This window comes from Mesorhizobium sp. ES1-6 (assembly GCF_020164775.1).
Lineage (GTDB): Bacteria > Pseudomonadota > Alphaproteobacteria > Rhizobiales > Rhizobiaceae > Mesorhizobium.
In genome coordinates this window covers 54,730-111,184 of record NZ_JAIUGU010000005.1, presented here as the reverse complement: position 1 = coordinate 111,184, position 56,455 = coordinate 54,730, and the positions used below count along the sequence as shown (strand labels likewise).

At 64.0% G+C, this 56,455-nt stretch carries 55 protein-coding genes (2 of these 55 running past the window's edge); 22 read left to right on the top strand and 33 right to left on the bottom strand.

The window, feature by feature from the left end; translation table 11 throughout:
• Both LB564_RS15120 and LB564_RS15115 read right to left on the bottom strand, forming a co-directional pair.
• A protein-coding gene (locus LB564_RS15120; RefSeq protein WP_224538868.1) for an SDR family NAD(P)-dependent oxidoreductase crosses the window boundary here: on the bottom strand, positions 1-666 show its 5' portion. Its footprint begins 117 nt before the window's first position; only the first 666 of its 783 coding nucleotides appear in the window; its start codon is at positions 664-666; the stop codon falls past the left edge of the window.
• Positions 667-736: 70 nt separating this feature from the next.
• Complete coding sequence (locus LB564_RS15115) at positions 737-1,174, bottom strand: DsrE family protein (protein WP_224538866.1); 438 nt, start codon at positions 1,172-1,174, stop codon at positions 737-739.
• Positions 1,175-1,279: 105 nt separating this feature from the next.
• On the opposite strand from LB564_RS15115, the gene LB564_RS15110 reads away from it, so the two are divergent.
• Entirely contained in the window at positions 1,280-2,377 is a 1,098-nt protein-coding gene (locus LB564_RS15110; protein ID WP_224538864.1) for a hypothetical protein, read from the top strand.
• A gap of 242 nt (positions 2,378-2,619) precedes the next feature.
• Here LB564_RS15110 and LB564_RS15105 read toward each other — a convergent pair whose 3' ends face one another.
• From LB564_RS15105 to LB564_RS15085, 5 genes are all read right to left on the bottom strand, one after another.
• Positions 2,620-3,567 (bottom strand): cation diffusion facilitator family transporter, encoded by a 948-nt coding sequence (locus LB564_RS15105; RefSeq protein WP_318012805.1) that lies wholly within the window; start codon positions 3,565-3,567, stop codon positions 2,620-2,622.
• 5 nt (positions 3,568-3,572) lie between these two features.
• Positions 3,573-5,777, bottom strand: a complete 2,205-nt coding sequence (locus LB564_RS15100; RefSeq protein ID WP_411910177.1) for an anthranilate synthase — start codon at positions 5,775-5,777, stop codon at positions 3,573-3,575.
• A 209-nt stretch (positions 5,778-5,986) separates the two neighbouring features.
• Positions 5,987-7,042, bottom strand: coding sequence for a succinylglutamate desuccinylase/aspartoacylase family protein (locus LB564_RS15095; RefSeq protein ID WP_224538860.1), 1,056 nt, complete (start codon positions 7,040-7,042; stop codon positions 5,987-5,989).
• A gap of 149 nt (positions 7,043-7,191) precedes the next feature.
• On the bottom strand, positions 7,192-8,370 hold the full coding sequence (locus tag LB564_RS15090; protein ID WP_140704715.1) for an MFS transporter: 1,179 nt from the start codon (positions 8,368-8,370) through the stop codon (positions 7,192-7,194).
• Positions 8,371-8,537: 167 nt separating this feature from the next.
• A complete protein-coding gene (locus tag LB564_RS15085; RefSeq protein ID WP_224538858.1) occupies positions 8,538-10,889 on the bottom strand; it encodes a membrane-bound PQQ-dependent dehydrogenase, glucose/quinate/shikimate family in 2,352 nt (783 codons plus the stop codon).
• A 221-nt stretch (positions 10,890-11,110) separates the two neighbouring features.
• On the opposite strand from LB564_RS15085, the gene LB564_RS15080 reads away from it, so the two are divergent.
• The gene (locus LB564_RS15080; protein WP_411910178.1) at positions 11,111-11,512 is read left to right on the top strand and encodes a MarR family winged helix-turn-helix transcriptional regulator; all 402 of its coding nucleotides are present in this window, start codon (positions 11,111-11,113) and stop codon (positions 11,510-11,512) included.
• A 3-nt stretch (positions 11,513-11,515) separates the two neighbouring features.
• Here LB564_RS15080 and LB564_RS15075 read toward each other — a convergent pair whose 3' ends face one another.
• The 3 genes from LB564_RS15075 to LB564_RS15065 all read right to left on the bottom strand — a co-directional run bounded on the left by LB564_RS15075 (position 11,516) and on the right by LB564_RS15065 (position 14,195).
• A complete protein-coding gene (locus LB564_RS15075) occupies positions 11,516-12,892 on the bottom strand; it encodes an FAD-containing oxidoreductase (protein ID WP_224539213.1) in 1,377 nt (458 codons plus the stop codon).
• A gap of 11 nt (positions 12,893-12,903) precedes the next feature.
• Positions 12,904-13,365, bottom strand: coding sequence for a DUF4126 domain-containing protein (locus LB564_RS15070; protein ID WP_224538855.1), 462 nt, complete (start codon positions 13,363-13,365; stop codon positions 12,904-12,906).
• 182 nt (positions 13,366-13,547) lie between these two features.
• Complete coding sequence (locus LB564_RS15065) at positions 13,548-14,195, bottom strand: glutathione S-transferase family protein (RefSeq protein ID WP_224538853.1); 648 nt, start codon at positions 14,193-14,195, stop codon at positions 13,548-13,550.
• Between the two features lie 191 nt (positions 14,196-14,386).
• On the opposite strand from LB564_RS15065, the gene LB564_RS15060 reads away from it, so the two are divergent.
• Positions 14,387-14,944, top strand: coding sequence for a sugar O-acetyltransferase (locus tag LB564_RS15060; protein WP_224538851.1), 558 nt, complete (start codon positions 14,387-14,389; stop codon positions 14,942-14,944).
• 18 nt (positions 14,945-14,962) lie between these two features.
• On the opposite strand, the gene LB564_RS15055 is transcribed toward LB564_RS15060, so the two are convergent.
• Positions 14,963-15,958 carry a GlxA family transcriptional regulator gene (locus LB564_RS15055; protein WP_224538848.1) on the bottom strand — a complete coding sequence of 332 codons (996 nt, stop codon included), beginning with the start codon at positions 15,956-15,958 and terminating at the stop codon, positions 14,963-14,965.
• 125 nt (positions 15,959-16,083) lie between these two features.
• Here LB564_RS15055 and LB564_RS15050 point away from each other — a divergent pair, with 125 nt between their 5' ends.
• The gene (locus LB564_RS15050) at positions 16,084-16,728 is read left to right on the top strand and encodes a cysteine hydrolase family protein (RefSeq protein WP_224538846.1); all 645 of its coding nucleotides are present in this window, start codon (positions 16,084-16,086) and stop codon (positions 16,726-16,728) included.
• A gap of 67 nt (positions 16,729-16,795) precedes the next feature.
• Here LB564_RS15050 and LB564_RS15045 read toward each other — a convergent pair whose 3' ends face one another.
• From LB564_RS15045 to LB564_RS15000, 10 genes are all read right to left on the bottom strand, one after another.
• Entirely contained in the window at positions 16,796-18,475 is a 1,680-nt protein-coding gene (locus LB564_RS15045; protein WP_224538844.1) for a formate--tetrahydrofolate ligase, read from the bottom strand.
• A gap of 364 nt (positions 18,476-18,839) precedes the next feature.
• Entirely contained in the window at positions 18,840-19,964 is a 1,125-nt protein-coding gene (locus LB564_RS15040; RefSeq protein WP_224538842.1) for a DUF2333 family protein, read from the bottom strand.
• A gap of 103 nt (positions 19,965-20,067) precedes the next feature.
• On the bottom strand, positions 20,068-21,372 hold the full coding sequence (locus tag LB564_RS15035) for a DUF6638 family protein (protein ID WP_224538840.1): 1,305 nt from the start codon (positions 21,370-21,372) through the stop codon (positions 20,068-20,070).
• Positions 21,373-21,481: 109 nt separating this feature from the next.
• Complete coding sequence (locus LB564_RS15030; protein ID WP_224538838.1) at positions 21,482-21,898, bottom strand: endonuclease domain-containing protein; 417 nt, start codon at positions 21,896-21,898, stop codon at positions 21,482-21,484.
• A 101-nt stretch (positions 21,899-21,999) separates the two neighbouring features.
• On the bottom strand, positions 22,000-23,910 hold the full coding sequence (locus LB564_RS15025) for an AAA family ATPase (protein ID WP_224538836.1): 1,911 nt from the start codon (positions 23,908-23,910) through the stop codon (positions 22,000-22,002).
• A 1-nt stretch (position 23,911) separates the two neighbouring features.
• Entirely contained in the window at positions 23,912-24,703 is a 792-nt protein-coding gene (locus LB564_RS15020; RefSeq protein ID WP_224538834.1) for a Fic family protein, read from the bottom strand.
• Between the two features lie 48 nt (positions 24,704-24,751).
• Positions 24,752-25,897: a hypothetical protein gene (locus LB564_RS15015; protein WP_140704744.1), complete on the bottom strand. Its 1,146-nt coding sequence runs from the start codon at positions 25,895-25,897 to the stop codon at positions 24,752-24,754.
• A 39-nt stretch (positions 25,898-25,936) separates the two neighbouring features.
• A complete protein-coding gene (locus tag LB564_RS15010) occupies positions 25,937-27,025 on the bottom strand; it encodes a hypothetical protein (protein ID WP_224538832.1) in 1,089 nt (362 codons plus the stop codon).
• A gap of 319 nt (positions 27,026-27,344) precedes the next feature.
• Positions 27,345-27,734, bottom strand: a complete 390-nt coding sequence (locus LB564_RS15005) for a c-type cytochrome (protein WP_224538830.1) — start codon at positions 27,732-27,734, stop codon at positions 27,345-27,347.
• Positions 27,735-27,864: 130 nt separating this feature from the next.
• Complete coding sequence (locus LB564_RS15000) at positions 27,865-28,476, bottom strand: thymidine kinase (protein WP_224538828.1); 612 nt, start codon at positions 28,474-28,476, stop codon at positions 27,865-27,867.
• 262 nt (positions 28,477-28,738) lie between these two features.
• Between LB564_RS15000 and LB564_RS14995 the strand changes: the two genes are divergently transcribed.
• The 3 genes from LB564_RS14995 to choV all read left to right on the top strand — a co-directional run bounded on the left by LB564_RS14995 (position 28,739) and on the right by choV (position 31,842).
• A complete protein-coding gene (locus tag LB564_RS14995) occupies positions 28,739-29,674 on the top strand; it encodes a choline ABC transporter substrate-binding protein (RefSeq protein WP_140704752.1) in 936 nt (311 codons plus the stop codon).
• A gap of 135 nt (positions 29,675-29,809) precedes the next feature.
• A complete protein-coding gene (choW, locus tag LB564_RS14990; protein WP_140704754.1) occupies positions 29,810-30,664 on the top strand; it encodes a choline ABC transporter permease subunit in 855 nt (284 codons plus the stop codon).
• Positions 30,661-31,842 carry a choline ABC transporter ATP-binding protein gene (gene choV / locus LB564_RS14985; RefSeq protein WP_140704756.1) on the top strand — a complete coding sequence of 394 codons (1,182 nt, stop codon included), beginning with the start codon at positions 30,661-30,663 and terminating at the stop codon, positions 31,840-31,842. Before choW ends, choV begins: the two co-directional genes overlap by 4 nt.
• Positions 31,843-31,861: 19 nt before the next feature.
• Here the strand turns inward: choV and LB564_RS14980 are convergent, their stop codons facing one another.
• Both LB564_RS14980 and LB564_RS14975 read right to left on the bottom strand, forming a co-directional pair.
• The gene (locus tag LB564_RS14980; protein ID WP_140704758.1) at positions 31,862-33,271 is read right to left on the bottom strand and encodes an ATP-binding protein; all 1,410 of its coding nucleotides are present in this window, start codon (positions 33,269-33,271) and stop codon (positions 31,862-31,864) included.
• Positions 33,268-33,984 carry a response regulator gene (locus LB564_RS14975; RefSeq protein WP_140705060.1) on the bottom strand — a complete coding sequence of 239 codons (717 nt, stop codon included), beginning with the start codon at positions 33,982-33,984 and terminating at the stop codon, positions 33,268-33,270. Before LB564_RS14975 ends, LB564_RS14980 begins: the two co-directional genes overlap by 4 nt.
• A 274-nt stretch (positions 33,985-34,258) precedes the next feature.
• Between LB564_RS14975 and LB564_RS14970 the strand changes: the two genes are divergently transcribed.
• From LB564_RS14970 to clpS, 4 genes are all read left to right on the top strand, one after another.
• Positions 34,259-34,558, top strand: coding sequence for a hypothetical protein (locus LB564_RS14970; RefSeq protein ID WP_056578037.1), 300 nt, complete (start codon positions 34,259-34,261; stop codon positions 34,556-34,558).
• A 39-nt stretch (positions 34,559-34,597) separates the two neighbouring features.
• Positions 34,598-34,891, top strand: a complete 294-nt coding sequence (locus tag LB564_RS14965) for a hypothetical protein (RefSeq protein WP_140704760.1) — start codon at positions 34,598-34,600, stop codon at positions 34,889-34,891.
• A 159-nt stretch (positions 34,892-35,050) separates the two neighbouring features.
• Positions 35,051-35,365, top strand: coding sequence for a hypothetical protein (locus LB564_RS14960; protein WP_224538826.1), 315 nt, complete (start codon positions 35,051-35,053; stop codon positions 35,363-35,365).
• A gap of 128 nt (positions 35,366-35,493) precedes the next feature.
• Entirely contained in the window at positions 35,494-35,799 is a 306-nt protein-coding gene (gene clpS, locus LB564_RS14955; RefSeq protein WP_140734332.1) for an ATP-dependent Clp protease adapter ClpS, read from the top strand.
• A 240-nt stretch (positions 35,800-36,039) separates the two neighbouring features.
• Here clpS and LB564_RS14950 read toward each other — a convergent pair whose 3' ends face one another.
• From LB564_RS14950 to LB564_RS14935, 4 genes are read right to left on the bottom strand one after another with little or no spacing between them, the layout of a single operon-like run.
• Complete coding sequence (locus tag LB564_RS14950) at positions 36,040-38,112, bottom strand: hypothetical protein (RefSeq protein WP_224538824.1); 2,073 nt, start codon at positions 38,110-38,112, stop codon at positions 36,040-36,042.
• Positions 38,113-38,172: 60 nt separating this feature from the next.
• Positions 38,173-40,995, bottom strand: coding sequence for a DUF4159 domain-containing protein (locus LB564_RS14945; RefSeq protein ID WP_224538823.1), 2,823 nt, complete (start codon positions 40,993-40,995; stop codon positions 38,173-38,175).
• The gene (locus LB564_RS14940) at positions 40,992-41,906 is read right to left on the bottom strand and encodes a DUF58 domain-containing protein (protein ID WP_224538821.1); all 915 of its coding nucleotides are present in this window, start codon (positions 41,904-41,906) and stop codon (positions 40,992-40,994) included. The genes LB564_RS14945 and LB564_RS14940 overlap by 4 nt, the downstream gene beginning before the upstream one ends.
• On the bottom strand, positions 41,906-42,910 hold the full coding sequence (locus tag LB564_RS14935) for an AAA family ATPase (RefSeq protein WP_224538819.1): 1,005 nt from the start codon (positions 42,908-42,910) through the stop codon (positions 41,906-41,908). Before LB564_RS14935 ends, LB564_RS14940 begins: the two co-directional genes overlap by 1 nt.
• Positions 42,911-43,066: 156 nt before the next feature.
• On the opposite strand from LB564_RS14935, the gene LB564_RS14930 reads away from it, so the two are divergent.
• Genes LB564_RS14930 through LB564_RS14920 form a run of 3 tightly spaced genes read left to right on the top strand, consistent with a single transcriptional unit; the run spans position 43,067 to position 45,590 of the window.
• Entirely contained in the window at positions 43,067-43,696 is a 630-nt protein-coding gene (locus LB564_RS14930; protein WP_224539211.1) for a DUF1285 domain-containing protein, read from the top strand.
• Positions 43,696-44,328, top strand: a complete 633-nt coding sequence (locus tag LB564_RS14925; protein WP_224538817.1) for a CoA pyrophosphatase — start codon at positions 43,696-43,698, stop codon at positions 44,326-44,328. Before LB564_RS14930 ends, LB564_RS14925 begins: the two co-directional genes overlap by 1 nt.
• Positions 44,325-45,590: a CCA tRNA nucleotidyltransferase gene (locus LB564_RS14920; protein WP_224538815.1), complete on the top strand. Its 1,266-nt coding sequence runs from the start codon at positions 44,325-44,327 to the stop codon at positions 45,588-45,590. Before LB564_RS14925 ends, LB564_RS14920 begins: the two co-directional genes overlap by 4 nt.
• A gap of 34 nt (positions 45,591-45,624) precedes the next feature.
• On the opposite strand, the gene LB564_RS14915 is transcribed toward LB564_RS14920, so the two are convergent.
• The 3 genes from LB564_RS14915 to hemF all read right to left on the bottom strand — a co-directional run bounded on the left by LB564_RS14915 (position 45,625) and on the right by hemF (position 47,475).
• The gene (locus LB564_RS14915) at positions 45,625-45,810 is read right to left on the bottom strand and encodes a DUF1059 domain-containing protein (protein ID WP_027047304.1); all 186 of its coding nucleotides are present in this window, start codon (positions 45,808-45,810) and stop codon (positions 45,625-45,627) included.
• Positions 45,811-45,996: 186 nt separating this feature from the next.
• Positions 45,997-46,257, bottom strand: a complete 261-nt coding sequence (locus tag LB564_RS14910; RefSeq protein WP_140704777.1) for a DUF1344 domain-containing protein — start codon at positions 46,255-46,257, stop codon at positions 45,997-45,999.
• Between the two features lie 303 nt (positions 46,258-46,560).
• Positions 46,561-47,475, bottom strand: a complete 915-nt coding sequence (gene hemF, locus LB564_RS14905; protein WP_224538813.1) for an oxygen-dependent coproporphyrinogen oxidase — start codon at positions 47,473-47,475, stop codon at positions 46,561-46,563.
• A gap of 132 nt (positions 47,476-47,607) precedes the next feature.
• Between hemF and LB564_RS14900 the strand changes: the two genes are divergently transcribed.
• Positions 47,608-47,865, top strand: coding sequence for a hypothetical protein (locus LB564_RS14900; RefSeq protein WP_224538811.1), 258 nt, complete (start codon positions 47,608-47,610; stop codon positions 47,863-47,865).
• Here LB564_RS14900 and soxR read toward each other — a convergent pair.
• Together soxR and LB564_RS14890 are read right to left on the bottom strand one after the other, a co-directional pair.
• Positions 47,862-48,308, bottom strand: a complete 447-nt coding sequence (gene soxR, locus LB564_RS14895) for a redox-sensitive transcriptional activator SoxR (protein ID WP_140704784.1) — start codon at positions 48,306-48,308, stop codon at positions 47,862-47,864. The genes LB564_RS14900 and soxR overlap by 4 nt on opposite strands.
• Before the next feature lie 146 nt (positions 48,309-48,454).
• Positions 48,455-48,913 (bottom strand): tRNA (cytidine(34)-2'-O)-methyltransferase, encoded by a 459-nt coding sequence (locus tag LB564_RS14890; protein WP_224538808.1) that lies wholly within the window; start codon positions 48,911-48,913, stop codon positions 48,455-48,457.
• Between the two features lie 283 nt (positions 48,914-49,196).
• Between LB564_RS14890 and LB564_RS14885 the strand changes: the two genes are divergently transcribed.
• The 5 genes from LB564_RS14885 to LB564_RS14865 are packed head-to-tail and all read left to right on the top strand — an operon-like array spanning position 49,197 to position 54,336.
• Positions 49,197-49,718: a hypothetical protein gene (locus LB564_RS14885; RefSeq protein ID WP_224538806.1), complete on the top strand. Its 522-nt coding sequence runs from the start codon at positions 49,197-49,199 to the stop codon at positions 49,716-49,718.
• A 28-nt stretch (positions 49,719-49,746) separates the two neighbouring features.
• Positions 49,747-51,633, top strand: a complete 1,887-nt coding sequence (locus tag LB564_RS14880) for an ABC transporter ATP-binding protein (RefSeq protein ID WP_224538804.1) — start codon at positions 49,747-49,749, stop codon at positions 51,631-51,633.
• Positions 51,634-51,643: 10 nt separating this feature from the next.
• Entirely contained in the window at positions 51,644-53,527 is a 1,884-nt protein-coding gene (locus LB564_RS14875) for an ABC transporter ATP-binding protein (protein ID WP_224538802.1), read from the top strand.
• Between the two features lie 4 nt (positions 53,528-53,531).
• A complete protein-coding gene (locus tag LB564_RS14870; RefSeq protein ID WP_224538800.1) occupies positions 53,532-54,023 on the top strand; it encodes a GNAT family N-acetyltransferase in 492 nt (163 codons plus the stop codon).
• 1 nt (position 54,024) lies between these two features.
• Positions 54,025-54,336 (top strand): DUF6665 family protein, encoded by a 312-nt coding sequence (locus tag LB564_RS14865; protein ID WP_140704794.1) that lies wholly within the window; start codon positions 54,025-54,027, stop codon positions 54,334-54,336.
• Positions 54,337-54,339: 3 nt separating this feature from the next.
• Here LB564_RS14865 and LB564_RS14860 read toward each other — a convergent pair whose 3' ends face one another.
• Entirely contained in the window at positions 54,340-54,684 is a 345-nt protein-coding gene (locus tag LB564_RS14860) for a cupin domain-containing protein (protein WP_224538798.1), read from the bottom strand.
• A gap of 314 nt (positions 54,685-54,998) precedes the next feature.
• Here LB564_RS14860 and petA point away from each other — a divergent pair, with 314 nt between their 5' ends.
• Positions 54,999-55,559 (top strand): ubiquinol-cytochrome c reductase iron-sulfur subunit, encoded by a 561-nt coding sequence (gene petA / locus LB564_RS14855; protein ID WP_127276061.1) that lies wholly within the window; start codon positions 54,999-55,001, stop codon positions 55,557-55,559.
• A 16-nt stretch (positions 55,560-55,575) separates the two neighbouring features.
• Positions 55,576-56,455, top strand: partial view of a cytochrome b gene (locus LB564_RS14850; RefSeq protein WP_140704798.1) — the 5' portion only. Its footprint extends 422 nt past the window's final position; the window shows 880 of its 1,302 coding nt (coding positions 1-880); the start codon lies at positions 55,576-55,578; the stop codon falls past the right edge of the window.

Genomic DNA, 56,455 nt, shown 5'->3' with positions numbered 1-56,455 from the left:
GCCCTGCGGGATGGTGGCGACCATGCCCTTCATCTGCTCGTCGGTCGAATAGCGCTCGTGGAAGGGGGTGAGGATGGTGCCAGGCGCGACGGCGTTGACGCGGATGCCGAAGCCGATCAGCTCCTTGGCCATGCCACGCGTGACGTTGGAGACGAAGGCCTTGGCCGAGCCGTAGAGGCCGGCGCCGCCGCCAGCGCCATTGCGCGCGGCGATCGAGGAGGTGTTGACGATGAAGCCGCCCTGTTTCTTCAGCCATGGCATCGCTTTGCGCGACGCGGTCAGCACCGAGCGTGCGTTGAGGTCCATCACCGCGTCGTAGTGCGCCTCGGTCTGCTCGGCATAGGGGATGCGGCCGAGCATGCCGCCGGCATTGTTGACCAGCCCGTCCAGGTGGCCGAAATGCTGAGCGCTATCCTCCACCACCTGCTCGACATCGGCGGGGACGGAAAAATCGCCATGGACGAGGAAGACCTCGCCGCCGCCTTCGCGAATGGTCAGGCCGAGTTTCTCGGCGGCGTCGCGGCTGGAATTGTAGTGCAGCGCCACCTTGCATTTCTGCTCGGCATAGGCGAGCGCGAGGGCCGCTCCGATGCCGGTCGAGGCGCCGGTGACCAGCACCGCCTTGCCGGCGAGATCGGGGATGACAAGACCGTGGGGTGTCTGCACTGCTGTTCCTCCGGGGATTTCCGACATTCCTTGGCGGGTCTTGCCACCCTTGCATTCAAGTCAGCGCCGCTCAAGGCCTGAGATAGACATAGCCCTGGCTCTGCAGCTCGGCGAGCTTGACGACGCCGCCCTGATCGGCGGCATGGAAGCCGTCGAGCAGATCGGCGAGCGTAATATCCATGCCGTGCATGGTGTTGCCGCAAGCATGCGGGTCGAGCCCTTGCTGGACAAGACCGGTAAAGCGCCCCGAAATCGCCGCCGATATGCCCTTCGACTTGAAGGCGGCCAAGGCCGGGCCGTGGACGACCAGCGCGATCTCGACGTTGCCGCCGGTGCCCTCATAGTGGTTCTTGATGTTGCCGAGCACGAAATTGACCTTGTCGAGGTCGCTGAGGTGATAGGCGACCTTCAGCCTGGCAGGCTCCGCGGCCGCGGCCTGCACCGCCCGAAAGCCGAGAAGCGTCCCGGCTCCGGCGAGAACGGCTTGGAACATGTCACGTCGGCGCATGGCCATCCCTTCCTGGCTTGCCGGCGCAGCGCGATTTGCGTGGCCGCGACCGCAATACTAGCATAAATTGACCTTACGTCCTGTCGAGGCGGAGGAGGGGGTCACATGGCGTTCAGGGAATGGAAGACGTTCGCCAGCGCCGGACTTGGTGCCGCACTGCTGGGCGCGCTTGCCGGTTCGGCGTTTGCGGATGACACGCTCAAGCTCACCGAACTCAGCCCCAACGGGGCGGACGCCTGTTTCGGCCGGATCTATGACGCGGCGCACCTCAAGGCGCATCCGAAGCAGAAGGTGGCGCGGATCTTTTTCTACTACGGCCATGACCCGGTCAGCCGTCCGAATGAGGAACCGAGTGCGAATTCCGATACGTCCTACAATGGCTTCCTCACCACCACGGTGCGCGGCGCCAAGGCGCCGGAATGGGCCGGCGGCTGGTGCAATCACGAGTCCGAGGACGGCACGTCGGGTCCGATCCGCTGCGGCATGGATTGCGACCGTACGCTGGCGTCGCTGAAGGTTGACGACAAGGGCAGGCTGATCCTGTCCGACCTGTCATCGGATATCTACCTCGATCCGGATTCCGAGGAGCAACTCGGCAAGGCGGAATATGTCAGGCAAGCGCTCGGTTCGGAGGACGACAATTTCCGCCTCGACCCGATGCCCGCCTCGACGTGCAAGGCCGAGTTCGCACGCATCGATCCGATCGATCCGGCGGTCGGGCCGCCACTGCGCGAGCGGTTCAAGCCTGACCAGGCCTTCTGCTACGGCCGCGACTACGATGCCGCGCATATGAGTTCGCATCCCGATCAACTGACGCAGTCGATCCGGGTGTTCCGCGGGCCCGTGGAACTGGCTTCTTTCGCTTCGGGAGGCGACGTCACGAACTGGCCCGACGGCGCCGACATCGCCGTCTTGGTGACGACGCGGCAGAAGGGGGCCAAGGTCACGCAGACTTATTCCTGCCAGGGCGAAGCCGACCAGTGGCGTTGCGCCGCGAGTTCGAAGATGAGCAATTTTTCCTGCGACATCACGCAGAAGGAGATCTTCCTCAAGCGCGGCGCCAACGGCACCATTATGCTGGCCAATCCCAACAGCAGCATTGCAGTCGTCGATCTCTGTTCGAAAGCCGCCGACGGCAAGACGAAGTCGGACGACAAGGTCTATCGGCTGGAGGCAATGCCGCAGGCGGCGTGTGCGCCGTAAGCACTTAGCTTCGTCATCCTATGGCGGAGCAAGGAGCGAAGCGACGCGGCGCAGATCATAGGATCCATTCCGTGACTTGGAGGCGCCGCTGCGGTGCGGAATTCTGCTCCGTTGCGCCCTTGGTTCCAAGTCGCGGAATGGATCCTCGGGTCTCCGCGACGGAGCTTCGCTCCTGCTCCGCCCGTGGATGACGAAGCCGAGAGGCTTCGGATAATTTTTCAAGGTCGTGACGGGAAACCGCCTCAGGCGAATGGCACCGCCGTCGTGCCCTTGGGCAGCTTGGCCTCGTCGTCGGGTTCGACATGGATGGTCACCCGCACCGAGGGGAGTTCGGCCTTAAGCGCGTCCTCGATGCGGTCGCAGATGACGTGACTGGCGCCGACCGACATGTCGGCGTCGACGACCAGATGGAATTCGATGAAGGTGGCGCGGCCGGCGATGCGGGTCTTGAGGTCGTGCACCTCCATGGCGCCCTTGCAATTGGCCGAGATGATGTCTCGGATGCGCATGTGTTCGGCCGTGTCGACGGCCCGGTCCATCAGGCCGTTCATCGACGAGCCGATGACATGCCAGCCCTGCCACAGGATGTTGAGCGCGACGATGACGGCCAATGCCGGGTCGAGGATCTGCCAGCCGGTCAGGATTGCTCCGACCAGGCCGCCGAAGACGCCGATCGAGGTCACCACATCGGTCATGATGTGATTGCCGTCGGCGACCAGCGCCGGTGACTTTTCGGCCCGCCCCGCGCGGATCAGCGTCCAGGCCCAGAAGGCATTGATGACGGTGGCGACGCCGTTGACGGCAAGGCCTTTCCAAGGCTGTTCGAGCGGAGCCGGGGCCTGCCAGGAGCGCCAGACTTCGTTGAGGATCAAAAGCGCGGCGAGCACGATCAGCACGCCTTCGAGCACGGCCGAGAAATACTCGGCCTTGTGGTGGCCGAAGGGGTGATCCTGGTCGGCCGGCTTGTAGCTGACCTGGATCGCCCAGAAGGCGGCGACCGAGGCGATGACGTTGACAATCGATTCCAGCGCGTCCGAATAGAGCGCCACGGATCCGGTTATGTACCAGGCGGCGGCTTTCAGCGCGAGCACGACAAAGGCGATTACGATCGACCAGAAGGCAAGGTTGGCGACCCTGCGCTTCGCGGCGGCTTTCGCCGCGACCGCCATCGTGTTCTCGACTTCGGCCATTGGCGTCAGGCTGCCTTTTCCTTGGCCTTGCGCGGCAAATGCGCGACGATGTTCTCGATGATGCGCATGCCGGCATTGTGGCCGAGCGTCATGATCGATTCCGGATGGAACTGCACCGCCGCGATCGGCTCCTTGCGGTGCTCGAAGGCCATGATGACGCCGTCCTCGGTCTCGGCGGTCACCATGAAATCATCCGGCAGGCGCACCGGATCAGCGAAGATCGAGTGGTAGCGGCCGACGGTGACTTCCTTGGGCAGGCCCGAGAAGATGATGCCGGGCTTCGAGACGCGGATGCGCGACGGCTTGCCATGCATGGGGATGTGCAACTGCCTGAGTTCGCCGCCATAGGCCTCGGCCAGCGCCTGCAGGCCAAGGCAGACGCCGAAGATCGGCAGGTCGCGTGCGCGGGCCTTCTTGATGGTCGCGGCGCAGTCGAAATCTTTTGGCGTACCGGGTCCGGGCGACAGCACGACGAGGTCGGGCTTCAGCCGGTCGAAGATTTCCTCCGGTACCGGCGAGCGCACGGTCGAGACATTGGCGCCGGTCTGGCGGAAGTAGTTGGCAAGCGTGTGGACGAAGGAGTCCTCGTGGTCGACGAGCAGGATGTTGACGCCATCGCCGACGCGCGCCGTGGTGCGCTCGGTGCTGGTCGAATTGCCTGTCTTGGCGTCGCGGATGGCGGAGAGCATGGCGGATGCCTTCAGTTCGGTTTCGGCTTCTTCTTCCTCGGGGATGCTGTCGAAGAGCAAGGTGGCGCCGGCACGCACCTCGGCGATGCCGTCCTTGATGCGGATGGTGCGCAGCGTCAGGCCGGTGTTCATGTCGCCGTTGAAGTTGACCATGCCGATGGCGCCGCCATACCAGGCGCGTGGGCTCTTCTCGTTCTGCTCGATGAAGCGCATGGCCCACAGTTTCGGCGCGCCGGTGACGGTGACTGCCCAGGCATGCGAGAGAAACGCGTCGAAGGCATCCATGCCTTCGCGCAGCCGGCCCTCGATGTGATCGACGGTGTGGATCAGGCGCGAATACATCTCGATCTGGCGCCGGCCGATGACGCGCACCGAACCTGGATCGCAGACCCGCGACTTGTCGTTGCGGTCGACGTCCGAGCACATTGTCAGCTCGGATTCGTCCTTCTTGGAGTTGAGCAGTTTGATGATCTGCTCGGAATCCGAAATGGCGTCCTCGCCGCGCTTGATGGTGCCGGAGATCGGGCAAGTCTCGACGCGGCGGCCGTTGACGCGCACGAACATCTCCGGGGAAGCACCGATCAGGTATTCGTTCTCGCCCAGATTGATGAAGAAGGAATAGGGCGAGGGGTTGATGGATTTCAGCTTGCGCGAAATCTCGGATGGCTGCGTTTCGCAGCGCTCATAGAACATCTGGCCGGGGACGACCTCGAACAGGTCGCCGCGCTTGAAGGAGTCCATCGCCCGGCGTACCAGATTGGCGTATTCGCCCGGCTCATGGTCGCCGCGCGGCGGGATGCGGTCGGCGGTCTTGAACGGTTCGGCGATCTGGTCGCGCGGCAGGCCCTCGGTCGAAAAATCCTCGCCGGCATAGTCGTAGCGATCGGTCCAGGCCTTGGCCGAATAATGGTCGACGACCAGGATTTCGTCAGGCAGGAACAGCACCAGGTCGCGCTGGCTTTCCTTGCGAACCAGCGTGTGGTCGACCGGGTCGAACTGGAAGGCAAGGTCGTAGCCGAAGGAGCCGTAGAGCCCGAGATTGGCATCTTCGGCCGTCTTGAACAGAGCGGTAATGGCGCGCAGCACGGTGAAGACCGAGGGAACGCGGCTGCGCTCCTCCTCGGTGAAGACACGGCCGGGCTTGGCGACGTCGAGGCGGATCAGCTTCTTCGAGGTCTCGGCGATGGTGACCTCGGAGAGAGCGCCGAGCGTCCTGCCGATGACCGGCAACAGCGCCTCGCCGCGGCCGTTCAGCGCCTCGATGCGCATGGCGCGGCCGCGCGCGGAGATGACCAGCGGCGGATCGATGATGGCGGTGTCCCAGCGCGTGTAGCGGCCGGGATATTCGTAGTTGGAGGAAAACACCGCGCCACGGCGCGAATTCAGCCCGTCGACATAGGCGTCGATCGCGCCTTCATAGGGCCGGTCGTGGCGCTCGCGCGTGATGGTGATGCCACCCTCGGTCACGAAACGCTCGGCGCCGTTGTCCAGAACCTTAATCGTCGTCATTGCCGTCTCCATCAGCTAGTTGGGCAACGGACCCGGGAATGGCTTGAAAAAACAAATGGCCGCCCGGACATTCCGTTGCGGCCACCTTCTATTTTCACGCGCACGCGTTCGAACAGGCCGCTGTCAGCAGGCCCACCACCAAATGGTCTTGGTCGAACGCATGTTCATGGCGATTCCCTTAGCGGCGATTGGGCGGCGGCGCAACTGGATTCGACGGAGGCTCAGTCCTCCAGCGTGCCCGACCTGGCGTCGCTGCTCTTGCCGTCGCCGACCAGTTTCAACAGGTCTTCGCCGGCGCGGATGATGCGGCGCGAGCGCCGCGTCAGGATGAAGCCGTCCTGCGGCGCGAACACTTCGGTGCGGCCGTCGGCTTCGCCTGGCGCATGGACGATGGTGGCGAGGCGCGCGCCCCTGGCGACGCGGTCGCCGGGCTTGACGTCGTAGAGGACAGCGCCGGCACGGGGAGCCGGCATCATGTCGATGTTCTCCAGCGGTGCCGCGACACCCTTGAAGGGACCGGGTGCGGGCAGGGCGGTGTCGGATATCACGCCGCGCGCCGCGAGCAGCCGGTAGAGGCCTGCCGCGTCGGCCGAGGCGAGCGCGCCATCGACATCGAGGATGCCACGATATTCGACGGTGGTGACGACGCGCCTGTCGAACTTCGCCACATCGGCCGATGCGTTCTGGTAGGGCATGATCGAGGCGCCCTCGAAAGTGCCGTCGGTGTCCTCGCTCCACAGCACGACCGCATCGACGCCCATAGCGGCGGCGCAATCGGCCATGGCTGGCCACAGGCTGGTGTGGACGTAGAGATAGGCAAGACCCTCGTCGTCGCAGTGCAGGTCGAGCACGATGTCGTGGCCGAGCGAAAGCTGCACTAGGCGTGACTTCAACCGCTGGTCGGCGCCGCCAAGGCTGATGTCGGGCAAGAGCTTGGCGTCGGGCGCCGCCAGCAGCGGGAAGCCGCGGTTGAAGTTGGTGCGCGTGCCCAGATGAAAGCGGCCCTGATGCTCGCCGAAATGATATTGCGCGCGGCCGATCGGGTTGGCCCAGGGCACGATGGTGATGTTGCCCCTGATGCGGCCTTCGGCCTCAGCCTTGTTCAGCGCCGGCATCAAGGCATCGATAGCGATGACACCAGGCAATTCGCCGGCATGGAGTGCCGCCTGCAGATAGGCCGAAGGGGCGGCCTTGTCGGCACCGGCGAAGCGGAACACCGGGAATTCGTAGGAAACGCCGTCGCTGTCGCCGGCGATGCGTTCGATCGATTTCTGCATGACTTCCTCCATAAAGAGCATGAAGACATGCTCACCTGAAGGTATCGATGTCGATTGGTCCAGCCTCTCGCGCTATGGGCGCAATACTAGTCTCTTGCTTGCCCCATGTCGTTCTCCCCAAACCGCCGCGCGCTTTTGGGCGCAAGCGGCTATTCGGCGGCAGGCTGGAGGGCGGCGACCGGCGCGCGCCGGTCCAGCGCCTGCGACAGCACCGCCACGCCGACCGCCAGCAAGGCGAGCACCGCGCCGACCAGCGGCAGATTGGCATAGGAAACGCCTGCCGACAGCGCCACGCCGCCGATCCAGGCACCGCCGGCATTGCCGACATTGAAGGCGCCCTGGTTGAGCGTGGCGGCAAGGTTCGGCCCTTCGGACGCGGCCTCGACGACACGGATCTGCAGCGGCGGCACGACGACGAAGATGAGCAGGCCCCACAGGAAGACGATGCCGATGGCAACGCTGGCGATGGCGCCGAACTGCATGAAGCCGACGAACAGCAGCGCCATCAACAGCAAGGTAGCAATCACCGTCGGCATCAGTTTCCAGTCGGCCAGTCGGCCGCCGATGATGTTGCCGATGGTCATGCCGGCGCCGAACAGCAAAAGCACCCAGGTGACAGCAGAGGTCGACAGGCCCGACACGTCGGTGAGGTAGGGTTTGATATAGGTGAAGACGGCGAACAGGCTGGCCGAGGTCAGCGCCGCGATCAGCATCGCCAGCCACACCTGCAGCTTGCCGAGCACGCGGACTTCGGCGCGCAGGCCGCCGCCACTCGGTTCCGTGACATCCGACGGTACCAGCCAGGCGATGGCCGCGACCGAGACCAGGCCGATGCCGACGACGGCCAGGAAAGTGGCGCGCCAGCCGAAGGCTTCGCCGAGCGCCGTGCCGGCCGGAACGCCGAGGATGTTGGCGAGCGTCAAACCGGCGAACATCAGCGCGATGGCGCTGGCGCGCTTGTTGCGCGGCACCAGGCTGGCGGCAACGACCGAGCCGATGCCGAAGAAGGCACCGTGGCCGAAAGCGGTGAAGACGCGCGCGGCCATCAGCAGCCAGTAATTGGGCGCGATGGCGCAGAAGAGATTGCCGACGACGAACAAAGCGGCCAGTCCGACCAGCACCGGCTTGCGCGGCAGATGCGCTGTGCCCATGGCGACGATCGGCGCGCCGAAGACGACGCCCAGCGCATAGCCGGTAACCAGCAGGCCAGCGGCGGGGATCGTCACGCCGAGATCGGCGGCGACCTCCGGCAGCAGGCCCATAATGACGAATTCGGTGGTGCCGATGCAGAAGGACGCAATGGCAAGCGCAAGGATCGGCAAAGGCATGGGGCGTCCAGACTGAATCGGTTCAATTTTAGACTGCGCGAGGATCCCCGCCGGGCGCAACAGACATTGCCGCAATGCAGCAATGCAGAAAGCGTGGAGCAGATTGAAAACGGGGCGCCGGCGCCCCGTTGGGGATCATCGATATGATGTCGAAGAAATTTGCACGGTCATGGCGCCTTCGGTAAGGCATAGGCGATGATGTAGTCGCCGCGATCGGGTGATTGGCGTGCGCCGCCGGCCGAGACGACGACGAACTGGCGGCCGCTTTCGGGCGAAGTGTAGGTCATCGGTGTTGCCTGCGCGCCGACCGGCAAGCGGCCCTTCCAGAGTTCCTCACCGGTGGCAATGTCGATGGCACGCAGATAATAATCCTGCGTGCCGGCATAGAAGACGAGGCCGCCCGCCGTCGTCACCGGTCCGCCGAGCGACGGCATGCCGATCGGGATCCGCAGTCCGGTTTTCATGCCGAGCGGGCCGGTGTCCTGCAGCGTGCCGGCCGGAACCTGCCAGACGAGTTTTCGGGTGTTGAGGTCGATGGCGCTGATCGTGCCGTAGGGCGGCTGGTGGCAGGGCACGCCGAGCGGCGACATGAAGCCGTTCTTGAGCGCGCCGTAAGGCGTGCCGAGCTGGGTGCCCAGACCGTCATGCGCCGCCGAGGGGCCGTAATTGTCGGCCTCGGCGCGCGGCAGCAGCACGACGAATTGGGGCATGCGGATGTCGTTGACGATCAGATAGCCATTGGCCTCGTCGATCGAAGCGCTGCCCCAGTTCATGCCGCCATAATAGCCGGGAAATTGCAGCGAGCGCGTCGGGCCCGGTGGCGTGAACTCGCCTTCGTAGCGCAGCTTCTTGAAGCCGATGCGGCAATAGAGCTGGTCGAACGGGGTGGCGCCCCACATGCTGGCCTCGGTGAAAGGCTGATCCCCGATCGAGGGCATGCCGACCGAATAGGGCTGGGTCGGCGACAGGAAATCCTCCTTGGCGCCGCCATCCTGCGGCACCGGCTTTTCCCGCACTTCGGCGATCGGCTTGCCGTCGCGGCGGTCGAGCATGAAGATCTGGCCGCGCTTGGTCACCTGGATCAGCGCGGGCACCGTGCCGCCCTTGCCATCCGGCACGTCATACAGCGCCGGCTGCGAGGGCAGGTCGTAGTCCCACAGATCGTGATGCACGGTCTGGAATTTCCAGCGCTCGCGGCCGGTGGCGATGTCGAGCGCGACGACAGAGGCGGTGTAGTCCTCCGCCGCCTTGGAGCGTTCGGCGCCGAAGAAGTCGGGCGTGGCGTTGCCGGTCGGCAAATAGACGAGGCCGAGCGCCTCGTCATAGCTTGGCGTCGACCAGACATTGGGCGTGCCGCGCGTGTAACTCTGGCCTTCCGGCGGCAGTTTGGTGATTGCTGGATTGCCGAGGTCCCAGGCCCAGACCAGTTCGCCGGTCCTGGCGCTGAATGCCCTGACGGCGCCGGAGGGTTCGCCTGTCTCGACATTGTCCCAGACCCAGCCGCCCACCATGATCAGGTCACGCATGACCGTCGGTGCCGAAGTCTGGAAGTAGAAGCCGGCCTTGACCTCGCCCATGCCTTGCTTGAGATCGACCGTGCCGCCCTGGCCGAAATCCGGGCAGGGTTGGCCGGTCTTGGCGTCGATCTCGATCAGCCGCGCATCGATGGTGGTCATGACGATGCGGCTGGCACATGCGGCAGGCGCCGCGCCGCCAGCAGCGGGTTCGTAATAGCTTACGCCTCGGCAACGTTGCCACAGCGGCCCCGAGGCCTTCGGGTCGAACTTCCAGCGCGGCTCGCCGGTCTCGGCGTTGAGAGCGTTGACGACATTCTTCGAGGAACAGGTATAGACGGTGTCGCCGATCTGCAGCGGCGTGTTCTGGTCCTCGGCGCCCTTGACCGGGATATCGCCGGTGCGGAAGGTCCAGGCGACCTTCAGGTCCTTCACGTTGTCCTTGTTGATCTGGCCGATTGGCGCGTAGCGCGTACCGGCGGGGGTGCGGCCGTAATGGCGCCAGTCGCTGCTGGTGGCCAGGGCGGCGGGCGGCGGCGTTTCGCTGGCCGACGCCGTTTCGCGGATCACGCCATGCGGCTGGAAGGCGTAGGCGGCGGTGGCGATCAGGCCGAGGACGAGGATGCCGGCAGCGGCGAAGGGACCACGCCTGCCGCCGCTCGATGACGGGAACATCGGCGCCAGCAGGAGGGCGATCACCGCCAGCACGGCTGGAGCGACCAGCCGCGGCACCAGCGGCCAGAAATTCAATCCGGCCTCCCACAACGCCCAAGGGACAGTGGCGAGGAAGATGAGGATGTAGAGCCAGAAACCGGCCTTCCGGCGCAGTGCGTGGAGAAAACCGGAGATGATGATGCCAGCGCCCGCCAGCGCATAATACCAGGACCCGCCGAGGCCGACGAGCTGGACGCCGCCATAGAGCAGCGGCAGGCCGATGATCATCAGCAACAGGCCGAAAAGGACGAGCAGCCAGACGCCGCGGGAGCCGTTGGTATCTTGTGACATGTCGGACCTCACATTTTCCCGGGTTCGGCGCCTCGCGGTCGCGGCGGCCAAAAGGGACCGTCAGGGTGATCTTAGAGCTCGGTCGTCGGCTTCCGGTTGTGGCGACGGGGGCTTCGCCAGCGAAAAGAATTTTATCGCAACCTAATAGATAGCATGTTATCTTTTCCGTCATGCCCAAGCAAGATCCGGATCGAGCCAGATTTGGCCAACTCGTTATATCAGTGGCGAGGCTGTGGCGCCGCGCGGCCGACAAGGCGCTCGACGATTGCGGCCTGTCGCATGCCACCGCCATGCCGTTGGTGATGCTGTCGCGGCTTGGCGACAATCTGCGCCAGGGGGTGCTCGCCGACCATCTCGGCTTCGAAGGGCCGTCGCTGGTGCGCATCGTCGACCTGCTGGTCGAGGAGGGCTTGGTGAGGCGCATGGAGGACGCCGCCGACCGGCGCGCCAAGATCCTGTCGCTGACCGATGCCGGGCGCAGCCGCGTCACCGAGATCGAGCGCCTGCTGGCGGTGCTGCGCGCCGACCTGCTGAGCGATGTCGGCGCCGACGAATTGAAAGGGGCCGTGCTGCTGCTCGGCCGCCTGGAGACGAAGCTGACTGGCCCGGAAGCCGGGAAATAGGTTTCAGGCCAGCGGCTTCAGCTCCTGGGCTATCGTCGGCAACAGCTCCGAAACCGTGGGGTGGATGTGCACGGCGCGTGCCAGCGTGTCGACCGGCGCCTTGGCGTACATCAGGTCGAGCACGCAATGCACAGCCTCGTCTCCGCCCGGGCCGAGCACCGAGCAGCCGAGGATTTCCCTGGTGTCGGCATCGACGATGATCTTCATGAAGCCTTGCGTCTCGCCCTTCTCGACGGCGCGGCCGACGCGGGTCATCGGCCGCTGGCCGACCAGGACGCGGCGTCCGGATTTCCTCGCCACCGTCTCGGTCATGCCGCAGCGGCCGAGCGGCGGATCGATATAGAGCGCATAGGCCTCGATGCGGTCGCTGACTTTGCGCGGATCGCTGTCCAGCAGATTGGCGGCGACGATCTCGTAGTCGTTGTAGGAAGTGTGGGTGAACGCGCCCTTGCCGTTGCAATCGCCCATCGCCCAGATGCCTGGCACGCTGGTGCGCAGCTGGTCGTCGACCGTGACGAAGCCGCGCTTGTCGACCTCGACGCCGGCCTTGTCGAGGCCGAGGTCGTCGGTGTTTGGGTTCCGTCCGAGTGCCAAAAGCACATGCGAGCCGACGGCTGGCGCCTTGCCGGCCGAGAAGGTCACGGCGATATCTGCGCCTTGCCTGGCGAAGCCGATGTCCTCGGCGCCGACATGGACCGCGATGCCTTCGTTTTCGAGGATCGACAGGATTGCCGCCGAGACGTCCTCGTCCTCGCGGCCGGTCAGGCGCGGGCTCTTTTCGATGACGGTGACGTCCGAGCCGAAGCGGCGGAACATCTGCGCGAATTCGAGCGAGATGTAGCTGCCGCCGACGACGATCAGGTGGCGGGGCAGAACATCGAGATCCATCATCGAGGAGTTGGTCAGATAGTCGATGTCGTGGATGCCGGGCAGGTCGGGCACCGAGGCGCGGCCGCCCGTGTTGAGGAAGATCTTTGGCGCGGTCAAAAGGTCTTCGCCGACACGCACCGTGTTGGCGGATTCGAAGCGCGCATGGCCGCGATAGAGCGTGCATTTGTCCATGCCGGCGATCCAGGTCTCGAGCCCGGTGCGAGAGGCGCCCGACACCTTGTCCTTGCGCGCCTTGATCGCTTTATAGTCGACGCCGACCGGACCGCCGAGCGTCACGCCATAATCGGCGGCGCGGCGAGCGAGATGCGCGGCATAGGCGCTCGCCACCATTGTCTTGGTCGGGATGCAGCCGGTGTTGACGCAGGTGCCCCCGACCAGCTTGCGCTCGATCAGCGCCACGGTCATGCCGGCGGCCGTCAGCCGGCCCGCCAATGGCGTACCGGCCTGGCCAGCGCCGATGATGATGGCGTCGAAGGTTTTCGTGTTCAAGGTCTGGGCCGTCATGCCACCGCCGCCACGATCAGCAGGCCGCCGATGATGGCAACCGCGTCCTCGATGAAGGCGGCGGGCGGGTCCTTGCCGAAGGCGGAGCCCAGACGGCCGCGCGCTTCGGCGCCGCCCAGCGTGCCGATGACCGCGCCGATGGCGCCGGCGATCAGGCACACTATGGTGGCGCCGCCGGCCGCGCCGATCACCGCGCCCGAGAAGGCGCCGAGCAGGATGCGGGCGCCGAACTGCTGCGGCACCTTGCGGCTTGGCGTCGACGGCAACTGGTCGGTGACCAGTTCGACGATGGCCAGGATGGTGAAGATGCCGACAGCGGCCCAATGGCTCATGAAGCTCGCCCAGGTGCCGGCGACCGGCAGCCAGCCGAGATAGGCGCCCCAGGCGACGGCGGCGGGCGCCGTCATGGCGCGCAGGCCGGCAATGACGCCGATCAGAAGTGCGAGAATGTAAAGCATGGTCGATCCCCCTCGATCCCGGGCCGGAACGGCCCTGAAACGGCAGGCTACCATAGGCCGGATATTTGGCTAGGCTGGAGACTCATGAGGACGCGAAGCTTGGCCAGGCTGGAAGCGCCAAGCAACGGTCAACACTTGTTGCTACCTCAAAGCTGCTCGGCTCAGCTCCATCAACCGATGTTTCAGCTGGCTGATGGAGCGTTGACCGCGAATTGCGCGGCAAAAGCCCTGACATAAGCGGGTCGAGCTTCCCCACGAGCGACATAGGCGGCCAGGTTCTGATATTCGTCCAGAATGCCCGATGGTCTCAGTCGCAGCAGCACCGACACCATCAACAGATCGCCGGCGCTGAACGCATCATCGAGCCAGTCGGCGGCGCCCAGATAGGTCGAGAGCCTGTCGAGCCGGTCGCGAACACGATCCTTCACCAGCGGCAAGCGCTCCTCGCTCCAAGGCTTGTCGGCTTCGAATATCCTTGCCGTGGTCAATTCGAGGACCGGCGGCTCGACGGTGTTCAGTGCGGCAAACATCCACGTGATGGCGCGGGCGCGGGCATTGCGCTCCTCCGGCAGCAGCCCCGCATTTTGCTCGGCGAGATGAAAGACGATCGAGCCGGTCTCGAACAGCGAGAGGGCCCCTTCCTCATAGGTAGGGATCTGGCCGAAAGGATGAATGGCCAAGTGCTCCGGCGCCTTCATTCCCGCGAAGGAAACAAAGCGAACCTCGTAAGGCTGCCCCACTTCTTCGAGCGCCCAGCGAACGCGGGTATCGCGCGCCAGTCCCTTACCGCCATCGGGAGATCGTTCAAACGCCGTGATCGTGATCGTCATCGTATCCGTTTCCTTGCTCGGGCGAAGTTCTTCGGCTTCCTATCGAGGACGAATGAGTTACCGGGAAATCGACAGCGATCTTCAACTATTTTTGTCCCTGGGCGCGGATCGCGACGGCCTAACACATGCCTCCGCGCTTTTCTGTTCGCGTCAGCTGTGCTTTGGCAATGACGTCAAACGGAGGGACTGCCATGGCTGAGAGCGAACGCGCGAAAATGGCCGATGGTGAATGGTACACCTGCCTCGATAACGAACTGGAGGCCTTGCGGGCCACGGCGCGCGACGCGGTGTTCGAGCACAACATGCTGCCGCCGCGCGAGCGCGGTAACCTCGGACCGGCCTTGAGGGCACTGCTCGGCGGCGTGGGGGAGGGCGTCCGCATAGAAGCGCCGTTCCACTGCGCCTACGGCTTCAATCTGTTTCTCGGCAGCGGTGTCTTCCTCAATGCCGGTTGCACCATCCTCGACACCGCTTCGGTGCGCATCGGCAAGGGTACGCTGCTTGGCCCCAATGTGCAGATCTACTGCGCCGAGCACCACAGGGAGCCGGCAGGGCGGCGGGCGGGACTGGAGATCGCCAGGCCGGTCACGATCGGCGACAATGCCTGGATCGGCGGCAGTGCCGTCATCCTGGGCGGCGTCAGCATCGGCGAGGGCGCCATCGTCGGCGCCGGGGCGGTGGTGACGCGCGACGTGGCGGCGAACACGACCGTGGTCGGCAATCCGGCGCGGCCGGTCAAACGCGGCTGAGGAGACTTAGGTCGGCAATCAATGCGACAAAGCGAGCGTCGTGCCCTCGTCCCGGCCGGCTCGCCCGGAAAACTCGCGCCGATATTGCGCCGGTGAGGTCCTGAGCCGCGCCGAAAAATGCTGGCGCAGCGAGGTGGCGCTGCCGAAGCCGGCTTCGAAGGCGACGATGTCCATCGATTTCTCCGTCGCTTCCAGCAAGCGCTGCGCCAGTTCGACCCGCTGGCTGGTCAGCCAGTCGCCAAAACTGGTGCCGATCGATTTCTGGAAGCGCCGGGTGAAGGTGCGCCGCGTCAGGCCGGCGGCTTCGGCGACGCTGTCGAGGCTATGCGTTTCGCCTGGTGTCGCGCGCACTGCGTCGAGTGCCCCGGTGAAGCGGTCGGCCTTGGCGGTTCTTGCCACGGGACGCTCGATGAACTGCGCCTGTCCGCCCTGCCGGTGCGGCGAAATCACGACGTGCCGGGCGAGCCGCAGCGCCGCCTCCGCGCCATAGCGGGCGCGCACGATGTGCAGGCAGCAGTCGAGCCCGGCAGCGACGCCGGCGGAGGTGACGATGTCGCCGTCATCAACATAGAGCACATCGGCATCGACCGAAACGTCGGGATGCAGGGCCCGCAACTGCTCCGTATATGCCCAATGGGTGGTGGCTTTTCGGCCCGAAAGCAGGCCGGCGGCGGCGATGGCAAAGGTGCCGAGACACAGGCCCACGATCAGCGCGCCGCGCCGGTGGGCGCGGCCGAGCGCGTCCTCGAGCGGTTCGGCCAGAGGGGCTTCGAGATCCTTCCAGCTCGGGATGATGACAATGTCGGCGTCGTCGAGCGCGGACAGCCCATACGGCACCAAGATGCCCAGGCCGGCATCGGTCCGTAACGGGCCTTTCTCGACCCCGCAGACGCGGAAGTCGAAGCGCGGCAGGCCGAGGCTGGTGCGATCGGCGCCGAACACCAGGCAAGGCACGGAGAGATGGAAAGGGCTGATGCCGTCGAAGGCAAGTACGGCAATGGTCGGGGCGTTCATTGGCATTTCCAGTGAGGGAAGGTGGATTGTCCCAATTCTTTCGAATGATGTCAATCGGGCCACTTTTGATCGCTCATCGACCGGCCTATTTTCGGCCATCGCATTCAAGCCGGAAGGAAAACATCATGTCTGACCCAGCCAACACCACGCCGCGCCGCGCGCTCGTCGTCATCGACGTCCAGAACGACTATGATGGCGGCAATCTGGCCATCCAGCACCCCCCGTTCCGCGACAGCGTCGTCAATGTGGCGCGCGCCATGGATGCGGCGTCGGCGGCAGGCATCAAGGTCGTGGTCGTCAAGCAGATGGCGCCCGAGACATCGCCGATCTTCGCCCGGGGCAGCCATGGCGGCGAGCTGCATCCGGAAATCGCCAAGCGTGGCCGCGACCATTATGTCGAGAAGAATTTGCCGAGTGCCTTCACCGGCACCGACCTCGAGGCCTGGCTGCGCGCCAATGCTGTCGATACGATCGCGGTCGTCGGCTACATGACGCATAATTGCGACCTGTCGACCATCATCCATGCCGTGCATATGGGCTTTGCCGTCGAGTTCCTGTCCGACGCCACCGGTTCGGTGCCTTACGCCAACAGCGCCGGCTATGCCTCGGCCGAGGAGATCCATCGCGTGGTGAGCATCATCCTGCAGTCGCGCTTCGCCGCCGTGCTCAAGACCGCCGAATGGGTCGATTGCCTGAAGACCGGCGCGCTGCCGGAACGCGACACCATCTATGCCTCCAACCAGCGGGCGCTGGCGCGCAGCGCCGCGTAGGACGATCCGCAAACAAAAAGGGCGCCGCGGCGATGCGGCGCCCTTTTTCAATTGTCGGGACAAAAGATCAGAACAGGCCTTCGATCTGGCCGGCCTCGTTGAGGAAGATCTTTTCCGAGGACGGCGCCTTGGGCAGGCCGGGCATGGTCATGACCTCGCCGCAGATGATGACGACGAAGCCGGCGCCCGCCGAAAGCCTGACCTCGCGCACCGGCACGGTGTGGCCGGTCGGCGCGCCGCGCAGGTTCGGGTCGGTCGAGAAGGAGTACTGGGTCTTGGCCATGCAGACCGGCAGATTGCCGTAGCCGGCGTCTTCCCAGGCCTTGAGCTGGTCGCGCACCGATTTGTCGGCGATCGCTTCCGAACCGCGATAGATGCGCTGGACGATGGTGTTGATCTTCTCGAACAGCGGCATGGCGTCGGGATAGAGCGGCGCGAACTGCGAGGCGCCGGATTCGGCCAGCGCCACCACCTTGTTGGCGAGCTCCTCGATGCCGGCGGAGCCCTTGGCCCAGTGCTTGCACAGGATCGCCTCTTCGCCCATCGAGGCGACATAGTCCTTCATCGCCTGGATTTCGGCGTCGGTGTCGGAATAGAAATGGTTGATGGCAACCACCGCCGGCACGCCGAACTGGCGGATGTTCTCGATGTGGCGGCCGAGGTTGGCGCAGCCCTTCTTCACCGCCTCGATGTTTTCCTTGCCGAGATCTTCCTTCTTGACGCCGCCATTCATCTTCATGGCGCGCACGGTGGCGACGATGACGGCCGCCGCCGGCTTGAGGCCCGCCTTGCGGCACTTGATGTCGAAGAATTTCTCGGCACCAAGGTCAGCGCCGAAGCCGGCTTCGGTGACGACATAGTCGGCAAGCTTCAGCGCCGTGGTGGTGGCGACGACCGAGTTGCAGCCATGCGCGATGTTGGCGAACGGGCCGCCATGGACGAAAGCCGGGTTGTTCTCCAGCGTCTGCACCAGGTTGGGCTGCATGGCGTCCTTGAGCAGGACAGCCATGGCGCCGTCGGCCTTGAGGTCGCGGGCATAGACCGGCGACTTGTCGCGGCGGTAGGCGACGATGATGTCGCCGAGGCGCTTTTCCAGGTCCTTCAGGTCGGTGGACAGGCACAGGATGGCCATGACTTCCGAGGCGACGGTGATGTCGAAGCCCGCCTCGCGCGGAAAACCGTTGGCGACGCCGCCGAGCGAGCAGATGATTTCGCGCAGCGCCCGGTCGTTCATGTCCATGACGCGGCGCCACACCACGCGGCGGGTGTCGATGCCGAGTTCATTGCCCCAGTAAATGTGGTTGTCGATCAGCGCCGACAGAAGATTGTGCGCCGTGGTGATGGCGTGAAAGTCGCCGGTGAAGTGGAGGTTCATGTCCTCCATCGGCACCACCTGCGCGTAGCCGCCGCCGGCGGCACCGCCCTTGACGCCGAAATTCGGGCCGAGAGAGGCCTCGCGGATGCAGACGATCGCCTTCTTGCCGATGCGGTTCAGGCCGTCGCCGAGGCCGACCGTGGTGGTGGTCTTGCCTTCGCCGGCAGGCGTCGGGTTGATGGCGGTGACGAGGATCAGCTTGCCGTCCTTGTTGCCCTTCACCGACTTGATGAACTCGGCTGAGATCTTGGCCTTGTCGTGGCCGTAGGGCAGCAGATGCTCGGTCGGGATGCCGATCTTCTGGCCGATCTCCTGGATCTGCTTTTTCTTGGCGCCACGCGCGATCTCGATGTCGGACTTCACTTCGGCCATGACGGCTTTCCTCTGGATTGGACGATGGAGGGGACGGGGTTGATGTCACTTGCAAGAAGGCTGGAACCGGACGCGCGGGCATCTAACCCTGTCGCTGCGGTTGCGTCAACTTTCATGCAACTATGTTTCCTATAGAGAAAATTCCTCTGCGGTGGGCCGACCTGTCCCGGTTCTTTCTGGCTCCGCTTGCCGCGCCGTATAGAAGCCAGAGCAAGGGCGCTTCCGCCGTCTCAAAACAGCCGCACAATGCACGGAATGCGACAGACGCGACGGCGCAAATTCGCCATCTCCCATGCATGTCGTCCTCCCAAAACCTGGACGATTTTGGGCAACATGCATTGGCCGTCGCTGACCGCGAATGCCGTTACTGCGTCAGCACGTTGCTGATTTCGACCATGTTGGAGCGCACGCGCAGGATGTAGAAGCCCATCGTCGTCAGATGGGTCGGCAGCAGCCAGCCGTCCTCGCGACCGTTGGCGATGATGAAGGGCTGGATACGCAGGGCCGACACGAACTGCGCGTCCATCGTATCCCAGAGGCTCTGCAGGTGCTTTTCCTTGAGAACGTCCTCGAAATCGGCCTGGGCGCCTTTCATCAGGCCATAATAGGCATAGAGCTGGCCATAGGCGAACCAGTAGCGGTCGTCGGCGCGGGTGTCGAACCAGCCATTGTTGTGGTTCTCGGCGCGCTCCTTGAGGATGGCGGAGGTCGAGCCGATGTCGCTGGCGATGCGGTCGATATACTGTTTCAGATTGTCCGCGCGGGCATCGAACGTGGCCTGGCAGGTGGCGAGCCGGGCGTTGAACGAACGCAGCTTGCGCACCGCGTCGCGATAATAGCTCGGCGTCGGCGTTTTCGGGCCGAACGGGCTCACGCCGAAATACCAGGTGTATTCGTCGAACTGCAGATTGCCGCGCGCGTCCTGCAGGTCGGCGTCGATCTGCGAGGTCGTGCGCACGCGGCCGAGATTGTCGGCAAGCTCGGTCGCCGTGCGCCGCACCGCCTGGTTGATGCCGCGCTGGAAAGAGGCCTTGTTGTCCATCCACGGAGTGTTGTCCCAGTCGATGCCGAACAGGCCGAGCTTGTAGAGGATCATCGACGAAATCCAGGCATTCTGGTTGACGTTGAAGTCAGTCAGATCCGCCGCCACCTGGGCAATGCCGGAGTTGCCGCAGGTCTTGGCCGTGTCCGTGCCGGTGCCGGCGGCCACCTGCTCACCGGCCGAAACATTGCGCTTCTCGAACGTATAGGTGTCGGGATAGTTCGGGTTGAAATTGTTCCACCACTGGGTGGCGTAGAAGAAGTTGGCGTAGAGGCCGATCAGCACCAAAAGGGCCAGGCCGACCACGGCCTTCAGGATCCAGCCGCGCTGCCCGTACCAGCGCCCGGCCCACATGAAGGGCCACAGGATCGCGCCGATTAGAAGGCCGATGCCGCGGCCGATCCACTGGAAAATCCGGGTGAAGAAATTCACGATCGGATCGAGCATGGCAATGTCACCCCCTCAGCACGATGCCAAAAAGTTGCGGACTTTTTGGATAACATCATGCACCAAAACAACAAGTTAGAACGCAATGACGGTTCATTTCGTTCTAGTCGGTCAGGCCGTAGAGGCGTGTGCGAAACGCCACCTTGTCCTTCAAATATGTGGTTTTCAGAACGTCCACAACATGCGATCGCCAGGCGTCGCTGAAGCCGTCATAGTCCTTGTAGAAGCCGTCCTTGTTGAAGATGTAGCGCGAGACGAAGTCCGACGGCACGAAATCCGAGATCAGCCGGTTGGTCAGCCAGGCGTCGGGATGGTCCGGCTTGGCGCGGATCACCAGGAAGCGCTGCTGCGGGAAGACATCCTCGAGCTTGAGGTGGCCAAGCTGGGCGATCTCGCGCTTGGCGGCGTTGAGGAATGGGAAATCGCCGTCCCTGGTGATCAGGTCGGCATGGCTCTGGATCCAGGTCTGCAACCACACCTTGTCGACATCGGTCAGATTGCGGTTCGGTTCGGCGTCGCGGATCAGCGCGCGCACCACCATCTCGGCGCGGTGTTCGAGATAACCCGAGGCCTCGACCCAGGAGGCGCGCGGCAGTTCGATGCGGCCGGTGGCGGCCAGGAATTTGAAAACCTTGTCGGCGTCCTTGATCGAGAGATAGCTCACCTGCCAAGGCCGCGAACGGCGGAATCCGGGGGCCGCCGGATCGCTGATCACCGTCGTCATGTCGGGATCGACAAAGACGTAGAGCCCGCCGAAATGGCTGGTCCAGTAGGCGTTGTGGCGGAAGATCACCTGGTCCGGCACCAGCGCGTTCTCTCTGATGTCGCCGCAGACCTTGGCGAACTCGACCATGCGGGTCAGCATGGCATTGTCGCGCCAGGCGTCGGGCTCCTGCTTCAGCCGGTCGACCAGCTTGCCGAGTTCGGCGGCCTTGCCAAGCACGTCCTCCGCCGACAGCACCTTGAACTCGACCTGGTTGATCGACAGCAGGTCCTCGATGTCGTTGACCTTGGGAACGGAATCCTCGATCTCGCCGTAGATGACGTCCTTGATGGTCAGCGCATCGATGGCGCGCTGGTTCCTGGACATGAACTCGAACATCAGCTGCGAGGTGTTGGAGAAGGCCGTGTGCACCACCGGCAGGTCGATCTGCGACGGCGTCAGGATGATGAAGCGGCGGTTGACCTCGTTGGGATCGAGATAGTCGTAGTCGCCGCACTCCTCGGCCACTTCGGGCGAAAAGCCGGTGCGGTCGATCTGGAAGCTCTTCAACTTGGTCGGCTTGAGGCCAAAAGCCGCCAGCGCCTTGTTGTAGCGCTCGATGAGATGCGGCTCGTCGACGGCGAGCAGACGGCCGTAGATGAGTTCGTTGTCGCGAAGGAGGTCGGGTTTTTTGGCGTGGGTCATATGTGCGCGCGCAGGGTACATTTCGGCGGGAGACTAGGTGCGGACGGGGACGCCCCCCTCTCCCCGTTCTTCACGGGGAGAGGGTAAGGGTGAGGGGCAGCGCCAACGGTCAAAGATATGTCTCCCCGTAACCTTCGGCGGCAATAAATCGAAGTTCGTGCGTGTCAATATTGCGGTCCAAGCGCTGTTCAATGGCCGCCAATATAGTTTCCAGCACGGCCTCCCGATCCTTCAAGACGTCAACGTTCCAAAACCGCAACATGGACCAGCGATGCGAAACGATGAAGCGATCCCTAGTCTGGTCATATTTATTGCCGGCATGCTGGCTCCCATCAACCTCGATAACTAGCTGGCACTCCCGGCATGCGAAGTCAGCGAAGTAGCTTCCTATCGGAAACTGTCGCACGAATTTATAGCCGTTAAGTCTGCGATCGCGCAGCTCAAGCCAAAGTGCGCCTTCGGCATCATTATCCGATTGCCGCAGACGCCTTGCCCGTTTCGTCGTCGTGATTTCTGGTCCACGCATACGCTGCCCCTCACCCTTACCCTCTCCCCGTGAAGGACGGGGAGAGGGGGGCATCAGCGTTCGAGCCACACTTTTCAACACACGCGGGCAACGGATCAAATTCACGCATTCCACAGACCCTTCTTCTTCATCTCTTCCATCTCGTGCGCCGCCCGCTCGCGCAGCCTTGCATCGCGCAGCAGTTTTTCCACCGTGGCATCGTCGGATTTGTCGGAATAGCGGAACTCGCTGTCGGCGTAGCGGTTGATCTCCTGCATGACCATGTCAAGCGAGAACGGACCGCGCAGTTCCTCGATCATCGCTTTCTTGTCGTCGTAGCTCTTGTGCATGAAGACTTCCGGCTTCTCGAACCAGTCGTCGGGAAGCTCGATGTCCATGGCGCGCATCTTGATGGCGTCGGTGACGTTCTTGATGGCGCGGCCGGTGAAGCGCGGTTCGGCGTCCTTGATCAGATACAGGTAGGTGCCGATGTCGGCCATGGTCTTGGGCGCGCCGTTTTCCTTCATGTAGCGCTCATAGACCCGCATCAGCCCGTCCTCCTGCGGCTTTTCATGCTCCTCATAGGCCTCGGTCACGGCGCGTTGGATTTCCTGCGCGGCGTATAACTCGTGCTTGCCCAGGGGGATCTCGTGGTTCTTGCCGGCGAGCAGCACGAAGATGTCGATATAGTCGTCGCGGGTCTGCGGCCCGTCGACCACCCAGCGGGCGCCGGCGCGCTGGCGCAGCGCGTCGTCGACATTCTCGGGATAGTTGGAAAACATGCCGAAGGAGCAATTGCCGCGAACGACCGTGGCGGCACCGGCGAAGGCGTCCATCAGCACGCCGGTGATTTCCTGCTGGCCGGCCGAGGCGCGGTCGTCGGAGCGTCTGGCGGCGACCTGGTCGATGTCGTCGATGGTGCCGAAGCCGATGACGCGCGGATTCAAGACGTTGTTGATGAACTGGCGGCAGTTCTGGCCCGATTTACCCTGGTAGGACGAGATCTGGTCGACGCCGAAATTCTCATAGGCGAAGGGATAGCCGGCGACCTGGCAGTAGCCGTTGACGAGACCGGCGATCATCTGGATCAGCGTCGTCTTGCCGGTGCCGGGCGCGCCGTCGCCGATGAAGGTGAACAGGAAGCCGCCAAGCTCGACGAACGGGTTCAGCTCGCGCTCGAAATCATAGGCCATCAGCATCTTGGCGAGCTTGACCGACTGGTATTTGGCGATGTGGTTGCCGACGACCTCTTCCGGCTTCTTGAAGGTCATCACCAGCGGCTTGGAGCGCTTGCCCGGCGCGACGTCGAAGCCGTCGAGGGTGAAGTCGTCGGCATCGATGCGGATGTGGGCGTTCTCGAACGGACCGATGCCGTCGAAACGGCCCTTGCGCGCCAGAAGCCCGTCGATGGCGACGCGGGCGAAGGCGCGCGCACGGGTCATCAGGTCGGTGTCGTCCGTCGAGCCCGCTATCGCCTTGTCGAGACCGGCCAGGATCGATTTCACCGCATCCTGCGGCGTGTCGAACAGGAAATCCGGCTCGGGGATATCGTTTGGCACCTCGCCGTCGCTGTCGATGAGCTGGAACAGATAGGACGCAAGGCTGAAGGCCGCAATATAGGCCGAAGCCGACAGCAGCTTCTTGAAGGTCGACGCCTCGTCGCCCTCAAGCGGAGCGCGGGTGTTTTTCGCCTGCAGGCTTTCGAGATCTGAGCCCTCGGCGAAGACATCCGATACCGCCAGCGCGATCGCCGTGCCGCGCCGGGCACGGAAAAGCAGCGTGTGCTGCGGGATGGTCAGCAACTGATCGTCTGGATGGACGGCGCCGACGGTCTTCGACAGCTCGACCTCACGCGTGCGGCGCACCGAGCCGACCGAGACGGTGGACACGAAGCGGCGGTTGGTGCCGGCAAGCGCTGTGCCGGACTCGCGCGAGGGATCCTCCAGCACCACGATGCGGGTGATGAAGCTCTGCGCCGTGGCGCGGTGCTTTTCAACAGCCGCTTCCGGGATTGTGGTCAGGCCGGTGTCCATGTCAGCTCCTCATCGGGATTATTTTCCCGGCTTCCGCGGAAGGACCCTGCGCCTGACGCGCCGCGTCCAGGTATATGTCCAAAGTCTGATCCAGCCTTTCGAAAAGCAGCTTGTCGAAAGCGACGTGCCCGCCGCCGCTCTGGTCGATCTCAAGCGCGGCAATGTAATCGGGGCGATCTTCCGGTCGGATCGCTACCGGCGGGTAGCCGCCTCGCGCCAGCACCAGATTCATCAAAAGGCGCGCTGTACGTCCGTTGCCGTCATTGAACGGGTGAATGGCGACAAAACGCCGATGAGCCTCAAAGCCAGTTCGTGGCGTGCTGGGCGCAGCGCTCAACCACCGGCAAAAAGCTTCCATCAGTGCCGGGATCTCCACAGGGGCGGGAAAATTGAATACGCCGACATTCGTATTCACGTAACGAGCGCTGTCGGCGTATTGGCCGGCTATCTCCGGCTTGGAATTCGCCACGACCAGATGATGAAGATTGCGGATGTCCGCCTCCATGATCGGATGGTGGTTCTTTGAAGCGATCTCGAGTACCCAACTCAATGCGCGTGCGTGATCGATGGCCTCGAGGTGATCCTTGAGCGGCTTGCCGCTGATCGTGATGCCTTTTTCCAGAACGAGGGCCGTCTCGCCCGCCGTCAGCGTGTTTCCCTCGATGGCGTTCGACGTGTACGTTATGTCGATACGCTGGCTGTGTTCCAGGCCATCCAGGGCGCCAGGCCGCACTCTCTTCTTCAGCGCATCGAGCTGCCGCTTCTTGCTGGAGATGCTAGCCGCGGCGGTCATTGTTGGCGCCTCGGTGTTGCGTGGCTTTCAATGACACAAACAAGGTTACTAGACATCCGATATCACCTGCCCATTCGACAGGATGTGAACCTTGTAGCCGGCAAAAATCTTCTGCGCCTCGCCAGCGGCGTAAAGCGCCTGGTAGGCCTCGTGCGGGATCAGCGCATGATTCTCGTAGCTCGATACGCCCTGCCGCGCGGCTTCCAGGTCATCGGTGTTGATGAAGAATTCCTGTGTGGTCTTCTCGCTGGAGAACAGGCCCTTGCGGCCGGGCTTCTCGCCCTTGGAATAGACCTCCTGGATGGTCCAGGTCAAAAGCCAGGCGTTTTCGGGCTTGCGCACCTTGGCCAGCACTTCCGTCACCGTCGAATTGTTGTCGGTGATGCCTGCCGAATAGAAGGGACCGAGCACGACGCGCCGCAGCTGCTTGGGGTGCAGCGGCTCGAAATCCTTGTCGAGATTGACGGCGATCGTCGCCGGCGACAGCGTATAGGCCGAATTCTTCTCGGTGAAATCGTCGAAGCGATGGGCAAGCTCGGGGTTGAGAAGGCCGTCGACCGGCAGCGGAATGTCGACCTTGTCGTTGAGCTTGCCGCTGCGGTCGACAAGCTGGCTGACCATGCTTTCGGAAGAATCCTCCACCGTCACCATGTAGATCAGGGGCAGGTTGGCGCTGCCGTCGAAGGTCGCCCAGTGGACCAGATAGTAGGGCCGCGCCGTCTTCGGATTGACCGACACCTTGGCGGTCTGCGCCAGCGTGAATGGCCCGAAAGTCTGCTCGCTCTTGACGTCCTCGAGATAGAGCCGCTCGGCCATCGATTTCTGCAGCGCCTCGGGGAATTCCTTGTGGCGCAGGATGAAGTCGGCCATCTCCTCGCGCAGCTCGCCGGCCTGGGGAATGTTGGCGAGCCGGCTGTCCGCCTGGCGGCGGTCGTTTTCCAGTTCGAGCAGGTTCTGGAACACCGGGTAGCCGCTTTCGGCGCGCGAAATGCGGAACGTGTCCATGAAGCCCAGCCGGTTGCGCCAGCAGGAGAAGGACTTGTCGAGCCGGGCGATGTATTCGGCGACGATCTTGGCGACGATGCCGTGCCGGTAAAGCGGCGAGCGGTCGTCGCGCATGAACACTTCAAGGCCGCTGAGCGCGGCCGTGATCGCCGAGAAATACCGCGCCGCCGCGTCGTTTTCGGAGGTCATGCTATTGGCCCTGGATTGTCGCACCGGTGCGTGCGGCAATTATGACTGCACGTAATTGGCCGAATTGTGCTTCTTCAGCACCTCGTCGAAGCGGCGGGCGAACGCATCGTCGGCCAGCTTCTTGCGGCGCTGGATGTCGGCGCTGGCCACCATGTTCTTCTCGTGCATCTCCAGCAAGTCCCCGATGTGCTTCTGCGAGGCGGCGCCGATGCCGGCCATGGTTTCCTCGGCGGTGTTGTCGACCTGGCTGCCCAGCGTGTTGATCTTGTGGGCAACATCCTGCTGGGCGGCGGTCTTCAGCGAATCCTCGAGCGCCTTGTAGAGCACGATGCGCTGCTCGGTATCGATGGTCAGCTTGTTGATCAGCGTCGACTGCGCGGCGATCTGGTTGTTGAGCGAATCGACGAAGGTCTGGAACATCGAGGTGTAGCGCTCCAGCGTCTGGCTTTCGGCCAGCAGTTCCTGCTCCTTGGCCTGCTTTTCATTGTATTCCGTGGCCAGCTTGGAGCGCTCGCCTTCGAGTTGCGTGCGGTCCTTCTGGCTGGTCGAGGCGGCTATCTTGTTCTCGATGTCGAGCAGCATCGGATTGAGCTCCTCGATGCGCTTCTGCACGGCTTCGAGGTTGGTCATCGTTACCTTACGGCGCTCGATGACCTGCGACAGGCTGGCCTCGGAGGTCTTGTAGCGCTGGTCCAGAACTTCCTTCTGCGCCTTCAATATGCCGACGATGGTGTCGGACTTGGCCAGCAGTTCCTGCAGATTGCCGGCCAGCGACATGTTGCGCACGCGGTCGGTGCGCATGCGCTGCTTGCGCTGCGCCGAAAAGACGCCGACGAAGTTTTCCCAGCCGGTATAGTTCTTCATGCTCTCGAACTCTGCGCCGAAGACGTTGGTGGCGTCCTCAAGCCCGATGATCAGGTCGGCGATGTTGCCTTCCATCACCTTCTGCTGCTTCAGCACATCCTCGATGCGGGCGTTCTCGATGTCGAAATTGGCGTCGCCGATCTTCTTGTCAGCGGTGGCGAGCGTGTCGAGCACGGTGCCGGATTGCTCGATCTTGGTGCGCATATCCTGGACGACCTGCTTGGTCTTGGCAATTTCGGCATCGAAATTCTGCAATGTCGCCATAGGGGCCTCCCGCTTCGGCTTCCGCTCGCTGGTTGCGAACAGCGGCGAATATATGTGGGGTATCAGGGGATTGAAAGACGTGAAGATAAGGACGGCGCGAAAACAAAATATCCGCCCGAACCCTTGAAAGGCAATGGAGCCGTGGTCATGACGTGATCAACTGGCCGGCCAAGCCTGGTTCAGTTGATTTTGAACTTTCATGCCGGCAAAGCAATCAGTTCGCACTGAAGCGGGTGGTTCTGAAATTCGACAACAACTGACCATTTGCAGCGACGGCACGCGGGCCAGGCCGGGTCGTCTGACGACGAACGGCGTCCGCTCAGGGCTTGGGATCGGCCTTCAGATACGCGATGACATTGGCGATGTCGTCATCATTGGTCAGGCCGCCAAAGGCCATCCTGTTGCCGGGCACCTTCAGCTTGGGCGCTCTGAGGTATTCGGCAAGATTTGCCTCGTCCCAGACAAGACCGGCGGCCCCCGCGCTCTTCATCGCCTCCGAATAATGGCCGAGGAAGCTTTCGGCGGTTCCCGCCGTGCGGCCGACGACGCCCATAAGATGCGGGCCGACCTTGTCGCGGTCGGTCGCCGCCTCATGGCAGGCCATGCACCGGTTGAAGACACGTTTACCCAGCACGGGATCACCCCCGGCCTGGGCGGCAACGGACGTGGCAAGGAGGAGAAGGCTGGCGGACAAGACGGCTCGAAGCATGGCTGACCCCGGAGAGCTCTGGCTGAGGGCGGAAAATAGGACGCCGACCTTAACAAAGGCACCATAGAATGGCGCGACCGCCAGAGGTGGCAGCCGGCTACCCGATGCCGGGATCAAGCGGGGTTTGGTGTCAACCGCCGACAAAACCGATGAAGTCGTCGGGTGCCGCGCGGCCCATTTCCTCTTCCCAGTGGCGACGGCAGAGCGAGACATAGACATCCTTTCCGATCGCCACCTGTTCGCCTTGACGGGCCACCTTGCCGTCGGGACCGAGGCGCACGACCATGGTCGCCTTGCGGCCGCAGCGGCAGATGGTGCGCACCTCGCGCAGATCGTCGGCGATCGCCAGCAGCGCTCGCGAGCCGGAAAACAGCTTGCCCTGGAAATCGGTGCGCAAGCCGTAGCACATGACGGGAATGTTCAGCCGGTCGGCGATGCGGGCGAGTTGCCAGACCTGCTCTTCCTCCAGGAATTGCGCCTCGTCGACGAAGATGCAGTGCACGGCGCTGCGCTGATGATGTTCGGCGACGCGAGCGAACAGGTCGTCGCCGTCGCGGAACATCTCGGCTTCCGTTTCCAGCCCGATGCGCGACGAGATCAGGCCGGTGTCGCCCTTGCGATAATGGCCGGCGACGAACAGCATCGTCTCCATGCCGCGCTCGCGGTAATTGTAGGACGCCTGCAGCAGCATTGTCGTCTTGCCGGCATTCATCGTCGCGTAGTGGAAGTAAAGCTTGGCCATGACGCTCTTTTAAGCCGACTTCTCGTCCTGCGGGGAGAGGCCGGCGCCGCATTCCCCCGAAAAAGCCGCCGTTGCCGGGGCGGATCGCACTTGGGCTAGCCATGGAAAGCGTCAGCGGTGTCGCTGATGGGCCAGCCAGCGCCGTTGATCGTGATTGTCTTAGCGCTTGAAACCACTCCAGAATGGTGTTTGGCTGACGAAACAAGGCGGGCACAAAAACCGTAACTTCGCTTCGCCAAAGAATCGAAATGGGAGAATACAGATGTCGCGTATGAATTCCTTCGTCGCCGGCCTTGGCTTGGCGGCTTTCCTGTCCACGGGCGCCGCCTTCGCCGGCGATCCGGCAAGCTGCAAGGCGGTGCGTCTCTCCGATGTCGGCTGGACCGACATCCAGGCCACCACCGGGCTGGCCTCGGTGCTGCTCACCGCGCTCGGCTACGAGCCGCAGGTGATCCAGCTCTCGGTTCCGGTGACCTATGCGTCGCTAAAGAACAAGGACCTCGACGTCTTCCTCGGCAACTGGATGCCGTCGATGACCAATGACATCAAGGATTATACGGCCGACGGTTCGGTCGAGACCGTCAGCCAGAACCTGGCCGGCGCCGGTTACGGCATCGTCGTGCCGACCTATGTCGCGGATGCCGGCGTCAAGTCGCTGACCGACCTCGGCAAGTTCAAGGACAAGTTCAACGGCAAGATCTACGGCATCGAGGCCGGCAATGACGGCAATCGCATCATCCTCGACATGATCAAGAACCCGAAGGACAATCTCGACGGGTTCGAGCTGGTCGAATCCTCGGAGGCCGGCATGCTGACGCAGGCCGAGCAGTCGATGAAGAGCAATGAGTGGATCGCCTTCCTCGGCTGGACACCGCATCCGGTGATGGGCGCCATGAAGATCACTTATCTCGACGGCATGGGCGACAGCGGTTTCGGTGCCGCCACCGTCTCGACCAATGTGCGCAAGGGCTACACGACCGAGTGCCCGAATGTCGGCAAGTTCATTACCAACCTGAAGTTCAATCTCGACATGGAAGGCGAGATGATGGACGCCATCCTCAAGGGCAGCGATGCCAACAAGGTGGCGACCGACTGGCTGAAGAAGAACCCCGACGCCGTGAAGCCCTGGATCGAGGGTGTCACCACTTTCGACGGTGGCGACGCCGCGGCGGCAATCAAGACCGCGCTCGGAAGCTGAGCCGACCTTGACTTCGGCGTGGCCGAAACAGAGGGCAGCCATTGTGGAAAAGGCTGCCCTTTTTCGTATCCTGTGACAAGATGACGTCGCGACATTACGGGGCCGAAGGCAGAGCTCTGGCACAAGAGGGGTGAGATGGATCCGATTTCCAAATTCATGGTCGATCACAAGATCCCGATCGGGGCCTGGGGAAAGGCGTTCTTCGGCTTCCTCACCGACAATTTCGACACCGTCTTCAGGGCTTTCTCGAATGGCCTCAACTTCCTGCTCGACGGGCTGGTCAACATCCTTCTGATGGTGCCGCCGGTGGTGCTCGCCTTGGTGATCGCCGTCGTCGCCTGGCTGTTGCAGCGCTCGCGGCCGCTCGCCATCGGCGTGTTCCTCGGCCTGATCTTCATCATCAATCAGAACCTGTGGAAACAGACGGTGCAGACGCTGGTGCTGGTCGTGGCGGCGGCGGCGGCGGCGATGGCGATCGGCGTGCCGCTCGGCATCTGGGCAGCGCACAAGCCGAAGGTCTACCGCATCATGTTGCCGGTGCTCGACCTGATGCAGACGTTGCCGACCTTCGTCTACCTGATCCCGGTGCTGACGCTGTTCGGCCTCGGCAATGCGCCGGGCCTCATCGTCACCATCATCTTTGTCATCCCGACCGCGGTCAGGCTTACCCATCTTGGCGTCGTCTCGGTGCCGAAGTCGATTATCGAGGCCGGCGAAGCCTTCGGCGCCACCAAGAGCCAGCTGTTGTGGAAGGTGGAACTGCCCTCGGCGCTGCCGACCATCATGGCGGGCCTGACGCAGTCGATCATGCTGTCGCTGTCGATGGTGGTGTTCGCCGCGCTGATCGGCGCAGGCGGCCTCGGCACGGAAATCAACCGCGCGCTGGGCTCGCGCCGCATCGATCTCGGACTTGAGGCGGGCTTGGCAATCGTCGTGCTCGCCATCGTGCTCGACCGGATGACGCGCATTGGCGTTGGAGGGAAGAAATGACCGTCGCCGTCGATTTCAGGAATGTCGATATCGTCTTCGGCGCCGACCAGGCCGGCTCGCTGGCGATGATCGACAAGGGTGCGACGCGCGCCGAAATCCTCGAGAAGACCGGCAATGTGCTGGGCTGCGCCGGCGCCAGCCTGACAGTGCATGAAGGCGAAATCTCGGTGCTGATGGGCCTGTCGGGCTCCGGCAAGTCGACGCTGCTTCGCGCGGTCAACCGGTTGAACGTGGTGTCGCGCGGCCAGGTGCTGGTCAAGGACGGCGACCGCACCGTCGACGTCGTCACCTGCGACGAGCCGACCTTGCGGCGCCTGCGCCAGAAGCAGGTGGCGATGGTATTCCAGCAGTTCGGCCTGTTGCCGTGGCGCACGGTGGAGGAAAATGTCGGGCTCGGCCTCGAACTCGCCGGCGTGCCAGATGCCGAGCGCAAGGAGCGCGTGCATCGGCAGCTCAAGCTGGTCAACCTCGATCAGTGGTCGAACAAATACGCCCATGAACTCTCGGGCGGCATGCAGCAGCGCGTCGGCCTGGCGCGTGCCTTCGCCACCGAGGCGCCGATCCTTTTGATGGACGAGCCGTTCTCGGCGCTCGACCCGCTGATCCGCACCAAGCTGCAGGACGAACTTCTGCAGCTGCAGGCGGAACTGAAGAAGACCATCATCTTCGTCAGCCACGATCTCGAGGAAGCGCTGAAGATCGGCAGCCACATCACCATCATGGAGGGCGGCCGCATCGTCCAGACCGGCGCGCCGGAAGACATCGTGCTGCGGCCCGCCAACGACTATGTCCGCGACTTCATCGCCAATGTGAATCCGCTGTCGGTGCTGACCGCCTGGAACGTGATGCGCGACCGCCGCGACCTCGAACAGGGCACGGATGGCTGGGTGTGGCTCGACCGGCGCAAGACGACGCGCTTCAAGATCGACGAGCACGGGCTGGTGGCGGCGGCCGAGCGCGACGGCAAACCGGCGGTATGGGTGTCCTGCGCCGATGTCGAAGGCCAGTCCGAGGAAGTCGCGCAGGTGTTCTGGGCCAATCCCGGCACCTCGCTGAAGACCGTGATGCTGGCCATGCACCGCTCGCAGACGGCACCGGTGGCTCTGTTCGACGACCAGTCGCGCTTCGTCGGCGCGATTGGCATCAGGGATGTGCTGAGTGCGGTGCTGCGGCGGTAGAGGCCTCAAGCGATAAGGCCTACGCCGCCAGCGGCAGCCTCAGTTCGGTCAGCAGCCCGCCTTGCGGGTGATTGGACAGGCGGACTTCGCCGCCCGCCGCGCGTGCGATGTTGCGGGCGATGGTCAGCCCGAGCCCGAGCCCGCCGGTCTGGCGGTTTCGGGACTGTTCGAGGCGCACGAAGGAGCCGAAGACGGCGTCGATCTGGGCCTGGGGTATGCCCGGCCCCTCGTCGCGGATGGCCAGCGTAATGGTGCCGTCCGAGCGGCTGAGGCTGAGATGCGCCATTTTTCCGTAAGTCACGGCGTTCTGCACCAGATTGGTGACGCAGCGCTTGAGCGCCACCGGCCGCGCCATGCAGATCAGGCCGCGCGAGCGGGTGTCGTCATTGTCGAAAGACACGGTGTCGTAGCTGTCGGCGATCGATTCCACGAGCGACCAGAAATCGATCCTCTCAGCCTTCTCTTCCGTCACCTCGAATTTGGCGAAGTCTATCACCGAACTGGCGATGCTTTCGATGTCGGCGAGATCGTGGGCGAGCGCTTCGCGCGCCGGTGACCTGCGCAGCAGTTCCAGGCGCAGCCGCATCCTCGTCATCGGCGTGCGCAGGTCGTGCGCAAGGGCTGCCGCGAGGTGTTCGCGGTCCTCGACATATTCGCGCAGCCTCGTCTGCATGGCGTTGATCGCCCTGGCGGCGGCGCGCACCTCCCGGCTGCCGCTCTCGGTGACCGGCGGGCTTTTGAGGTCGTTGCCGATCCGGTTGACGGCGGTTTCCATCATCCGGTAAGGCGCCGTCAGCCGGCGCAGCGACCAGATCGACATGATCACCACCAGCCCGGCGATCAGCCCATAGAGCGGCAGGCTGTCGACGCTCAGGATCGGGCCGACGGGTGTGATCGGTTCGGTGAAATTCAGCCACTGGCCGTCGGCGAAGCGCAGCGAGGCCGTAAGCTTGTCGCTCTGGGCGAAATCGGCGGCCAGCACCAGAAGGTCCCGCTCGACCTGGCCGATTTCGGGTCCGGGCGCGGCGCCGCCGGCATCGTCGGCTTCGCGCGTCGCAGGGTCGCGGCGCACGCGCGCGTCGGTGATGCCGAACTTGGACAGCCGACCGACGAGGATGTCCTCGAGTTCGGCCAGTTCGTCGTCGCCGGCGATCGAGGAGGTGACGGCGGGCGTGTCCGAAACGGTGAGCGCGTAGGTGGAATTGAACAGGCCGGTCGCCGTCGCCTTGCGCTCCTCCGGCGTGGCGTCATGCATGAGCTGCACCAGCGAGAAAGCGCGGTCGTTGAGGCGGTAGAGGTCGACCACGTCGTTGGCGGCGGCGCGGTCGCGCGACACGATATAGAGGGTCGCGACCTGGCTGATCAGCAGGCCTGATATGACGATTAGCAGCACCCAGACAGGCAGGGTCTGCGGCAGGAAACGTCTCATTCGGAGGTCGTTTCGGGCAGGAACTGGTAGCCGCCGCTGCGCACGGTGAGGATCAGCTTGGGCGTCTTGGGATCGTCTTCCATCTTGCGCCGCAGCCGGCTGACCAGGATGTCGATGCTGCGATCGAAGGAATAATCGCTGTCGCCGCCGGACAGTTCGATGAGTTGGTCGCGGGTCAGCACGCGCCCCGCGCTCTTGACGAAGGTTTGCAACAGGTTGAACTCGGCCATGGTCAGCTCGACCCTGACGTCGTCTGGCGCGGTCAGCCGGCGCCGCGAGCAGTCCATGGTCCAGCCGGCGAAGTGGTAAATCTGCTTGGTGGTGGCGCGCTTGGGCTCGGCGGCGCCATTGCGCCGCAGCACGGCGCGGATCCGGGCCAACAATTCGCGCGGATCGAAAGGTTTGGGCACATAGTCGTCAGCGCCCATCTCCAGCCCGACGACGCGGTCCGTCGTCTCGGTTACGGCGGTCAGCATGATGATCGGCGTCGTATACTGGGCGCGCAGGTCGCGGCACAATTCCAGCCCGCTCCTGCCGGGCAGCATCACGTCGAGCACGATGAGGTCCACCTGCGCGCGGCGCAGGATGGCCTCCATCTCGTCGCCATCGGCGGCAACCGAAGTGTGCAGGCCTCGCTTCTGGAAGAACTCCTGAAGCAGGTCGCGGATGCCCTTGTCGTCATCGACGATCAGTATATGCGCATCGGATTTCACAGCTGCCCTGTCAGGTTGTCGGCCAAGCATTTCCTGGCCGGTGAGCCACACGATAGAATTCGGGCCATATGTTGGCCAGTGCCTTGCTTTTCAAGGGAGAATGAATTGCGCCTTCTCCACTGGAAAGCAGCAGCCAAGCTCGGCCTGCCAGACACAATCCAGAAACAAAATTCTACAATCGGGAAAAACTCCTGAAAAGGTAGGGCGGCATAACGGTGCCGTGGCGGTCAGGTTATCGGCTGCGACGCTAGTCTCCGGGTTCACGGATAAACCGATGCCAAGTTTGTCGATCAGTTTGTTGGGTGCGTTGCTGGGCCTAGGCCTGGTCACCGCCGCTGTCGGACAATCGGACGCAAAGGCGCCGCTCACCCGGAGCGAACGGTGCGCCAATCTCAGCCACCAATTTGATGAAGCCCTCGAAACCCATGCCACGGCAACGCAGGTCACCGCGGCAAAGGCACTTCAGAGAAAGGGCAACCGGTACTGCGCCGCCAAGAAACAGGCGCAGGGCATCCGGATGCTCGCCAACGCTTTGAAGCTGCTTGGAGTGGCACCGAACGACCCGGTCCAGTGACACTCAAAACCGACCCGCATAAAAAGGAAAAACGAAGCCATGAAAAAGTCCATCCTGTCCGCCCTTGGTCTCGCCGTCGCTCTCGCATTCTCGATGCCGGTTCTCGGCAACGCAGCCGCCACCACGACCGCTGCCCCGGCTGCTGCCACCACGACCACCGCACCGGCTGCTGCCGCGACGACCGCCGCTCCGGCCAAGGCTGCTCCGAAGAAGGTCGCCAAGAAGACCGTCTGCAAGGTGACCAAGAAGCACAAGTGCCCGGTCAAGAAGGCGCCCGCTATGGCGGCTCCCGCGAAGATGGCCCCCGCGAAGGCCGCTCCGAAGAAGCCCTGATCGGCTTCGAGGTTCGTTCTATCAGGCCGTTCCAGCCGCACCGGCTGGGGCGGCCTTCTGCCAGGGGCATGGCCGATGAGTTGAACACCGCCAGCTTCCAGCCACGCATCTCGATCGTGCTTAACCCGTTTTCAACGCCGGCCTTGTAGGGCAATCCGCATGAAGAAGCGGCTTTCGTCCATTTTGCGCTCGATGGTCATCGGCGGCCTTGTAGCCACCGGTGTCGCCAGGGTGCTGATCCTGTTCTCCGCCAGCCCGGTGCCGGATCCGGCGAGCGGGCGCACCGAGCCTTCGCTGTTCGCGCCAGCGATTTCCAGCAACTGGGACTACATCACCCCGACGCAGACATGGCTGCTGATCGTGCTTGCCGGCGTGACGCTGATCTGCGTCGCCGGGTGGCCGATCGCGGCCTGGATGGAACGCCGGGCCGACGCCGGCGCAACTCGCCGCATCCTCGGCCGTCAGGGCCGTTGAACCGCGACCGACTATTTCCCACATGATCGTGAAGGACCGGGCCCGCCCGCCGACGGTCCGCAAATGGACGATGGCTGCCGCCCGTGGCAGAATGCGGCCTTGAGCTCGATCGCAGACTGTCGGTTCGGATGCCTGAAATCACCACAAAACCACGCGTAAAGGTCAAGCCGCAGACCGAACGGCCGAAGCTCTACAAGGTCATCCTCGTCAATGACGATTTCACGCCGCGAGAATTCGTGGTGACGGTGCTGAAGGGCGAGTTCAAGCTCTCGGAGGACCAGGCGCACCGCGTGATGATCACCGCGCACCGGCACGGCGTCTGCGTGGTCGCGGTCTTCACCAGGGATGTCGCCGAGACCAAGGCGACGCGGGCCACCGACGCCGGCAAGGCCAAGGGCTATCCGCTGCTGTTCACGACTGAGCCGGAGGAGTAGGGGAGGGATTTGGTCCCTTCTGAACGCTGGCAATGGCGAAACCATTCGCGACGGCATCTTTCTCCCAGTCACTATACGGGGAGAAATGTCCGGCAGGACAATGAGGGGCGGCGCCGTAGGGTGGAAATCGTTCAGACGAGTGCGCACAGCGGATCGCTGATCACGCGAATTCAGCGTTGCCCCTCATCAGCCCTCCGGGCACCTTCTCCCCGTGAACGGAGAGAAGGAAAAAACGCCTCGCTATCTTCCCTCGCGGTACCACATCGAGCCCATCGCCAGGAGCAGCAGGCCGAGGCCGAGGAAGCCGCCGAACAGCGGCACGCGCGACACGGCCTTCAGCACGCTGTCATCGGTGGTGCGCAGGCCGATCCAGTCGCTGCCCGACGCTTCGCCGGCCGAACGCACCGGCACGATGGAAGGCAGCGTCACAGCGCTGCCCGCGGACGAGGCCAGCCGGCGCACGCTGCCGCCGGTCGCTTCCGCCGGTGCCTTCAGCCGGTCCGGCGTGGAGACGACGTCGGCGAACTCCGGCGCGTTGACCGGTCCGACATGGGCGAGCGCGGTGAGATCGCCATTGGCGACCTGGAAGAGGCCGATCTCGCTGGTCTGGACGCTGCCGAGGAAGACACCGGGTTCGGATTTGTCGAGCTTGACGGTGAGCGTCTTGCCGGACGGGGTGATGATCTGCGCCGGGCCGGGATCGTCGGCCATCGTCTGGCGGCGGATCTCCAGCACCATGCCGCGTCCCTCGGCGGTCAGCCGCTCTTCCTCGAGCTCGGGCTCCTTCATCAGCCAGTGGGCGATGCGCCGGTAGAGCTGGACATGCGGGCCGCCGCCCTCGAAGCCGCGGGCCCACAGCCAGCCCTGGTCCGACAGAAGCATGCCGACGCGGCCTTCGCCCTTGCGGTCGAGCAGCAGCAGGGGCCGGTTGTCAGCCCCCTTCATCACCACTTCGCCTTGCGGATTCTGAACGCCGATGGTGCGGAACCAGCGGCTCCAATGCGGCGGCTCGGTGGCCGAACCGTCGAGGCCGCGCGTCACCGGATGACGTTGGCCGAGGTCGGTCAGGCGCGGATAGAACGCCTTGTCGACCACTTCGCCGGTCGGCATCGCCGGCAGGGCCGACATCAACGGCGTGCGCGCGATCGACGCCTCGCCGGCATATTCGGGGCCGGCGGCAATCAGCAGCGCGCCGCCCTTTTCGACATATTCGGAGATGTAGTCGTAATAGAGGATCGGCAGCACGTCGCGATGCTGGTAGCGGTCGAAGATGATGAGGTCGAAATCCTTGATCTTCTCGACGAACAGCTCGCGGGTCGGGAAGGCGATCAGCGACAATTCATTGATCGGCGTGCCGTCCTGCTTTTCCGGCGGCCGCAGGATGGTGAAATGGACGAGATCGACCGAGGCGTCGGATTTCAACAGGTTGCGCCAGGTGCGCTCGCCGGCATGCGGCTCACCCGAAACAAGCAGCACGCGCAGGTTCTCGCGGATGCCGTCGACCAGCGCGATGGCGCGGTTGTTGGTGTCGGTCAGTTCGCCCGGCTCGCGGTCGATGGCGAGTTCGATGATGTTGCGGCCGGCACCCGGGATGGTCACCTGCAGCGGCATGGCCTGGCCGACAATGGCATGCTCGACCGAAACCTGCTCGCCATTGACCGAGACGCGCACATCGACCGGTGCGGTCTCGTTTTCGGTCGAGATGACGCGGTAGCTCATGTCGAGCGGCTTGCCGACGAGGCCGAAACGCGGCGCGTTCTCGAAACGTATGCGGCGGTCCTTCTCATGCTCGTTGCCGGTGATCAGGGCGTGCAGCGGGGCGTTGAATTCGGGCGTACCGGCGGGCGCGTCATGCACCTCGCCATCGGTGATCATGATGGCGCCGCCGACGCGTGACGGCGGCACGTCGCGGAAGGCGCCTTCGAGCGCGCCGAACAGCCGCGTCGCCGTGCGTTCCTCTGCGGCCTCGGACTTGCCGGCCTCGACGACGCGGACGTCGAACTGCTTGAAGCGGCCAAGGCGCTGCTGCAGCCCGGCCAGCGCCTCGTCGGTCTGTTTCGTCCGTTCGCCGATGTCCTGGCTCTGGCTGCGGTCGACGATCAGCGCGACGACGCTCTTCAGCGGTTCGCGCTCCTCATTGAGGAACACCGGATTGAACAAAGCGGCGGCGAGTGCCAGCAAAGCGACGAAGCGCAACACCGCGCCGCGCTGGCGAAACCACAGGCCAACGAGCGCCAGCAGCGCCAACGGCACCAGCACCAGGGCCAGAAGCGGCCAGGATAGAAGCGGTTCGAAGGAGATCGACCAGTTCATGCCCTATCCTCCCGCGTCGGGGGAGGAGCGATCTTGAGGGGCGCGAGATAACACATCACCCTACTGCCCCAGCCGTTCGAGCAGGATGGGAACATGCACCTGGTCGGATTTGTAATTGCCGGTCAGCATGTACATCATGATGTTGACGCCGGCGCGCAGGGCGTAGACCCGCTGCATCGGATCGTTCGGCACGGTCGGCAGCAGCGGATCGCCATTCTCGTCGACCGCCCAGGCACCGGCGAAATCATTGGCGGTGATCATGATCGGCGAGACGCCATCGCCAGTGCGCACCGGCCGGTTGTCGGCATTGCTGGCATCGAGCGATGCCTCGACCCAGAGCGGGCTGCCGGCGAAGCGGCCGGGAAATTCGGGCAGGATGAAGAAGGACTTGGTCAGCACATGGTCCGACGGCACCGGCTCCAGCGGCGGCACGTTGAGGTTGCCGAGGATGTCGCGCAGCCGCTCGGTCGCCGGGCTGGTGGAATCGGCGCCGATGCCGTTGGCGAACTGGTCGCGCGTGTCGAACAGCACGGTGCCGCCCTGCTGCATATAGGCGTCGATGCGGGCGATCGCGGCCTGGCTCGGCATCGGTGCCGCCGGGTCGATCGGCCAGTAGATCAGCGGATAGAAGGACAGCTCGTCCTTGGAAATGTCGACGCCTGCCGGAGCCCCGGGTTCCAATGCGGTCTTCTCGATCAGGAAGCGGGTCAGGCCCTCGAGCCCGGCGCGGCTGATCGAATCGACACCCGGCACACCGGTCAGCACATAGGCGATACGGGTTTTCGAAATCGCCTCGATTGCGGCCTGGTCACCCGGTTTGGCATCGTCGGCGCGGGCAAGGTCGGCATGGCCGAACAGCGCGCCAAGCGCAATCAACATGGCGGCGGCGGTTGCAGCGGTACCGGCGCGGCGCGGCCGGCGCGAAAACAGGCCGCCCATCCACAACACAGCCAGCGTGTCGAGCAGCATCAAAAGCAGGGCCGCCGCAACCAGTCCGCCCTTCAAATTGCGCGATTCGTCAAAGGCATACTGGATGGTTGTGACCGGCACCGTCACTTGCGGGCGCGCCAGCGGCTCGAACGTGCTCGCGGCGTCGAGCAGGTTGTGAGCGAAAACGCCGGTTTCCGAGCCATAGAGGCCGGGCGGGTTCTCGAAGGTCACCGGCAGTGCGCCCGCGCCCGGCACCAGCGGCCGTGCATCCGGTGTCGGCGGCACCAGTGAGCCGTCGGCCGCGATCATGCGGTAGGGGGCGAGCGAGGTGGCGGCGGCTTCGGCATTGGCGATCGCCGCGCCCTGGTTGCGCGACAGCTGGACGATACGGCGCAGCATCTCGACGAAGCTGCCCGAGATCGGCAGGTTCGACCAGGTCGCCTCGGGCGTGACGTGGAACAGCACCAGCGTGCCCTTGCCCTTCTTCAGCCCGGTGACCAGCGGCGTACCGTCGGCAAGGGCCGCCCAGGTGCGCTCGACGATATCGGGTGTCGGCTCTGCCAGCACCTGCCGGGTCACCGTGACCTCGGTCGGCGGCGCCAGGTCGGCGAACGGACCGGCCTTGGGAAATTCGGTGACCGGCTGCGGCGATGTCCATGACAGCGCGCCGCCCAACGAACGTTCCCCGGTGCGCAGGCGAACCGGCAGCAAATCGTCGTCATTGCCGGCGGCCGCCAGCCGCGAGCCGGCGAAACGCACCAGCGTGCCGCCATTGTCGACCCAGTCGACCAGCCTTTGCCGGACCTGCGCGGGAATGGTGCCGATATCGGCCATGACGATCATCGCCGGCTTCTGGTCGAGGATCTGCGGGATGGCGTCGGCGAGATCGGCGCTGGAGGGTTCGACCAGATCGGCGAAGGGCTGCAGCGCGCGCCTGATGTAGTAGAGCGGCGACAGAAGTGGCTGCGCCTGGTCGGCCTCGGCCTGCGACAGCAAGCCGACGCGGCGGCGCTTGGAGCTTTCGTCGAGCACGCGCACGGCGCCCGCATGCCGCTCGCCATCGAGCGCGATCGAGGCGAAGTCGTTGCGCAATTCGAACGGAACCGGCATCGTGCCGGTGGCCGTGGCCTCGCCCGGCGCGAAGGTCAAGGTCGCGTCAGCGATGCGGCGGCCCTTGTCGTCGAAGGCGCCGGCGATCACCTGCGCCGGGGCGGGATCGCCGGGCGCGCGGATGGCGGTCAGGCCAAAGCCGTCGACCTGGTTTTCGGCCGATGTCAGGCCGGTCAGGGAAAGTCGGTCGGCCACGGCCCAGACGACGCGGGCGGCATTTTTCGACAGCAGCGTGTTGAAGGCTGCCTCGTCGCCTTTCGCGGCCAGGCCGTCAGCCAGCACGGCGACGCTGGCGCCGGGCAAGGTCTCCAGCACGCCGGCGACGCGGGCATAGACGGCCGGCCGGTCGGTCGGGATCGGTCGCGGCTTGGCGGCGCGCAGCCGGTCGAGCGCGGCGGCGGCATCGAACGGACCGATCTCCGCATTGGGTTTTTCGGCGGTGAAGGCGATAATGACAGGCACGCCATTCGAGCCGGCGTCGTTGATCAGCCGCTCGGCGGTGGCGACGCGCTTGTTCCAGTCGGCGGCACTTGCCCAGTCATTGTCGATGACCAGCGCCAACGCCGCACCCTCGGCCGGCAGCTTTTCGCGCGGATTGAAGACCGGTTCTGCCAATGCCGCGACGACGAGGGCCGCCATCAGCAGCCTGAGCAGCGTCAGCCACCAGGGGCTGCGCTGCGGTGTCTCCCCGCGCTTCAGCACGCGGGCGAGAATCTTTAGCGGCGGGAAGACCTCGGTCTGCGGCTTGGGCGGAGTGAGCCTCAGCAGCCACCAGATCACCGGCAGCGCCAGCAGGCCCCACAGCACCATGGGGGCGCCGAAGGAGAGCGGCAGCCAGCTCATGCGACGGCCCTCCCGGCGGAGGGACCATCAGCGGTCATCGCCATATGCAGGCGCACCAGCGCCTCGGAGGCCAGCCGGTCGGTGTGGTTGACGGTAAAGCTCCAGCCGAGGCGCTTGCACCAAGCCGCCAGTTCCTCGCGGCGGGCGCGATAGAGCAGGCGGTATTCCTCGCTCAACGTCTCGGCGCGGCCGGCTGTCAGCTTGTCGCCGGTCTCGGGATCGGTGAACTCGGTGCGGCCGGCATAGGGGAAGGTTTCCTCTGCCGGGTCGGCGACCTCGATCAGATGCGCGCGCACGCCGTGGCGAGCGAGCACGTCGAGCCAGGCCATTGTCTCCTCGACCGGATCGAGGAAATCGCTGACGATGACGATGTCGCAGAAGCGCCTGATATCAGAGAGATCGGGTTTGGCCGGCAATTCGCCGGCATGCATGAGCTGGGCCGCGATGCGCTCGGCGCCGTTGCGGGCGGTGAACGGATCGGTCAGATCAGGCCAGGCGATGCGCTCGCCACTGCGCGACAGAAGTTCGGCCATGGCCAGTGCCAGCACCAGCGCGCGCGACTGCTTGGAAACACTGGCGCCGGTCGACTTGTAGAGCATGGATGGCGAGGGGTCTGCCCACAGCCACACCGTGTGGGCGGCTTCCCATTCGCGGTCGCGCACATAGGTGTGGTCGTCGCGGGCCGAGCGGCGCCAGTCGATGCGCGAGGCGTCTCCTTCGACATAGGGCCGGAACTGCCAGAAATTCTCACCGATGCCACGCTTGCGGCGGCCATGCCAGCCGGCGATCACGGTGTTGACGATGCGGCGCGCCTCGACCAGCAGGTCAGGCACGAGCGAAGCCCGCAACCGGCCGCGGGCGAGCGCGTCACGCGTCGCCGCCGGAGCCTGGACCTCGCCGATGCGCGCCATCAAATTCCTTTCACGAGTTTCGCCACCACGTCGCGCACGCTGGTGCCCTCGGCGCGGGCGGCGAAGGTCAGCGCCATGCGGTGCTGCAACACCGGCTCGGCCAGCGCCCTGACGTCGTCGACCGAGGGCGCCAGCCGTCCGTCGTAGAGCGCGCGGGCCCTGGTGCACAGCATCAGCGCCTGGCTGGCGCGTGGACCCGGACCCCAGGCGACATGTTTGTCGGTCTCGGCATTGCCCTGCCCCGGACGCGCCGAGCGCACGAGGGTGAGGATCGCCTCGACGACGCTTTCGGGCACCGGCATGCGGCGGATCAGTGTCTGGATTTCCTTCAGCCGCGCCGGCTGCAGCACGTTGGCCGCCTTGGCGTCCTCGACGCCGGTGGTTTCCAGAAGGATGCGGCGCTCGGCCTCGATTTCGGGATAGAGGATATCGACCTGCATCAGGAAGCGGTCGAGCTGGGCCTCGGGCAGCGGATAGGTGCCTTCCTGCTCCAGCGGATTCTGCGTCGCCAGCACATGGAAGGGCGCCGGCAGGTCGTAGCGGGCACCGGCGATGGTGACATGATATTCCTGCATCGCCTGCAGCAGCGCCGATTGCGTGCGCGGCGAGGCGCGGTTGATCTCGTCGGCCATCAGCAACTGGGCGAAGATCGGCCCGGAGATGAAGCGGAAGGAACGCTTGCCGGTTTCGTTCTGTTCCATGACTTCGGAGCCGAGAATGTCGGACGGCATCAGATCGGGCGTGAACTGGATGCGGCGCGAATCGAGGCCGAGCACGATGCCCAGCGTCTCGACCAGCTTGGTCTTGGCAAGGCCCGGCACGCCGACGAGAAGCGCATGGCCGCCGGCCAGCAGCGCCACCAGTGTGCGCTCGACGACGTTCTCCTGGCCGAAGATGACCCGGCCGACGCCGTCGCGAATCCTGGCGATATCCGCCAGCGCCGTCTCGGCCTGGGCGACCATGTCCTTTTCGCTGATCGGGCTTTCCTTGACCATCACGCTCATGCAGCTCGATCCCTTTTGCCTGGAGATACCTATGGTTGGAAATACGGCAGCACCATAGCATAAGTTGCCGCGATTCGGCCTCGCGTAGCGCCTATGGTCGAACTTAAATCACAGACTTAGGCTGACAAGCGGAACAACAGTGACTATTTCGTGACGATGCGCGAACACGATGAACATCGCCAACAAAGCCTTACGCAGGCGACCGAGGCCCGGGGCCTGGAAGCCCTGATCTCGCGCGCGGCCCGCGCCGGCAAGGGCGCGGCGCCCGTCGAGCGCTGGAATCCCGACTTTTGCGGCGATCTCGACATGGAGATCAAGGCCGACGGCACCTGGTTCTACCTGGGCACGCCGATCGGCCGCATGCCGCTGGTGCAGCTTTTCTCCTCCGTGCTGCGCAAGGACGCCGACGGCAGGACCTATCTGGTGACGCCGGTGGAAAAGGTCGGGATACGCGTCGCCGACGCGCCGTTCATCGCCGTCGAGATGGATGTTTCGGGCCAAGGCGAGGATCAGGTCATCACGTTTCGCACCAATGTCGGCGACGTGGTCGAGGCCGGGCCGGAGCGTCCGCTGCGCTTCGTCGACGAGAACGAGACCGGCGGTTTGAAACCCTATCTCCTGGTGCGTGGCAGGCTGGAGGCGCTGGTGGCGCGGCCGGTCATGTACGAACTGGTCGGGCATGGCGAGGAGATCGAGATCGACGGCAGGACGATGTTTTCGGTGCGCTCGAAGAACGCCGTGTTTCCGATCATGCCGGCGGATCAGCTGAAGCGGTTGAGCGCGTGATGGACCATATATCGCCGGCGCCTTTCTCATCGGCGGAATTTCGCGCGCGCTTTGCCGCGCAGCCGGACGCGCATGCCGGCGACGACTATGGCGATCACCGCTTCAATCCTGGCCATCCGCGCCTCAACCCGGGCAAGCCGCTGCGCGACGCGGCGGTGCTGATCCCGGTGGTCGACCATGACGGCGAGGCGAGCGTCCTGCTGACCAAACGGGCCGAGAAACTACGCAACCATTCCGGGCAAGTGGCTTTCCCCGGCGGCACGATCGATGCGACCGACGCGAGTCCGGAGGCGGCGGCGCTGCGCGAGACCTTCGAGGAGATCGGCCTTGGCCAGGATCGCATCGAGATCATCGGGCGGATGCCGGATTACGTCGCCGGCAGCGGCTACCGCATCGCGCCGGTGCTCGGCATCGTGCGGCCGCCTTTCAAACTGACCTTGAACGCCGACGAGGTCGATGCCGCCTTCGAGGTGCCGCTGCGCTTCCTGATGGATCCCGCCAACCACAAGCGCGACAGCCGCATGTGGAACGATCTCGAATGGTTCTTCTACGACATGCCCTATGGCGACCGGCGCATCTGGGGCGTCACCGCCGGCATCATCCGTACGCTCTATGAAAGGCTTTATGCGTGAGTGTTTCGATCGCGGGCAGGGCCGACTGGCTCACCGACAAGCATCTGCGGCGCCTGCTTGGCGCGCTCGGCGAAGGCGGTGAAGAGGCGCGTGTCGCCGGCGGCGCCGTGCGCAACGCGCTCATGGGACAGCCGGTCGCCGACATCGACATCGCCACCACTTGCCTGCCGCAGGAAACCATCCGTCGCGCCGAGACGGAAGGCTTCAAGACGGTGCCGACCGGCATCGAGCATGGTACGATCACGGTTGTCGCCGGTGGCAAGCCTTATGAAATCACCACCTTGCGCGCCGATGTCGAGACCGATGGCCGCCGCGCGAAGGTGTCGTTCGGGCGCGACTGGAAGCTCGACGCGGAGCGGCGCGATTTCACCATCAACGCGCTCTATGCCGAGGCCGACGGCAGGGTCGTCGATCTTGTCGGCGGCATCGCCGATATCGAGGCGCGCCGGCTGCGCTTCATCGGCGAGCCGGAGGCGCGCATCCGGGAGGATTATCTGCGCATCCTGCGCTTCTTCCGCTTCTTCGCCTGGTACGGCGACGGCCGCCCCGACGCCGAGGGCCTGAAGGCCTGCGCCCGGCTGAAGGAGGGCCTCGCCCAACTTTCGGCCGAGCGCGTCTGGTCGGAACTGAAGAAGCTTCTGTCGGCGCCCGACCCCTCGCGCGCACTGCTCTGGATGCGGCAGGCCAGTGTGCTGACCGCGGCGCTGCCTGAAAGCGAGAAATGGGGCATCGATGCCATCCACGGACTGACCAAGGCCGAGAAGGACCTGGGCTGGACGGTGGACCCGATGCTGCGGCTTGCGGCGATCGTACCGCCTGATGCGGCACGCATGAAGACGCTGGCCGAGAGGCTCAGGTTCTCGACCTCCGAAGCCGAGCGCATGCTTCGCTGGGCGCTCTCCACTGCGGTCGAGCCGAAGACGACCGAGGGCGAATTGGCGAAAAGGCTCTACCGCGGCGACCGCCAGGGATTTGTCGATCGGCTGAGGCTGTCGCTGGCGTCGGCGCGGGTGCGCGCCGTCGATGACAATGACGCTCTGCTCGAAGCTGGCGGCTTTTCGCGCCTGCTTGCCTTCGCCCTCAAATGGGAAAGGCCCGAATTTCCGCTACGTGGCGCCGACCTCACCGCGCTCGGCGCAACGCCGGGGCCGAAACTCGGCGAAGTCCTCAAAAATATCGAGGCGGAATGGATCGAAGCCGGATTTGCACCTGATCGCGACGCGTTGCTCGAACGCGCCGCGCAGGCCCTGGCCGCGAGGTAAGGATTCTTCGCGGCACGCCCTGAAATGCTTCCGATCAGGCGGCGTCGCGGACTTTCTCGATGCGCGATCGGATGGCCTCGATCATCGTTTCACGGATGGTCGTCTCGCCATGTGTCTCGCGCATGTGCTCGACGGCGCGGCGCATGACTTCGGCCTCCTCGTCCGCACGGGTATGCCACTCGCAGCCGGGAACCAGCGACCCGCAGTGAAATTGCTTCATCGGATTTCTCCTTTTCCTCCGTGGAACCCTGTCGGGCTCCGGTATTTTCTTGGCCTGTGACCAGCTTTCCGATCACGGCAGGGGTGGAAGCCATAACACAGATGGGGTGCCATTGGTTGCGGTCAATGTTGAAAAGGCGGAGCAGCGCTGCTCCGCCCTCTTCACGCTAGCCCATCGGGCAGGCCATCACTTCACGATCTTGACTGCCTCGGCAACCTTGTCCTTGCCGCTCATGTCCCACGAAATTCTGACCTTCTCGCCGACCTTCAGGCCAGGATCCTTGAAAGTCTCGGGAAGCGTAAAAGACGATCCATTGTCGAGAACCAGGCTCTTTGCCGTCGCATCGAAGCTCTTGACCGTTCCGGTGGTGTGCTTGACGGCGGCGAACGCCACCGAACCGGAAGCAAGAAGGGCGGCAGCGGCCGCGGAAACGATGATCTTTCTCATGCTGATATACTCCTGGGAGAGCGGGATCCTTCTTGACGAGGATGATCCGCATCGTCTTTGGGCCGTCCGGTCGCGTCGAGTCGCGGCTCGCCTTGTTGCAAGGCAATTCCGAAGGGAAAGCGGGTTGCATTTCCCGGAATTGCCCCTGGGGCAAACCACCGGCGCTTCCCGACCCAACTGTGACAAATAACCCAATTTTTTCAGATGGATATTAGACGAAAAAGATATTCCTGGCGCCACATTCGGCGCCCAGATTCGACAAATGGGACATCAATGCGGCCTCACATCGCGCTCACCGTCTTGTTACGGCCAGCGCACCTCCGGCGGCAGGCTGGAGAGGATCGAGGCGACATTGCCGCCGGTCTTCAGGCCGAAGATGGTGCCGCGATCGTGAAGCAGGTTGAATTCGACGTAGCGGCCGCGGCGGATGAGCTGTTCGTCGCGGTCGCCATCGGTCCAGTTGCCGTTGAAATTGGCGCGCACGAGGTGGCCGTAGACGACGAGAAAAGAACGCCCGACATCCTGGACGAAGTTGAAATCGGCATTCCAGCCGCCTCTGTCCTCGCCCGAATGCAAATAGTCGAAAAAGATGCCGCCAACGCCGCGCGGCTCGTTGCGGTGCGATAGATAGAAGTACTCGTCGCACCAGGCTTTGTATTTCGGATAGTCGGCGACGGCGGCATTCTTCTCGCAAGCGAACTGCATGGCGCGGTGAAACGCCGTCGTGTCGGGGTCGTCCTGGGTGCGGCGGCGGTCGAGCACCGGCGTCAGGTCGGCGCCGCCACCGAACCAATGCCTGGATGTGACCACCATGCGTGTGTTCATGTGCACGGCCGGGACGTTTGGGTTCCAGGGATGCGCGATCAGCGAAATGCCCGATGCCCAGAAGCGCGGGTCTTCCTCGGCGCCGGGCATCTGCTTCCTGAATTCGGGCGAGAATTCGCCATGGACGGTCGAGGTGTGGACGCCGACCTTCTCGAAGACGCGGCCATGCATCATCGACATGGTGCCGCCACCGCCCTTGCCCTGATCGCGCTCCCACGGCGTCTTTTCGAAACGGCCCGGCGACCACGAGGCCAGCGGCCCCTGGAGATCCTGCTCGATCTGCTCGAAGGCGCCGCAGATGCGCTCGCGCAGCGCCTCGAACCACAGCCGCGCCTTTATCTTCTTCTCTTCGATGTCGGCGGGCAGGCCTGCCGGTATTTCGGGTCGTTCCAAGTGCCGTCTCCGGTTGTGGGCCACCCGTGGCGGGGATCCCCGATAAATGACTCGTCTTTTGCCGGCGCGATCCCTAATCTCTTGGGGATCAGGGTCAAGTCCCGTCTGATTTAGGGTGTAAGGAGTTGCTTCGTGCGCACCCCGGCAAGACCGCCGCTGGATGGCTTGAAGAAAAGGCTCGATCAGAGCCGGGCCGAGCGCGCGCTCAAGCCGCGCGACGGTTTTCTGCGCGAAACCTTCGTCCTGCCGCGCTCCGACGCCCGCCTCAAGGCCAAGGAGTGGTTCGAGCGCTTCCCCAAACAGGCCTACTGGACCGAGATCGAAAGCTGGTTCGAGCGACCAGGCGACCTGATCGAGTTCACGATCAGGCGGCTGCCGGCGGCGGATTAGGATCCTACCACCAGCCGTCTCGCGCCCGTTCCTTCCCGCGCCAGCCTGTCACCCTTGTTCCTGAGCGGACATTTGTCGATCGACATGCAGCCGCAGCCGATGCAGTCGGTCAGCCCGTCGCGCAGTTTCTTCATCTGGGCGATCTTGTGGTCGAGTTCGTCGCGCCAGGCACTTGAAAGCAGGCTCCAGTCGTCACGCGTCGGCGTGCGGCCTTCGGGAAGCGCCGCCAGTGCGGCTCCGATGTCGGCCAGTGAAATGCCGACCTCCTGGGCAATCCTGATGACGGCCACGCGCCGCAGGACGTCGCGGCCGTAGCGGCGCTGGTTGCCCGACGTGCGATGGCTGCGGATCAGGCCGCGCGTCTCGTAGAAATGCAGCGCCGACACCGCGACACCGCTGCGCCTGGCCACCTGGCCCACCGTCAATTCCATTATCGGAGCCATGTCCCACTTTCCGCTTGACCTCAACTTAAGTTGAGCTTGTAGCCAGGAAATATCGAGTGGGCAATTGAAAGGAAAAGGCGATGTGCGCCTGGGCCGGAATAACTGGTGAAACCGCTACGGTTGGGGACGAGGAGAGGCTGAAACTTCTATCGGAGCTGCCGGATGGCTTCGCCCGCCACCATGGCCACGGAAAGAGCGACGTTGATGCTGCGCGCGTTGGGCTGCATCGGGATGGTCAGCCGCGCATCCGCCGCCTGATGGACTGGATCCGGCACGCCCGCGGATTCGCGGCCAAACAGCAGGATGTCGCGGTCGGTGAAGCTGAAGTCGGTGTAGGGGATCGCGGCCTTGGTCGACAGCAGCACCAGCCGGTCCGCGCGGGCCTTGCGCCACGCCTCGAAGGCGTTCCAGTCGACATGCCGGGTCAGGGCGGCCATTTTGAGGTAGTCCATGCCGGCACGTTTCAGCGCCTTGTCGGAAAGCGGAAAGCCGGCAGGCTCGATGATGTCGACGCCAAGGCCGAGGCACGCGGCGAAGCGCAGGATTGTCCCGGTATTGCCGGCAATGTCCGGCTGGTAGAGCGCGATGCGGAGACCATTGTTCACTTCCGCGTCCTTCTAATAAGTGGCAGATCGGCCACAGCGGCTCCCTGGTTTTGGAAATTCCTGGACCCGCGGGTGGCCATTTTTTTCGAAGTCGGGTATACGACCAGCATTGTCAACCCGAACCGAAGGAGGGGTAATTCATGATGACCATGCACATCCAGCGCCCCACCCGTGGGCTCAACTGCGCCCTGGCGGTTTCGGTACGACGTTTCTCCTGATCTTTTAGGCACTTCCGCACCGATCTCCGCCGAAACCATACCCTGGTCTTCGAAGGAATCCTGCGATGTTTTTCAAGCTGCCGAAGGGGCCGATGGCCCCGTCCCAACGCGTTCCGACTGATCCGCCGCCGATCCCGCGGCACGATGTCGATCATCCTTTCTATCTCTATTTCAACACGGAGGACGGACCGATGTTCGATCCCTACAGAATACCGGGCTCGAGGAGCCTGCATATCCACCGGCTGCCGACCTGGGCGCTGTTGATCGGCGAGACCTATTCGTCGGCGGTCCATGCCGAAGTGCGCCGCCGTCCGCATCGCGGCATGCTGCCGGACGTCGATTTCTCGCGCGCGGTCCCCGACCCGGGCCGGCCTTCGCTGGTGCGCCGCATCATCCGGCTGATCCGGCCGGGCGCGAAAAACCGCGCCGACGGCACCGTGTCGTCGGCATCGGCAAACGCGGCTGTCGGCGAAAAGCCGGCGAACTCCTATATAGCGCGAAGCAGGGCCGACGCTCCGGATGATTCCGGAGCGTCGGCCCTCGATGCCATCCGGTCCGAGGACTTCGTACGCCGCCAAGCCGCGTAAGCGGAAACAAATTTCACAGGCATGACCTATGTTGTTGTTTAGTTGGTTTGAAAGAAGGCTCGATCCGTTTCCGGTAGCGGAGCCGGTCGAGCCGCCCAGGACGCTGGTTGCCTTCTGCCTGCATTATACGCGCGGGGCATGGCCCTATATTCTTGTCGATGCGGTGCTGGTCGCGGCCATCGCCATCGCGGAAGTGTGGATGTTCGGCTTCCTCGGCCGCATCGTCGACTGGCTGTCGGGCCAGAACCGCGAGACCTTCCTGCAGACGGAAGGCTGGAAGCTCGCCGGCATGGCCTTCATCGTATTGTTTGCGCTGCCCGGCACGGTTTGGCTGCATTCGCTGCTCAACCAGCAGACGCTGATGGGCAATTACCCCATGCGCATCCGCTGGCAGGTGCACCGCTACCTGCTCAAGCAATCGATGAGCTTCTACCAGGACGAGTTCGCCGGCCGCATCGCCACAAAGCTGATGCAGACCGCGCTTGCCGTGCGCGAATGCGTCATCAAGGTGATCGACGTCCTGAACTACGTCGTCGTCTATTTCCTCGGCATGCTGTTGATTGTCGGTTCGGCCGACTGGCGGCTGGCGGCGCCACTTGGCGTCTGGATGGTCGGATATATCCTGTTGCTGCGCTTCTTCATCCCGCGACTGGGCAAGGTCGGGGAGGAGCAGGCGAATGCGCGCTCGACCATGACCGGCCGCGTCGTCGACAGCTACACCAACATCCAGACGGTCAAGCTGTTTTCCCATTCACGCCGCGAGGCCGCCTTCGCCAGGGACGGCATGATGGGCTTCCTCGATACGGTCTACCGGTCGATGCGGCTGGTGACGCTGCTGTTCGGCTCGCTCTACATACTGAACGCGCTGCTGCTGTTCTCGGTCACCGCCATCTCGCTGTGGCTGTGGATGGGGCAAGTGGTGACGATCGGTGCGGTCGCCGTGGTCATCGGTCTGGTGCTCCGGATGTGGGGCATGTCGCAGTGGATCATGTGGGAAATGTCGAGCCTGTTCGAGAATATCGGCACGGTGCAGGACGGCATTGCCTCGATTTCGTTGCCGCGCCTAGTCGAGGACAGGCCGGATGCCAAGGAGATCATCGTTTCCGAAGGCGATATCCGCTTCGAGGATATCCGCTTCCATTACGGCAAGCAGAAAGGCGTCATCGAAAACCTGTCGCTGGTGGTCAAGCCGGGCGAGAAGGTCGGCATTGTCGGCCGCTCGGGCGCCGGCAAGTCGACGCTGGTCAATCTCTTGCTGCGCTTCTACGACCTGGAAAGCGGCCGGATCCTGATCGACGGCCAGGAGATCGCCGGCGTGAAACAGGATTCGCTGCGCGCGCAGATCGGGATGGTCACGCAGGATACCTCGCTGCTGCATCGTTCGGTGCGCGAAAATATCCTCTATGGCCGGCCCGATGCCACCGACGAGATGCTGCTCGAGGCGGCGCGGCGGGCCGAGGCGATGGATTTCATATCAGGACTTTCGGACCATCATGGACGCAAGGGGTTCGACGCCTATGTGGGCGACCGCGGCGTCAAACTGTCCGGCGGTCAACGGCAACGCATCGCCATTGCTCGCGTTATGTTGAAGGACGCGCCCATACTTATCCTTGACGAGGCGACGTCGGCGCTCGATTCCGAGGCGGAAGCCGCCATCCAGGAGAACCTCTACAAGCTCATGCAAGGCAAGACCGTCATCGCCATCGCGCACCGGCTGTCGACCATCGCGGCGATGGACAGGCTCGTCGTGATGGACCAGGGTCGCGTCATCGAGGAGGGCTCGCACGAGGAACTGGTCGCCGGAGGCGGACTCTACGCGCAGCTCTGGCAGCGCCAGTCGGGTGGGTTCCTGCTCGATGACGTCCCAGTCGAAGCCGCCAATGACGCAATAGCAAAGGGGCAAGCCGCAGAATGATGGCCGCCGCATGATGACAGCCGTCTACCGCTGGTTCGAGACCTGGGTCTACCCGTTCAGGGAGCCGGCGAATCTTCGGCCACCGGCCAGCATCACGGGCTTCCTCTGGCACTATGTTGGGCAAGCGAAGTTCGCCTTCTTCGCCATGCTGGTCATCGGCGGCATCGCGCCGCTGGTCGAGGCCGGCCTGTTCTATTTCGTCGGGCGGCTGGTCGATATTCTCGATCAATTGCCCGGCGAGCGCAGCTGGCACGCACTGTGGACCGCCGCCGGCCCCGAACTGGTGTTCATGGTCGTCGTGGTACTGGTCATCCGCACCATCGTCGTCGGCCTGTCGGCCCTGGTCGACGAACAGACGATCACGCCCGGCTTCTACAATCTGGTGCGCTGGCAGGCGCACCGGCATGTCTCGCGCCAGTCCTACGCCTTCTTCCAGAACGATTTCGCCGGCCGCATCGCCACCAAGGTCTGGCAGGCGGGGCAGGCGACCGGCGACCTGATGGAAAGCTTCATCGAGGTCGTCTGGTTCATGGTCGTCTATACGGTGACGACGCTGGCGCTGGTCGCCGGGCTCGACCTCAGGCTGGCGGCGCTGGTGGTGGTCTGGATCACCGCTTTCGGCTTTCTGGCCAAGCTCTATCTGCCAGCGATCCGCAAGCACGCCGAGGCGACCGCCGAGGCGGGTTCCATGATCAATGGCCGCATCGTCGATTCCTACTCCAACGTGCAGACGCTGAAACTGTTCGCGGCCGACGGCGACGACCGCTACATCCGGAACGGTTTTGACATCTATCTCGACGCATTGCGGCCCTTCACCCGCCGATTGACCGGCGTGCGCATGGCGCTGACGACGCTGTCGGGCATCATGATCACGGCGATCGGCTGCTTTGCCGTCTATCTCTGGGTCGAGGGCTCGATCACCGTTGGCGCCGTCGCCTTCACGCTCAGCCTGGTGCTGCGGCTCAACATGCTGCTTGGCCGGCTGATGATGCAGATGAACGGCATCTTGCGCAATCTCGGCGTATTGGAAAACTCCAAGGCGCTGATCTCGCAGCCGCTCGGGCTGACCGATACGCCGGACGCGAAAGAGCTGGTCGTGACGGGCGGGCGCATCGACGTCAGGAATGTCGAGTTCCACTACGGCAAGGGGTTCGGCGTGCTCAACGGCATCGACCTCGTCGTCAAGCCGGGTGAGAAGGTCGGGCTGGTCGGCCCGTCAGGCGCCGGCAAGACGACGCTGGCCAATCTGATCCTGCGCCTCTACGACCTCGAAAGCGGCGAGATCACCATCGACGGCCAGAACGTCTCTGATGTGACGCAGAATTCGCTGCGCGCCAATATCGGCGTCGTTAGCCAGGACACCGCGCTTTTCCACCGTTCGCTGCGCGACAACATCAAGCTCGGCATGCCCGACGCGACGGACGCCGAGGTGATCGCGGCGGCGAAAAAAGCCGAGGCGCACGAGTTCATCCTGACCTTGCGCGACAACCGCGATCGCGCCGGCTACGAGGCCTTTGTCGGCGAGCGCGGCGTGAAACTGTCGGGCGGCCAGCGCCAGCGCGTGGCGATCGCCCGCGTCTTCCTCAAGGACGCGCCGATCCTGATCCTCGATGAGGCGACGTCGGCGCTCGATTCCGACATCGAGGCGGCGATCCAGGAGAACCTGACGCGGCTGATGGAGAACAAGACCGTGATCGCCATCGCCCATCGGCTGTCGACGATCGCGGCACTCGACCGCCTGGTGGTGCTCGACGGCGGCCGCATCGTCGAGCAAGGCACGCATGACGAGCTGGTGGCGCTCGACGGGCTCTATGCCCGGCTGTGGAAGCGCCAGTCGGGCGGCTTCCTCTATCACGAGGAAAGCGTGCTCGAAGAGACGCGGCCGGCGGAGTAGGCGCATGGGTGGATCGCCAGAGGTCAGCCCAGGAATCGGCCCAGAGACGGGCTATGTGCTCAAGCGTTTGCGGCCAACCGCGCCGGCCTTCGACACGTTGAAGGATGAGAGCCGGCTGGAGGGCTACTGGATGCTGGTGCGCCTGAGCGATGGCTGGGCAAGCGGCCGCAACAAGTTCCTGAAGCGGGGCGAGGCGCTGTTCGGGGCATGGCATGGCCGGGAACTCGCCGGCGTGTGCGGGCTGAACATCGATCCCTATTTCGAGGGCAGGGACCAGGGCCGGGTCCGTCACCTGTTCGTCAGCGCGCGCCACCGCCGCAACGGCCTTGGCCGCATGCTGGTGGAAACCGTTGCCGACAGGGCTCGTCAGTATTTTTCAGTCTTGAACACCCGCGCGCCCCCGGAAGCCTTCGGTTTTTACGAACGGCTTGGCTTTCAACGCGTGGAAGGCGAAGAATTCGTCACCCATCGCATGATTTTCGGGAAAGGGGGCTGAAATGTCCTTGCGTCCACCGTCTCATCTTGCCGGCGCTACCGCTGCCGAAGCCGCCTTCGATGCGCTCGGCCATGAAATCCTGGCGGAAAAAGCGGCCGCTCTCGGGCGCGCCGGTCAAAAGGTGGAGGAAACGCTGGCCCGGCTGGCCAGCAATGCCGAGGAGGACCTGCGTCCCCTTCTTCTCAAGGAGGCCGCCGTGGCCGTCCACGCCTATTTCATCCAGCGCGAACTGTGCGGCTTTCGAAAGCACGATGCCGTCATCCGCGAATACAACATCCCCAGGGCGGTCCTTGTCCGGTTGGGAGCGACGTAAGGATCACTCCAGCCATTCGGTGATGAACGTGCCGTTCTCGTGGATGTCGGTCGTTTCCAGCGGGCCGGGGCCGAGATTGGTGAATTTGTGTGGCGTGTTGGGCGGCACGATGACAATCTGGCCGGCGGAGGCCTCGATTTCCTGGTCGCCGACCGTGAACAGGGCGCTGCCCTGGCGGATGATGAAGATCTCCGCATAGGGATGGGAATGCAGCCGCGGGCCGCCGCCTGTGTCGGGCAGATGATTGAAGATCAGGCAGGAGTTGGAACCGTAGACGCCGCACTGCAGTTCGCCCTTCCAGCGGTCGGGACGAACAGCCCATTCCTCGCGATCGATGACATGCGCCATGACGGGGAAGATAGATCACACCGACATCCTGTGTCGAGGTAAACAGAGATGCCGGATTTGCGGTTGTTTCCCGGTTGTTTAGCCGTCCTTCGCGGCCATTCGCCGCCTTGTCGCGCGATAGGGTATTCTGTCCCCGCGACAATCTGCCCTTGTGCCTTGACCCGTCTGGACAAAAACGGGCTTCACGCATAAACCGAAGTCCAAATGCCGGAGGAATTCGCTAGCCTGTTCGCCATGCGCTGTCGGGTTGGCGTGATTGAGCGGGGAACAAGGCTCGGCCACCGGCGCGGAAGAGGCGAAAGGATCAGGCACCCGTGAGCGCAACCGACATCCACGATCCCAATCGTCGAGATTTTCTCTACGTCGCCACCGGCATGGCCGCCGTGGTCGGCGCCGGTGCCGTCGCCTGGCCGTTCATCGACCAGATGCGCCCTGACGCCTCGACGCTGGCGCTCGCTTCGGTCGAGGTCGACGTCTCCTCGCTGACGCCTGGCAGCTCGCTGATCGTCAAGTGGCGCGGCAAGCCGGTCGTGGTGCGCAACCGCACCGAAAAGGAAATGAAGGACGGCGAGGCCGTCAGCCTCTCCGATCTCAAGGATCCGATCGCCCGCAACGCCAATTTGCCGTCCGATGCGCCGGCGACCGATGCCAACCGCACCACGCCCGGCAAGGAAGCCTGGATGGTGATGGTTCAGGTCTGCACGCATCTGGGCTGCATTCCACTCGGCCAGGAAGGCGATTTCGGCGGCTGGTTCTGCCCGTGCCACGGCTCGCAATACGACACCGCTGGCCGCATCCGCAAAGGCCCGGCGCCGGAGAACATGGCGATTCCGGTATTCAAATTCATTTCCGATACCAAACTCCTTATCGGTTGAGGCAGGGGATATTTCGATGAGCGAGGGACACTCGACCTATACGCCGAAGACCGGTATCGAACGCTGGTTCGACGCCCGCATGCCGCTGCCCAGGATGGTCTATGACAGCTTCATCGCCTATCCGGTGCCGCGCAACCTGAACTATATGTGGACCTTCGGCGGCATCCTGGCGATCATGCTGGTGTCGCAGATCCTGACCGGCATCGTGCTGGCGATGCACTATACGTCGGACAGCGCTCTCGCCTTTAATTCGGTCGAGAAGATCATGCGCGACGTCAATTCCGGCTGGCTGTTGCGCTACATGCATGCCAACGGCGCCTCGTTCTTCTTCATCGCGGTCTACCTGCATATCTTCCGCGGTCTTTATTACGGCTCCTACAAGGCGCCGCGCGAACTGCTGTGGATCCTGGGCTGCATCATCTATCTGCTGATGATGGCGACCGGCTTCATGGGCTACGTGCTGCCTTGGGGGCAGATGAGCTTCTGGGGCGCCACCGTCATCACCGGCTTCTTCAGCGCGATTCCGCTGGTCGGTGACTGGATCCAGCAGTTGCTGCTCGGCGGCTTCGCCGTCGACAACCCGACGCTGAACCGCTTCTTCGCGCTGCATTATCTCTTGCCGTTCATGATCGCCGGCGTCGTCGTGCTGCACGTCTGGGCGCTGCATGTCGTGGGCCAGTCGAACCCGACCGGCATCGAGGTCAAGTCGAAGACCGACACCGTCGCCTTCACGCCCTACGCGACCATCAAGGACGCGTTCGGCATGATCGTGTTCCTGTTCATCTTCGCCTATTTCATCTTCTTCCTGCCGAACTATCTCGGCCACGCCGACAACTACATCGTCGCCAACCCGCTGAAGACGCCAGCCCATATCGTGCCGGAATGGTACTTCCTGC

Bases quoted from the DNA above. Each gene is read 5' to 3' on its own strand.
- LB564_RS15115 (WP_224538866.1), bottom strand. From the start codon at position 1,174: ATGCGCCGACGTGACATGTTCCAAGCCGTTCTCGCCGGAGCCGGGACG.
- LB564_RS15110 (WP_224538864.1), top strand. From the start codon at position 1,280: ATGGCGTTCAGGGAATGGAAGACGTTCGCCAGCGCCGGACTTGGTGCC.
- LB564_RS15105 (WP_318012805.1), bottom strand. From the start codon at position 3,567: ATGGCCGAAGTCGAGAACACGATGGCGGTCGCGGCGAAAGCCGCCGCG.
- LB564_RS15100 (WP_411910177.1), bottom strand. From the start codon at position 5,777: ATGGAGACGGCAATGACGACGATTAAGGTTCTGGACAACGGCGCCGAG.
- LB564_RS15095 (WP_224538860.1), bottom strand. From the start codon at position 7,042: ATGCAGAAATCGATCGAACGCATCGCCGGCGACAGCGACGGCGTTTCC.
- LB564_RS15090 (WP_140704715.1), bottom strand. From the start codon at position 8,370: ATGCCTTTGCCGATCCTTGCGCTTGCCATTGCGTCCTTCTGCATCGGC.
- LB564_RS15085 (WP_224538858.1), bottom strand. From the start codon at position 10,889: ATGTCACAAGATACCAACGGCTCCCGCGGCGTCTGGCTGCTCGTCCTT.
- LB564_RS15070 (WP_224538855.1), bottom strand. From the start codon at position 13,365: ATGCTTTACATTCTCGCACTTCTGATCGGCGTCATTGCCGGCCTGCGC.
- LB564_RS15065 (WP_224538853.1), bottom strand. From the start codon at position 14,195: ATGACGATCACGATCACGGCGTTTGAACGATCTCCCGATGGCGGTAAG.
- LB564_RS15060 (WP_224538851.1), top strand. From the start codon at position 14,387: ATGGCTGAGAGCGAACGCGCGAAAATGGCCGATGGTGAATGGTACACC.
- LB564_RS15055 (WP_224538848.1), bottom strand. From the start codon at position 15,958: ATGAACGCCCCGACCATTGCCGTACTTGCCTTCGACGGCATCAGCCCT.
- LB564_RS15050 (WP_224538846.1), top strand. From the start codon at position 16,084: ATGTCTGACCCAGCCAACACCACGCCGCGCCGCGCGCTCGTCGTCATC.
- LB564_RS15045 (WP_224538844.1), bottom strand. From the start codon at position 18,475: ATGGCCGAAGTGAAGTCCGACATCGAGATCGCGCGTGGCGCCAAGAAA.
- LB564_RS15040 (WP_224538842.1), bottom strand. From the start codon at position 19,964: ATGCTCGATCCGATCGTGAATTTCTTCACCCGGATTTTCCAGTGGATC.
- LB564_RS15035 (WP_224538840.1), bottom strand. From the start codon at position 21,372: ATGACCCACGCCAAAAAACCCGACCTCCTTCGCGACAACGAACTCATC.
- LB564_RS15030 (WP_224538838.1), bottom strand. From the start codon at position 21,898: ATGCGTGGACCAGAAATCACGACGACGAAACGGGCAAGGCGTCTGCGG.
- LB564_RS15025 (WP_224538836.1), bottom strand. From the start codon at position 23,910: ATGGACACCGGCCTGACCACAATCCCGGAAGCGGCTGTTGAAAAGCAC.
- LB564_RS15020 (WP_224538834.1), bottom strand. From the start codon at position 24,703: ATGACCGCCGCGGCTAGCATCTCCAGCAAGAAGCGGCAGCTCGATGCG.
- LB564_RS15015 (WP_140704744.1), bottom strand. From the start codon at position 25,897: ATGACCTCCGAAAACGACGCGGCGGCGCGGTATTTCTCGGCGATCACG.
- LB564_RS15010 (WP_224538832.1), bottom strand. From the start codon at position 27,025: ATGGCGACATTGCAGAATTTCGATGCCGAAATTGCCAAGACCAAGCAG.
- LB564_RS15005 (WP_224538830.1), bottom strand. From the start codon at position 27,734: ATGCTTCGAGCCGTCTTGTCCGCCAGCCTTCTCCTCCTTGCCACGTCC.
- LB564_RS15000 (WP_224538828.1), bottom strand. From the start codon at position 28,476: ATGGCCAAGCTTTACTTCCACTACGCGACGATGAATGCCGGCAAGACG.
- LB564_RS14995 (WP_140704752.1), top strand. From the start codon at position 28,739: ATGTCGCGTATGAATTCCTTCGTCGCCGGCCTTGGCTTGGCGGCTTTC.
- choW (WP_140704754.1), top strand. From the start codon at position 29,810: ATGGATCCGATTTCCAAATTCATGGTCGATCACAAGATCCCGATCGGG.
- choV (WP_140704756.1), top strand. From the start codon at position 30,661: ATGACCGTCGCCGTCGATTTCAGGAATGTCGATATCGTCTTCGGCGCC.
- LB564_RS14980 (WP_140704758.1), bottom strand. From the start codon at position 33,271: ATGAGACGTTTCCTGCCGCAGACCCTGCCTGTCTGGGTGCTGCTAATC.
- LB564_RS14970 (WP_056578037.1), top strand. From the start codon at position 34,259: ATGCCAAGTTTGTCGATCAGTTTGTTGGGTGCGTTGCTGGGCCTAGGC.
- LB564_RS14965 (WP_140704760.1), top strand. From the start codon at position 34,598: ATGAAAAAGTCCATCCTGTCCGCCCTTGGTCTCGCCGTCGCTCTCGCA.
- LB564_RS14960 (WP_224538826.1), top strand. From the start codon at position 35,051: ATGAAGAAGCGGCTTTCGTCCATTTTGCGCTCGATGGTCATCGGCGGC.
- clpS (WP_140734332.1), top strand. From the start codon at position 35,494: ATGCCTGAAATCACCACAAAACCACGCGTAAAGGTCAAGCCGCAGACC.
- LB564_RS14950 (WP_224538824.1), bottom strand. From the start codon at position 38,112: ATGAACTGGTCGATCTCCTTCGAACCGCTTCTATCCTGGCCGCTTCTG.
- LB564_RS14945 (WP_224538823.1), bottom strand. From the start codon at position 40,995: ATGAGCTGGCTGCCGCTCTCCTTCGGCGCCCCCATGGTGCTGTGGGGC.
- LB564_RS14940 (WP_224538821.1), bottom strand. From the start codon at position 41,906: ATGGCGCGCATCGGCGAGGTCCAGGCTCCGGCGGCGACGCGTGACGCG.
- LB564_RS14935 (WP_224538819.1), bottom strand. From the start codon at position 42,910: ATGAGCGTGATGGTCAAGGAAAGCCCGATCAGCGAAAAGGACATGGTC.
- LB564_RS14930 (WP_224539211.1), top strand. From the start codon at position 43,067: ATGCGCGAACACGATGAACATCGCCAACAAAGCCTTACGCAGGCGACC.
- LB564_RS14925 (WP_224538817.1), top strand. From the start codon at position 43,696: ATGGACCATATATCGCCGGCGCCTTTCTCATCGGCGGAATTTCGCGCG.
- LB564_RS14915 (WP_027047304.1), bottom strand. From the start codon at position 45,810: ATGAAGCAATTTCACTGCGGGTCGCTGGTTCCCGGCTGCGAGTGGCAT.
- LB564_RS14910 (WP_140704777.1), bottom strand. From the start codon at position 46,257: ATGAGAAAGATCATCGTTTCCGCGGCCGCTGCCGCCCTTCTTGCTTCC.
- soxR (WP_140704784.1), bottom strand. From the start codon at position 48,308: ATGGCTCCGATAATGGAATTGACGGTGGGCCAGGTGGCCAGGCGCAGC.
- LB564_RS14885 (WP_224538806.1), top strand. From the start codon at position 49,197: ATGTTTTTCAAGCTGCCGAAGGGGCCGATGGCCCCGTCCCAACGCGTT.
- LB564_RS14880 (WP_224538804.1), top strand. From the start codon at position 49,747: ATGTTGTTGTTTAGTTGGTTTGAAAGAAGGCTCGATCCGTTTCCGGTA.
- LB564_RS14875 (WP_224538802.1), top strand. From the start codon at position 51,644: ATGATGACAGCCGTCTACCGCTGGTTCGAGACCTGGGTCTACCCGTTC.
- LB564_RS14870 (WP_224538800.1), top strand. From the start codon at position 53,532: ATGGGTGGATCGCCAGAGGTCAGCCCAGGAATCGGCCCAGAGACGGGC.
- LB564_RS14865 (WP_140704794.1), top strand. From the start codon at position 54,025: ATGTCCTTGCGTCCACCGTCTCATCTTGCCGGCGCTACCGCTGCCGAA.
- LB564_RS14860 (WP_224538798.1), bottom strand. From the start codon at position 54,684: ATGGCGCATGTCATCGATCGCGAGGAATGGGCTGTTCGTCCCGACCGC.